This is a genomic window from Roseomonas sp. TF40 (genome assembly GCF_057219975.1).
The window spans coordinates 452,593-507,883 of sequence record NZ_JBXVVR010000001.1; the positions used below are offsets into that span (position 1 = coordinate 452,593).

Here is a 55,291-nt window from a genome sequence, read left to right on the forward strand (position 1 = left end):
TCCAGCGCGTGATCGAGAATGTGGTGGTCTATCGGGCGCGCGATCCCGCCACCACCAGCCTGCCGCACCCGCTCGCCCCGCTGCTGGAGGGGCGCCGGTGACCCGCTTCTTCTCGGCCCGCGACGGGCTGCGCCTCGCCGCGCGCGAATGGCCGGGCGATCCGCACCGCGTGCCGCTGCTCTGCCTGCCCGGCATCACCCGCAGCGGCGAGGATTTCGCCCCCCTCGCCGCCCGGCTGCGCGGGCAGCGGCGCGTAATCGCGCTCGACCATGCCGGGCATGGGGCGAGCGAGAAGGCGCCGAGCCTCACGCGCTACCGGATCGAGGAAAGCCTGCGCGACGTGCTCGATGCCATGGCGGCGCTGCATTGCGGGCGCGCGATCATCCTCGGCACCAGCTATGGCGGCATCCTCGCGATGGTGCTGGGCGTGCTGCGTCCCTCGGCCATTGCGGGGGTGGTGCTGAACGACATCGGCCCGGCGATCGAGCCGGTGGGGCTCGGCCATGTCGAGGATTTCGTCGGCCGCGACCCGGCGCTGCCAAGCCTCGGGGCCTGTGTCGCGCATCTCAAGGTCACCATGCCGCCGCTGACGCTGGATGAGGCCGGCTGGGCGCAATTCGCGGCCGGCACCTATGCGCCGGATGCGCAGGGCGTCTGGCGGCCGCGCTGGGATACGCGCATCGCCGAGGTGATGCGGGGCAGCCCGGCCATGCCCGACCTCTGGCCGGCCTTCGCGGCCCTCGGCCCTGCGCCGATGCTGCTGCTGCGCGGCGCGCTCTCCGAATTGCTGTCCGAGGCCACGGCCTTCCGCATGCGCCGGCTGCGGCCCGAGATGAGCTTCGTCAGCGTGGCCGAGACCGGGCATTGCCCAACGCTGGAGGAGCCGGAGGCGCGGGCCGCGCTGGAAGCCTTCCTCGCCACGCAACCATGACCATCGCGATGCTGGTCGCCACGCTGGGCGGGGCGGGACGGCTGCGCCCCGGGCCGGGCACCTTCGGCTCGGCGGTCGTGCTGCCGCTGGTGCTGCTCGGGCCGGTCGCGTGCCTGGTGCTGGCGGTGCTGCTCTGCGTCGCGGGCTATTGGGCGGCGATCCAGGTGGCGCGCGACCCGCAGGAGGACCCCTCCTGGTTCGTGGCGGATGAGGGCGTGGGCATGCTGCTGGCGCTGGCCGCCCTGCCCCAGCCCGGCTGGCTCGGCGTGGCGCTGGCCTTCGCTCTGTTCCGGGTCTTCGACATCACGAAGCCCTGGCCGGTCTCCTGGGCGGATCGACAGAAGGGCGCGCTTGGCATCATGCTCGACGACGTGATCGCGGGGGCGCTGGCGGCCGGGCTGTTGCTGCTGCTGGGTGGTCTCGCGCCGGAGGTGCTGCGCTGATGCTGCCCGAGACCATGCTGGATGACGCCGCCGCGCTGCTCGCCGAACTCCAGGCGCAGGGGCTGACGCTCGCCACGGCCGAGAGCTGCACGGGCGGGCTGATCGCCGCCGCGCTGACCGCCATCCCGGGCAGCTCCGCGACCGTGCTGGCGGGCTACGTCACCTACGCCAATGCGGCGAAGACGCGCATGGTCGGCGTGCCGACCACGATGCTGGCCGAACACGGCGCGGTCAGCGCGCCGGTGGCGCAGCAGATGGCCGAGGGGGCGCGGGCCGATGCGCGGGCGCATCTCGCCGTCTCCTGCACCGGCATCGCCGGGCCGGGCGGGGCCACGCCGGGCAAGCCGGTCGGCCTCGTCTTCCTCGGCTGCGCGCGGGAAGGACAAGCAACGCTGGTCGAGCGCCATGTCTTCCCGGGCGACCGGGCCGCGGTGCGCGCCGCCACGGTCGCGGCCGGCTTCGCGCTGATCCGCCGCGCGCTGGCGGGGTAGGCGCTACTCCGCCGCCTCGGCCGGGACCTTCGCAGCCTCAGCCTCGATCATCTTCAGCAGCATCCGGCGCATCAGCACGCCCGGCCGGTCGGAGGGCATGTTCATCTCGCGGCCCGTCTGGTCCAGCGGCACGTCGTAATCCGTGCTTTCCAGAATGTCGCGGTCCTCATTTGTCACGATGCGGTCGAAGGCGATCACGTCCTCGGCCCTCGACTGCTCCTCGGTGTCGTTGCGGAAGACGAATTGCACGGTCATGGAGCGCGCATCGTCGATCGGCGTGGCGCAGGTGACGATGGAGTGGCTCAGCCCGTTCGGATAGACGATGCGCAGCTTGCGCAGGAAGGGCGCGTACCAGCGGCCGCGCATGTGGCGCACCGTGGTGTCGGACTCCATGTTCAGCACCTTCTTCTGGATCTCCGGGTTCCGCACCGGCACCTCGGTGATCATCATGAAGCCGTCGGCATGTTCCTCGATCTCGAGCTTCGCGGGCTCGGGGTGGCCCTGGTCACCAAAGCTCGCGCGATGGACGAAGCTGAAATGCGCGTTGTCGAAGCTGTTCTCCATCAGCCGCAGCCCGGCGCAGTTCCAGACCTCGTAGAACTCGTCGATGCGGCGGAAGCCGAGCGCCTCCTCCTCGAAATCGGGAATGTCGAAGAGCGGATCTTCCAGCGCCACCCAGACATAGCCGTAGCGCGTGGCGGCGCGGTAGGCAGGCACGCGCATGTTGGTCGCCCCCTGCCGGTCCACCGGGCGCTGGGGCACGCGCATCACCCGCCCATCGGCCGAGAACTCCCAGCCGTGATAGCCGCAGGCCAGGCGCCCTTCCGTGTAGAAGCCCCTGGAAAGCTTGGCCGTGCGGTGGCAGCAGCGGTCATCCATCGCGGCGGGGTTGCCCTCCCCATCCAGCCAGATCACCAGATCCTGGCCGAGCAGGCGGAAGGGCTTGGGGCCCTCGGCCAGATGCGCGACCGGGATCACGGGGTACCAGAAGCGGCGCAGCAGCGGCGTGGCGGTGGCAAGCATGGCAGGGGCCCTCTTCGATGCTGGGCCGCGGAGCGTGCAAATCGCGGACCGCCGCAACAAGGGGAAAAGACGCCCCGCGCGGCGCGCGATTGCGCAGATGCGGCGCCGTCTGCCCAAATTTTCAGCAGAGACGACCGCCATCGCCCTGCTTCCGCGCGCCGGGCCGCCTGCCCTGCCCCGGCGCGCCTTGCTACATCCCGGCCGCCGCCACCGCCGTGCAACGACACGCAACCGGGAGACCCGCCATGCTTCGCCGCCACGCCCTTGCCCTGATGGGCGCGACCCTCGCCGCGCCCGCCGTCCATGCCCAGAGCCTGCTCGATGTGCGCTTCTCGCTGGACTGGGCCTTCCAGGGCCCGCAGGCCGCCTTCCTGCTGGCGCTGGACCGCGGCTATTTCCGCGAGGCCGGGCTGAACGTGACCATGGATCGCGGCTTCGGTTCGGGCGACGTGCCGGTGAAGATCGCCGCCGGCGCCTATGATGTGGGTGTCGCCGACCTCAACCCGACCATCCGCATGCGCCTGGAGCGGCCCGACAGCGATCTCTTCACGCCCTTCATCATCTATGATTCCACCGCGCTCGCCATCATGACGCTGCGGCGCGAGAACATCCGCACCCCGGCGGACCTGATGGACAAGGTGCTCGCCTCGCCCGAGAGCGATGCCGGCCGCCAGCTCTTCCCCGCCTATGCCCGCGCCGCCGGCATCGATGCCAACCGCGTGCGTTGGCTGACCGTGACGCCGCAGCTGCGCGAGCCGATGCTGGCCCAGGGCCGCGCCAATGCGGTCACGGGCTTCATCACCTCGGGCATCTTCTCGCTGCGCGGACTCGGGATCCCCGAGCAGGACATCGTCACGCTGCTGTTCAGCGATGTGGGGGCGGATTTCTTCTCCACCTCGCTGATCACGACGCGCCGCTGGGCCAATGCCAATCGCGCCGCCGTGACGGGGCTGATCCGCGGCCTGATCCGCGCGCAATATGACAGCCTGCGCGACCCCGCCGCCGCCATCGCCAATCTGCGGCGGCGCGAGGCGCTGACCGATGTGGCGCTGGAGACCGAGCGGCTGCGTATGTCGCTCGAGCGGCTGACCTTCACGCCGCATGTGCGCCAGAACGGCTTCGGCCAGGTCGACATGGTGCGCCTGCAGCGCAGCGTGGATGCGGTGCGCGACGCCTTCGGCATCTCGCGTCCCATGGCGGCCTCCGATATCTATGATGCCTCCTTCCTCCCCCCGGCGGCCGATCTGCGGCAGGCCTGACGAAAGCATCCGAACATGGCAGCCCTCCCCACGCGTTTCTGGCAGGAATTGCCCTGGCCCGCCTTCAAGACCCTGCCGGCCAACACGGTGGCGGTGCTGCCGGTGGCGAGCATCGAACAGCATGGGCCGCATCTGCCCGTCTCGGTGGACACCACGATCAACCAGGGCGTGGTCGCGCGCACGCTGAAGGTGATCGCCCCCGACCTGCCCGTGCTGGTGCTGCCGACGCAGAGCGTGGGCTGCTCGGTGGAGCATCTGCGCTTCCCGGGCACGGTGACGACCACGCCGGAGACGCTGCTCGCGCTCGTCACCGATATCGGTGCGAGCGTGGCGCGGGCGGGGGTGAAGCGCCTCGTGATCGTCAACAGCCATGGCGGCAACGTCTCGGTGCTAGACATCGCCTGCCGGCGCATCCGCATCCAGCACAACATCCTGGCTGTGAATGCGATGTGGGCGCGCATGGGAAAGCCCGAGGCGCTGCGCGACGTGGTCGAGGGCAAATACGGCATCCATGCCGGGCGCGACGAGACCTCGGTGATGCTCGCTCTCACGCCGAACCTCGTGAAGATGGAGAACGCGCGGAACTTTGTCAGTCGCTGGCAGGGCGTGGCCAATGCGGCGCCGGGCATGGCGCCCGATGCCGGCGCGCCGCTTGCCTGGCAGGCGCAGGACCTCAACCCGGCCGGCGCGGTGGGCGATGCCTCCCTCGCCACCGTCGAGATCGGGGAGCAGCTGCTCGACTACGCGGCGGAGAAGATGGCGGCCCTCTGGGCGCAGGTCGCGGCCTTCGATGCCGAGGGCTTCCTCGCGAACGAGCCCAGCGCGAATGGCTGACATCGCTGCCCTCGCCGCCTCGCTGGAGGGGATCGAACTCTCCACTGATCGCGCGCTGCTGCGCCAGAAGAGCCGTGACTTCTACTGGTACAGCCCGATCCTGAAGGCGCAGCTCGACGGCAAATCCGCCGAGCTCTACGCGCGCCCCAAGACCGAGGCCGAGGTGCTGCGCATCCTCACCGTCTGCCGTGCGGCGCGCGTGCCGGTGACGGTGCGTGGCGGTGGCACGGGGAATTACGGGCAATGCGTGCCGCTCGAGGGCGGCGTGGTGCTCGACATGACGGCGATGGCCGCGCCGATCGACATCGTCGATGGCGTCGTCGAGGTCGAGGCCGGGGCAAAGATGATCGACCTCGACCTCTGGGCGCGCGAACGCGGCTGGGAGCTGAAGCTCTGGCCTTCCACCAAGCGCACTGCGACCATCGGCGGCTTCGTCGCGGGCGGCGGTGCGGGCGTGGGCGGCATCAGCCACGGCACGCTGCGCGAACGCGGCAACCTGCTGGGAGCGCGCGTCGCCACCATGCAGGACCCGCCGGTGATCCTTGATGTCGAGGGCGATGACGCGGCGCCGGTGAACCGCACCTATGGCACCACCGGCGTGCTGACGCGCGTGCGCGTGCCGCTGACGCCCGCGCAGGATTGGCGCGACATCGCCATCACCTTCCCCGAATTCACCGCTGCGTCGCGCTTCGCCCTGGCGCTGTCTTACGCCGATGGCATCGCGAAGAAGATGTGCGGCGTCTTCGACAGCCAGCTCCCGCCCTTCTTCCGCGGCATCGCCGACCTCGTGCCGGCCGATCACGCGCTGGTGCTGGTGATGGTCGCCCCCGCGGCGCGCCGTGCGCTCACGGATCTCGCGCGCGAGCATGGCGGCACGCTGGTGGCCGAGCAATCGACCGTCGAGGCCGAGCGCGATCCGGAGAAAACGCCCTTCTACGAATATTGCTGGAACCACACGACGCTGCAGGTGCTCAAGCGCGATCGAGGGGTGAGCTACCTGCAATGCCGCTTCCCCTTCGACAACACGCTCGAGGCGCTGGAAGCCGTGCGCATCCCCTTCCGCGAGGAGGTGTGGATGCACACCGAATGCGTGCGCTTCGGCGGGCGCATCACCATGTCCGCCCTGCCCGTCATCCGCTGGAAGAGTGCCGAGCGCCTGGCCGAGATCATGGCCGCCTTCGAAGCGGCCGGCATCGGCATCGCCAACCCGCATGTGCTGACCATCGAGGAAGGCAGCGGCTATCGCCGCGTGCCGGGCGACCAGCTCGGCTTCAAGCGGCGCACCGATCCGCTCGGCCTGCTCAACCCGGGCAAGATGCGCGACTTCACGATGGAGGAAGCGGCGGCATGAGCGTGCAGGCCGTGATGGCGGACACCGCCGGCATCGACTGGATCACCGACCCCGCTTTGGTGCGCCAGAAGTCGCGCGACTTCTTCTGGTATTCGCCCGTGCTCAAGCGCCAGCTCAACGGCGTCAGCGCCGAGGCCATCGCCTGCCCGCGTGACGAGGCGGAGGTGATCGCGGTGATGCGCGCCTGCGTGAAGCACCGCGTGCCGCTCACCCCGCGCGGCGCGGGCACCGGCAATTACGGCCAGGCGATGCCGCTGAAGGGCGGCGTGGTGCTGGACCTCATGCGGCTCGACCGCGTGCTCTGGATGAAGCCGGGCATGGTGCGCGTCCAGGCCGGCAAGAAGCTGATCGAACTCGATGCCGAGACGCGCGCGGCGGTGGGGGGCGAGTTGCGCTTCCACCCTTCCACGCGCCGCACCGCGACCATCGGCGGCTTCATCGCGGGTGGCTCCGCCGGCATCGGCTCCTGCACCTATGGCAAGCTGCGCGAGTTCGGCAACATCCTTGGCCTGCGCGTCATCACCATGGAGGAGAACCCGCGCATCCTCGAATTGCGCGGCACCGACATCGACAAGGCGAACCACGCCTACGGCACGAATGGCATCATCACCGAGGTGGAAATGCCCCTCGCCCCCGCCTGGGAGTGGGTGGATGTGCTGGCCGGCTTCCCCGACACGCTCTCCGCCGCGCGCTTCTGCGAGGCGCTGGTCGCCTCCGACGGCATCGCGAAGAAGCTGGCGAGCGTCGTCGCCCCCGGCGTGGCGCAGGCCTATTTCAAGCCCTTCCAGCCGCTGCTCAAGCCCGGCCAAGCGACGGCGATGGTGATGGTCGCCGAGCCCTTCCTGAACCTCATCGCGCCGCTGCTCGCGAGCTTCGGCGGCACGGAGCTGTATCGCGTGCCGAGTGCCGAGGCCGAGACGCCGCTCTACGAATTCACCTGGAACCACACCACGCTGCAGGCGCTGAAGGTCGATCGGTCGCTGACCTATCTGCAGACCCTGCTGCCCTCGCCCCACCAGTTTGCCTTGATCGGCAGGATCGAGACGCTGTTCGGCGACGAGGTGCCGCTGCACCTGGAATTCGTGAAGCTCGGCGGCGTCGTGTCCTGCTTCGCGCTCTCCCTGGTGCGCTTCACCACCGAGGAACGGCTCGAGGAGATCATCCGCCTGCATGAGGCGAACGGCATCCCGGTCTTCAACCCGCATGCCTTCACGCTCGAGGAAGGCGGGATGAAGCGCATCGACAGCGTGCAACTCGATTTCAAGCGCGAGGCCGATCCGCACGGCCTGCTCAACCCCGGCAAGATGATCGCCTGGGACGACCCCGACTGGACGCCCGAGCGCAAGCAGAGCTTCTACCTCTATGGCCGCGCCGATGCGCCGGAGGTCGAGGAGATTCTGGAGTAGAGCACTACCCGTCCAATAGGACGGGTTTCGTGCTCTACAAAAAGCAGAGACTCAGCCCAGCCAGTCAGGCCGCGGCAGTGCCTGATAGGCTTCGCGCAGGCTCTCCGACCAACGCTGGCGCAGGAAGGCGAAATAGGGATCGCCCTCATCGATGCGCCGGCGCAAAGTCTGGTCCAGCGCATCGCGGCGCACCACGGTGAGGTCGATGGGCAGACCGACGGTGAGGTTGGAGCGCAGCGTGCTGTCCATGCTGATCAATGCGAGCGTCACGCCATCGGCGAGCGGCGTGGCCGGCGTCAGCACGCGGTCCAGGATCGGCTTGCCGTATTTGTGCTCGCCGATCTGCAGGAAGGGCGTCTCGGCCGTCGCCTCGATGAAATTGCCCGCGGCGTAGATCAGGAACAGGCGCGGCGGCTGGCCCGCGATCTGCCCGCCAAGCAGGATGGAGCAGTCGAAGGAGAGCCCCTGCGCGCGCAGCGTCGGCCCATCGGCCTCGAACACCGCGCGCACCGCCGCGCCGACCAGCTGCGCGGCACGGAAAAGGCTGGGCACCTCGAGCAGCGTCAGGCGCTGGCCTTCCAGCCACACGCCTTCCTGCAGCAGGTTCCACACCGCCTGCGTCACGGCGAGGTTGCCCGCGGTGTTGAGCACCAGCGTGCGCTCGCCGCCATTCTCGACCACGAAGGTCTTGTTGAAGGTGGAGATGTTGTCCACGCCCGCATTGGTGCGCGTGTCGGACAGCAGGATCACGCCCGCATCGAGCAGCAGGCCGACGCAATAGGTCATGCGCGCGTCACCACCATCCTCACGGATGCAGGTAGAATTCGCCGATGCGCTGGCCGAGTTCGGCGTTGCGCTCGATCTTGCGCGTGAGGAAGGCGTGCAGGCCGCTCTCCAGCGTCTCCTCGATGCGGCCGTAGCGCAGGCTCGCATGGATCTCGCCGGCGATGCGGTGGCACTCCCCGCGCCCGCCGCCATTGGCCTCCGCGATGCGATCGAGCGTCTGCTCCACGCGGCGATGGCAGGAGAGCAGCGAACGCGGCAACTCCTGGCGGTAGATCAGCAGATCCGCCACCAGCCTGGGCTGCATGCGCGTGTGATAGACCCATTGATAGGCGCGCAACGCCGAGACCGAGCGCAGAAGGGCCTGCCACTGCGCATAGGCCGAGGTGCCCTCGCTGCCCGGGCCCGACAGCGCGGTGTGCTTCGCATCCAACAGCCGCGCGGTGTTGTCGGCGCGCTCCAGCATCACGCCCAGATGCACGAAGCGCCAGCCATCATTGCGCAGCATGGTGTCGGCCGCGGCGCCGTTGAAAAGCAGCGTGCGGCTGCGCACCCAGTCAAGGAAGGCCGGCAGGCGGTCCGCATCGGTGGCTGTCGCGGCCTGGGCGCGCATCTCGCGCCAGGTGTCGTTCAGCGCCTCCCACATGTCGACGGTCAGCGCCGTGCGCACGGCGCGCCCATTGCGCCGCGCCTGCTCGATGCAGGAGGCGATGGATGAAGGGTTCTCGGTATCGAGTGCGAGCCAATGCACCACAGCCTCGGCCGTCGCCGCGCGGCCGGTGGCGCGGAAGCCCGGCTCGGCGCCGGCAGCGACGAGCAGGCTGTGCCACTCATCCACATCGCCGCGCAGCGAGTGGCCAAGCCCCGCCATGCGCAGCGCCACCTGCATCCCGCGCGCGAGGTTGCCCGCGCGCTCGGTGTAGCGGCCCATCCAGTAGAGGCTGTCGGCGGTACGAGAGAGCATGGTCTCAGCCCTCCCCTGCGCTGTCGTCGATCACCCAGGTATCCTTGGTGCCGCCACCCTGCGAGGAATTCACCACCAGCGAGCCCTCCCGCAGCGCCACGCGCGTCAGGCCGCCGGGCACGATCCGCACCTCCTTGCCCATCAGCACATAGGGGCGCAGATCGACATGGCGCGGGCCGATCGCCTCGCCCGCCAGCGTGGGCACGGTGGAGAGCGCGAGAGTGGGCTGCGCGATGTAGTGCTCCGGCTTGGCCAGGATGCGCGCGCGGAATTCCTCCTGCTGGGCCTTGGTGCTGTGCGGGCCCACCAGCATGCCGTAGCCGCCCGAGCCATGCGCGAGCTTCACCACCAGCTTGTCGATGTTCTCCAGCACATAGGCGCGCTCATTGGGGCGCTCGCACAGATAGGTCGGCACGTTGTTCAGCAGCGGTTCCTCGCCGAGGTAGAAGCGGATCATCTCCGGCACGAAGGGGTAGATCGCCTTGTCGTCGGCGATGCCCGCGCCGGGCGCGTTGGCGAGCGTAATGTTTCCGGCGCGATAGGCGCCGAAGATGCCGGGCACGCCAAGCATGGAATCGGGGCGGAACACCTTGGGGTCGAGGTAGTCGTCATCGACGCGGCGATAGAGCACGTCGACGCGCTTCGGCCCGGCCGTGGTGCGCATGTAGACCACGTCGTCCTGCACGATCAGGTCCGCCCCCTCCACCACCTCCACGCCCATCTCATCGGCCAGGAAGCAATGCTCGTAATAGGCGGAGTTGTAGTGGCCGGGCGTGAGGATCGCGACACAGGGTTCGCGCTTGCAGTTGGGCGGCGCGGCGTCCTTCAGCGTCTCGAGCAGTTCCTCGGGGTAATGCGCCACGGGCAGCAGGCGGTGGTCCGAGCACAGCGCGGGGAAGAGCCGCAGCATCGCCTCGCGGTTCTCAAGCATGTAGGACACACCGGAGGGGGTGCGGCAGTTGTCCTCCAGCACGTAGAATTCCTCGGCCCCGGTGCGCACCAGGTCGATGCCCGAGATGTGGGTATAGACCCCGCCGGGCGGCGTGAAGCCGGCCATCTCGGGCCGATAGGCCTCATTGGCCAGCACCAGGGCTTCCGGCACGCGCCCGGCGCGCAGGATCTCGCGCGCGCCATAGACATCGGCCATGAACATGTTGAGCGCGCGCACCCGCTGCGTCAGCCCGCGCGCGAGGCCGTCCCACTCGCGCTTGACCAGGATGCGCGGGATGACGTCGAAGGGGATCAGCCGCTCGGGGTCACCGCCCTCGCCATAGACGGCGAAGGTGATGCCGACGCGGCGGAACAGCGCCTCCGCCTCGGCGCGCTTGGCGGCCAGCGCGGCGAGGCCATGGGCCTCGATCCAGGCGGCGATGCCGGCATAGGCCGGGCGCACCTGCCCGTCGCTCATCATTTCGTCGAAGGCGCGACTCGTCTCGGTCACTTGTGAAGTCCGGTTTGCCCTGTTCTGGCTGAAATAGTCGCGGAATAACCGGGGGATGGGAAGAGCCTGCCGGCGCCGCCCGCGGCCCGCGCCGCGGCGTCCTGCCTGCCGCCTGGGCGCACTGCCCAGGCGCAGGGCATCAGCCGGTGGCAGGGGCGCCGGGGGAGGCCACCGGCAGCGCCGCGATCTCCCGCACCAGCTTGGCGCGCATGGCGCGGGCGAAATCGCGCCGGTCCTCGGCCCGCAGAACGAAGGCGCCCGGCCCGCCGATGACGTCGCGCGTGTAGAGTTCCGCCAGCCGCCCGCCGGACCAGCTGGACGACGCCTCGATCGCCAGACCGTTGACGATGATGCCCGCCGCCACGGCGGCGTCGCGGGCCTCGGGCGCGCGGACCAGGCTGCGCATGTCGGGGCCGTCGCCCGAGACGTCGATGGTGCGCTCCGCCGCCGCCCAGGGCGCGGCGGCGATCAGCGCCGTGCTGTGGGCGATGGCATCGCCGATGGCGTTGAAGGATTGGCGCGAGCGCGGCGCCGCGCGCATCGCCGCGGCGGCCTGCGCGGCGGAGGCCGCATCGGCGATGCGCTGCCAGCCCACCACCGTCGCCGCCCCGCCGGGCGAGCCCCATTCCACCATCGCCACGCCGATCGCCCCGCGCGGCCCCGAGGCGATGGCGGCGAGCACGGCGGGGAAGGTCAGCGCCTCCGCGATGCCCTCGCGCTGGAGGTCGAACTCATCCGCATCGATCGAACCCGAGGCATCGACGGCGAGCACCAGCAGCAGGTCCACCGCCCCCGCCTGCGCCGAGGCCGCGCCCGGCAGCAGGCTGAGGGCCGGCCCCGCAAGCAGGCCGCGCCGGCGGATCAAGCGGCACCGCGCCGCAGCGTGGCCAGCGCGCGCAGGCAGGCCTCGAAACCGGCGAGGTCGGACCAGCGCGCGGCGGGCGGCACGGCGTTGCGCACCAGAACCCCGCCGGCGGCACGGATCCCGCCATCGATCATCAGATTGTCGGTGAGGCCGAATTCCTCGAGCGCCAGCCCCTCCCCGTCCACCCAGCGGCCCGCCGCGTTGCGTCGCGCCTGGCCGCCCAGGGCGTGCAGGGTGCGCGCGGCGAAATCCGCGCCGTCATTGGTGTAGCCCAGCACCGGCCGGCCCAGCGCGCGCATGAAGCCGAGCTCATAGACCGTGCCTGCGTCGGCCGAAGGCCCGCGGAAGGGCGTGAGATTGGCGATCAGCGCGTCGCAGGCGCGGATATGCGCCTCGTTGCGCAGATAGATCGCGTACCAGAGGTCGGGTGCGGCATCGGCGGCGGCGTCCGGGCGCGGATCGGTGGGGAAGACGCCCTCGAAGCCATGCGCGGCGCAAAGGCGTTTCTTTGCCGCGGCCATCGCCTCGGCATCGGGGAAGAAGACGTCGGGGCCAGCCAGATAGACCTTCATCCTTCGAGTTTGCCAGAGAGGGCACCGGTTGCGGAACCCGCTTCCTGGTGCACGCAAGGCGGGTCATGCCGCCCCTTGCCGGCCACGCCGGGGCGTCGTGCAATAGGACGCATGGACCTCCAGGCCGAATACGACAACCGCGCCCGCGTGCCCGAGCACCCGGGCCTGATCCTCGGCTGGCAGGCCGATGCCGCCACCTGGCGCGCCGCCTGCCCGCTGGCGGAGCTCGACCTCGCCTATGGCCCTGGCGCGCGGGAGAAGCTCGATCTGTTCAGCCCCGGCCCCAACGCCGGCGCCACCGCGCTGTTCATCCATGGCGGCTACTGGCAGGCGCTGGACCGCAGCTTCGCGAGCCATTGCGCCCGCGGGCTGAACGCGCAGGGCGTGGCGGTGGCCGTGCCGTCCTATGATCTCTGCCCCGCCGTGCCGCTCGCCACCATCGTGGCGCAGATGCGCGCGGCGGCGGCCTTCCTGTGGCGACGGCGCGGCCAGCGCCTTCTCGCCATCGGCCATTCCGCGGGCGGGCATCTGGCGGCGATGCTGCTCGCCACGGACTGGCCGGCCGTGGCACCCGACCTGCCGCCAGGGCTGGTGCAGGCCGCGCTGCCGATCTCGGGCGTCTTCGAGCTGGAGCCCCTGCTGCCCACCACCATCGGCGCGGGGCTGGGGCTGGATGCGGCCGCCGCGCGCGCGCTTTCGCCGCGCTTCCTGCCCGCCCCGGGCCGGCCGATCCATTGCGTGGTGGGCGGCGCGGAGAGCGGCGAATTCCTGCGCCAGACCCGCGACATGGCCGCCGCCTGGGGCGGTACGGCGGAGGCCCTGCCGGGGCTGAACCATTTCACGGTGATCGCCCCCCTGGCCGATCCGGCGAGCGATCTGGTCGCGCGGGCGCGCGGGCTTTTGTAAAATCCTCACATCTTTACAGCCGGATCTGTCGAGAGCTTTACTCGTTTCGCCCGCGAGCAAGAATTCGTCAGTTCCTTTCAAGGGCGTGACACAGCACATGTCGCCTCACCCAGAGGAGGACACACATGTCGCTGATCTCTCGTCGTTCCGTGCTCGGCTCCCTGCTCGCCGCCCCGCTCGCGACCCCTGCCCTCGCGCAGGCCTGGCGCCCGGACCGGCCCGTCGAGCTCGTCGTCGGCTTCGCACCGGGCGGCGGGACCGACATCGTCGCACGGCTCTTCGCGCGGCATCTGGAGACACGGCTCGGCCAGCCGATCACCGTGGTGAACCGCCCTGGCGCCTCGAGCGAAGTGGCGCTGACCTATGTCTCGCGCGCGCGCCCGGACGGGCAGGTGCTAGGCCTGACCAACATGCCCTCTTTCGTCACCGTGCCGGTGGAGCGCCGCGCGCAGTACAACCTCGACAGCTTCGCCTTCATCGGCAACATCATGACCGACCCCACGGGCATCGTGGTGCGCGCCGACAGCCCGATCCGCGACATCCCGGACCTCATCGCCCGCGCCAAGGCGGACCCCGAGGGCATCGTGATCTCCACCAGCGGCATCGGCACCGATGACCACCTGATGATCGCGCAGATCTCGCGCCTGACCGGCGCGCGCTTCACGCTGGTGCACTACACCGGCGCGCCGCAGCAGCGCACCGCGCTGATGGCGGGCCAGGTGCAGGTCAACACCATGTCGATCGGCGAGATCATGCCCCAGCCGCAGGGCCTGCGCTTCCTCGCCCATGGCGGCACGGGCGAGAACCGCTTCGCGCCGGGCATCCCGACCTTCAAGAGCCTCGGCCTCGACTTCACCATGTTCTCCGAGCGCGGCATCGTCGTGCCGGTCGGCACGCCGGCGCACATCGTCGAGCGTCTGCGCGACGCGGTGCAGGAAGCGGCCGCCGACCCGGCGACGCGCCGCACCTTCGAGGCGCAGTTCATCGAGCCCACGCTCGAGCCCGGCGCGGTGTGGGAGGCGCGGATGCGCGCCACCCAGAACCAGTATGCGGCGCTGTGGCGCGCCGCGCCCTGGATCAATACGTAAGCGAGATCAGCCGGGGGCGTGGCTCTTGGGCCGCGCCTTCAGCTTGAGTTCGCGCAGATCCGCCTGCTCGCGCACCGCATTGCGCAGCAGCGCGTCCTTGCCCGGCCCGTAGGAGGGTGGGGCCGCGATGTCCCGCACGCCGTATTGCGCCGCGGCGTGCAGGGTGAAGGCGGGGTTGGCCAGGTGCGGCCGCCCCAGCGCCACCAGATCCGCCCGCCCCGCCGCGACGATGGTGTTCACCTGGTCGGCGGTGGTGATGTTGCCGACACACATCGTCGCCACGCCCAGCTCGTTGCGGATCATGTCCGACCAGGGCAGCTGGAACATGCGCCCATAGGTCGGCCGCGCCTCGGCCACCGTCTGGCCCGTCGAGACATCGATCAGGTCGGCGCCCGCCTGCGCGAAGGCGCGCGCGATGGCGAGGCAATCCGCGTCGCTGAGCCCGCCCTCCATCCAATCCGTAGCCGAGATTCGCACCGACATCGGCTTCTCGGCCGGCCAGGCGGCGCGCATCGCGGCGAAGACCTCCAGCGGAAAGCGCAGCCGGTTCGCGACCGAACCGCCATACTCATCCGTGCGGTGATTGGTCAGGGGCGAGAGGAAGCCCGCGAGCAGATAGCCGTGCGCGCAATGCAGTTCGAGCATGTCGAAGCCGCAGGCGATGGCGCGGCGCGTGGCGGCGACGAATTCCTCGCGCACCCATTCCATGTCGGCGCGATCCATCTCGCGCGGCACCTGGCTCTCCGGATAGTAGGGCAGCGGCGAGGCCGCGATGATCGGCCAGGCGCCCTCATCCAGCGGGCGGTCCATGCCCTCCCACATCAGCTTCGTCGCGCCCTTGCGCCCGGCATGGCCGAGCTGCAGCGCGATCTTCGCCCCCGAGGTCGCGTGCACCAGATCGACGATGCGGCTCCAGGCGGCCTGCTGGTCATCGTTCCACAGCCCCGTGCAGCCGGGGGTGATGCGTGCGCCCGCGCTCACGCAGGTCATCTCGGTGAAGACCAGCCCCGCCCCGCCCATGGCGCGCGCGCCGTAATGCGCGAGGTGGAAATCGCCCGGCACGCCCTCGGCGGCCGCATACATGCACATGGGCGAGACGACGACGCGGTTGGCGAGCATCATCCCGCGCAGCCGGAAGGGTTGGAACATCGGCGGATTCTTGGGCTTCGCCGGCAGGCCCGCGGCTGCCACCTCCGCGGCCACGGCTTCCTGCGTCTGCGCCACGAAATCCGGCGCGCGCAGGGCGAGGTTGTCCCAGGTGATGGCCTTGCTGCGCGTCATCACGCCGAAGGCGAAGCGCGTGGGCGAGAAATCCCAGAAGCGCTTCACATGCTCGAACCACACGAGCGAGACATTGGCCGCGTGCTGCGTCTTCTCCACATCCTCGCGCCGGTCGGTCTCATAGCGCGCGAGGCAGGTGGCGACATCGCCGCCGGCGCGGAAGGCGCGGTGCAGGCCGATCGCATCCTCCATGGCGAGCTTGGTGCCAGAGCCGATGGAGAAATGCGCCGTCGCCTTCGCATCGCCCAGCAGCACCACATTGCCGCGCACCCAGCGCTGGCAGGTGATGGTGGGGAATTGCCGCCACATGGAGCGATTGGTGATGAGCCGATGGCCCTGCAATTCCTCGGCGAAGACGCCCTCCAGATAGGCCGCGCTCTGCGCCTCATCCATCGCGCCGAGGCCGGCGCGGGTGAAGGTCTCGGGATCCGTCTCCAGCACCCAGGTGCTCGCCCCCGGCTCATACTGGTAGCAATGGGCGATGAAGATGCCCTCGGGCCGTTCCTTGAAGAAGAAGGTGAAGGCGTCGAAGGGCCGGGTGCTGCCCATCCAGGCGAAGCGGTTGGGGCGCAGATCGACCTCGGGCGCGAAATGGTCCCGATGCGCCTCGCGCACCGGTGAGTTGATGCCATCCGCGGCGACGATCAGGTCTGCGTCGGGAAAGTCGGCCGGCGCGGCCTCGCGGCGGAATTCGAGCTCGACGCCCAGCGCACGGGCGCGCTCGGCCAGCAGCATCAGCAGCGTGCGGCGCGAGCAGCCGCAGAAGCCATTGCCCCCGATGCGGTGCTCCACGCCCTTCGCGACGATGGCGATGTCGTCCCAATAGGCGAAGCTCTTCGTGATGGCGCGGTAGCTCGGCTCATCGGCCTCGGCGAAGGTGTCGAGCGTGGCGTCGGAGAACACCACGCCGAAGCCGAAGGTGTCGTCGGGCCGGTTGCGCTCCACCACCGTGATGCGCGCATCGGGATAATCCCGCTTCATCAGGATGGCGAAATAGAGGCCCGCCGGGCCGCCGCCGATCACCGCGATGCGCATCGTCACACCCCTTGCCCCGAGCCAGAACAGTTTAGGTTTCAAAGATTGGTCAGGCAACCGAAATTCAAGGTTGCGCGGCCCTCGGATAATTCTTTAAGATTGAAGCATTGAGAGGGTCCGGATGGTCCAGGTCAGGCGCGCCTTGGTGACGGGTGGTGGCAGCGGCATCGGCGCTGCCTGTGCCGACGCGCTCACCCGGGCGGGGCTGCATGTGACCATCCTCGGCCGGCGGGAAGCAAGGCTGCGCGCGGTCGTCGAGGCCGGCCATGCGGCGGGTTTCCTGGTGGCGGATGTCACCGCGCTGCCGCCCCTGCCCGCCTGCGACATCCTGGTGAACGCAGCCGGCATTGCGGAAAGCGCGCCCTTCCTGAAATCCGATGATGCGCTGTTCGAGCTGATGTGGCGCGTCAACGTCATGGGCGCGGTCGCCGCCACGCGCGCCGTGCTGCCGGGCATGATCGATTCGGGCTTCGGCCGCGTGGTGAACATCGCCTCCACCGCCGCGCTGAAGGGCTATGCCTATGTCACGGCCTACACCACGGCGAAGCACGGGCTGCTCGGCTTCACCCGCGCCCTGGCCCAGGAAGTGGCGACCAGGGGTGTCACGGTGAACGCCATCTGCCCCGGCTTCACCGATACCGACATCGTGGCCGAGAGCGTGGCGCTGATCGTCGCGCGCACCGGGCGCAGCCCCGAACAGGCGCGGCAGGAACTGGCGAAGCACAATCCGCAGCACCGCCTCGTGCAGCCGCAAGAGGTCGCCGCCGCCGTGCTCGCGCTCTGCCAGCCGGGCAGCGGCGCCCTCAACGGCCAGGCCATCGCGGTGGATGGAGGCGAGACATGACACCCGATGACCAGCACGCGGGCGCCATCGATGCCGAGACCGGCCTCTCCCACGCCCCCCCCGGCCACAAGGACGAGTTGCGGCTGTGGCTGCGGCTGCTGACCTGCACGACGCTGATCGAAAGCGAGATCCGCACCCGCCTGCGGCGCGACTTCGACACCACCCTGCCGCGCTTCGACCTGCTGGCGGCGCTGGATCGCGCGCCCGCCGGGCTGACGCTGGGCGAGGTCTCGCGCCGGATGATGGTGAGCAACGGCAACGTCACCGGCCTCGCCGCGCGGCTGGAGGCCGAGGGGCTGGTCGAGCGCCGCGCCGTGCCGGGCGACCGGCGCGCCCATCTGCTGCGCCTGACCGCCAAGGGCAGGCGCGACTTCGCCCGCCAATCGGCGGCGCATGAGGAATGGGTGGCGGAGCTTCTCGGCAGCATCCCGCCCGGCATGCGCATCAGCCTCTTCGCCCTGCTCGGCCGCACGAAGGCTTCGGTCCGTGCGGCGCTCACCGCCAAGGACAGCGCATGATCACCGCCATCCAGGGCCCGCTCGCGGCCTATCGCGCCCAGCATCTTCGCCTGACCGTCGAAGGCGCGGTGGCCACGCTCACGCTCGACCGGCCGGAGCGCAAGAACCCGCTGACCTTCGACAGCTATGCGGAGATGGCGGCCATCCTGCGCGCCGCGGCGCATGACGACGCGGTGCGCGCCTTCATCGTCACCGGCGCGGGCGGCAATTTCTGCTCGGGCGGCGACGTGCATGAGATCATCGGCCCGCTGCTCGATCGCGACACCAAGGGGCTGATGCAGTTCACGGCCATGACGGGCGAACTGGTGAAGGCGATGCGCGCCTGCCCGCAGCCGATCATCGCGGCGGTGGATGGCATCTGCGCCGGGGCGGGGGCGATCATCGCCATGGCCTCGGACCTGCGCCTGGGCACGCCGCGCGCCAAGGTGGCCTTCCTGTTCAACCGCGTGGGTCTCGCGGGCTGCGACATGGGCGCCTGCGCCATCCTGCCGCGGATCATCGGCCAGGGGCGGGCGAGCGAGCTGCTCTATCTCGGCCGCGCGCTCGGCGGGGAGGAAGGCCTGGCCTGGGGTTTCTTCAACGCGCTGCACGCACCCGAAGCACTCGCGGAGCAGGCGGCGACGCTGGCGCGCGGCATCGCCGAAGGGCCGAGCTTCGCCAATGCCATGACCAAGCGCATGTTGCAGATGGAATGGGCCATGTCGGTGGAACAGGCCATCGAGGCCGAGGCCGTGGCCCAGGCGCTGTGCATGACCACGCAGGATTTCCGGCGCGCCCATGACGCCTTCGTCGCGAAGCAGCGGCCGGTGTTCAAGGGCGACTGATGGCTGATTCTTCCTTCCTCGACTGGCCCTTCTTCGAACCGCGCCACCGTGACTGGGCGCGCGAGGTCGAGGCCTTCGCCACGCGGCACGCCGCCGCGCTGTCGGATGAGCACGACGCGGATGGCTCCGTCATCGCCCTCGCGCGGGCCATGGGCGCGGCGGGGTTGCTGCGCGTGCCCTGCCCCGCCGATGGCAGGCTCGATGTGCGGGCGCTGTGCATCGCGCGCGACATCCTCGCGCGGCACAGCGGACTCGCGGATTTCGCCTTCGCCATGCAGGGGCTCGGCACCGGGCCCGTCACGCTGTTCGGGACCGAGGCCCAGCGCGCGCGCATCCTGCCCGCCGCGCGGGCCGGCACCGCGCTGGCCGCCTTCGCGCTGAGCGAGCCCGAGGCCGGCAGCGATGTCGCCGCGCTCGCCACCACGGCGACGCCGGATGGCAATGCCTGGCGGCTGGATGGCGCCAAGACCTGGATCAGCAATGGCGGCATCGCCGGCCACTACATCGTCTTCGCCCGCACCGGCGAGGCGCCGGGCGCGCGCGGCCTCTCCGCCTTCATCGTCGATGCCGATTCCCCCGGCCTGATCATCGAGAACCGCATCGAGGTCACCGCGCCCCACCCCCTCGCCACGCTGCGCTTCGCGGGGCTGCGGGTGACGCGCGACGACCTGATCGGCGCGCCGGGCGAAGGGTTCAAGGTCGCGATGGCGACGCTCGACGTGTTCCGCGCGACCGTCGGCGCGGCGGCGCTCGGCTTCGCGCGGCGTGCCTTCGACATGACGGTGGCGCGCGCCACCACGCGCAACCTCTTCGGCGGTCCGCTCTTCGACCAGCAGATGACCCAGGCCGCCATCGCCGACAGCGCGGTGGATGTCGAGGCCTCGGCGCTGCTGGTCTATCGCGCCGCCTGGCTCAAGGACCAGGGCACGCCCCGCGTCTCGCGCGAGGCCAGCATGGCGAAGCTGCACGCCACCGAGGCCGCGCAGCGCTGCGCCGACCGCAACGTGCAGATCCATGGCGGGCTCGGCGTGACGCGCGGCCACAAGGCGGAGGAACTCTATCGCGAGGTCCGCGCGCTGCGGGTCTATGAGGGGGCCTCGGAGATCCAGCGCGTGGTCATCGCCCGCGCCGAACGCGATCGCGTGGAGTAGCGGCATGGAACCCAGCGCCCATCTCGACAGCTTCGCCCGCGACCACCTGCCGCCGCGCGCGCAATGGCCGGACCTGCTGCTGGACCGGCCGGAATTCCGCTACCCGCCGCGGCTCAACGCCGCCGTGGCGCTGCTCGACGCCAACCTCGCCGCGCGCGGCGATCACCCGGCCATCGTCACCCCAGCGGAGACCCTCACCTACCGCCAATTCGCCGAGCGCGTGGATCGCCTCGCCGATGTGCTGGTGCGGCGGCTCGGCCTCATCCCCGGCAATCGCGTGCTGCTGCGGGGGATGAACAATGCCTGGATGGCGGCCGCCTTCCTCGCCGTGTTCAAGGCGGGCGGCATCGCGGTGGGCACCATGCCGCTGCTGCGCGCGAAGGAACTCGGCCAAGTCTGCCGCAAGGCGCGCATCACCCATGCGCTGTGCGATGCGCGGCTGATCGAGGAACTCCGCAAGGCCGAGGCGCCGGACCTCGTGCAGATCGCGACCTGGGGCGATGGCATGCTCGAGGGGCTGATGGCCGAGGCCAGCCTGCCCTTCGCCGCCTGCGACACGGCGGCGGAGGATGTCTGCCTCATCGGCTTCACGAGCGGGTCCACCGGTGAGCCCAAGGGCACGCTGCATTTCCACCGCGACCTGCTGGCGGTCTGCGATTCCTATGGCGCGCAGGTGCTGCAGGCCACGCCCGCGGACATCTTCATCGGCTCGCCGCCGCTCGCCTTCACCTTCGGGCTCGGCGGGCTGGTGCTCTTCCCCTTCCACCTCGGCGCCACCACCGTGCTGCTGGAGCGCGCGCCGCCGGAGGATCTGCCCGCCGCCATCGCGCGCTACCGCGCGAGCGTGTGCTTCACCGCGCCCACCGCCTATCGCGTCATGGCCGGGCTGGCCGGGCAGCATGACCTCTCGAGCCTGCGCCGATGCGTCTCGGCCGGGGAGGCGCTGCCCAAGCCGATCTTCGAGGCCTGGCAGGCGGCGACGGGGCTCGAGCTGATGGATGGCATCGGCTCGACCGAGATGCTGCACATCTTCATCGCCGCCCCGCCCGGGCGCATCCGCGCGGGTTCCACGGGCATCGCCGTGCCGGGCTATGAGGCGCGGGTGCTCGACGCCGCCGGGGCGGAAGCCAAGCGCGGCACGCCCGGCCGGCTGGCGGTGCGGGGCCCGACGGGCTGCCGCTACCTCGATGACCCGCGCCAGGCGCAGTATGTCGAGGGCGGGTGGAACATCACCGGCGACACTTATGTGCAGGATGAGCACGGCTATTTCTGGTACCAGGCGCGCAACGACGACATGATCGTCTCGGCCGGCTACAACATCGCCGGGCCGGAGGTGGAATCCGCCCTGCTCACCCATCCCGCCGTCGCCGAATGTGGCGTGGTCGGCGCCCCGGATGCCGAGCGCGGGATGGTGGTGCGCGCCTATGTCGTGCTCAAGCCGGGCTTCACGGGCGACGCCACGCTGGTGCGCGCGCTGCAGGACCATGTGAAGGCCGAGATCGCGCCCTACAAATACCCGCGCAGCGTGGTCTTCGTGCCCGCCCTGCCGCGCACCGGCACGGGCAAGCTGCAACGCTTCACGCTGCGCCAGCTGGCAGCGCAGCAGGTGGCTTCGGGGCAGTGAGCCGCCCCAGCCCCTTGCCGTTCTCGGCGCTGCCGCTGGGGGCCTTCCGCACGCCCGCGCGCATCCGCTTCGGCGATTGCGATCCGGCGGGGATCGTCTTCTTCGCCGCCTGGTTCGCGCTCGCCAATGGCGCGATCGAGGATCTGTTCGTCGAGGAACTCGAGGTCGATTTCCACGACCTGCATGGCCGGCGGCGCCTGGGCACCGGCTTCGCCCATGCCGAGGCGGATTTCTTCTCCCCCGGGCTGATGGGCGACCGCGTGCTGATCACGCCGCTGGTGACGCGGATCGGCGGCGCTTCCTATGCGCTGACCGTGCATGTGCATCGCGGGCAGCAGGAGCTGGTGCGCCTGCACCTCGTCACCGCCACCACCGACCTCGACGCCCGCCGCGCCGTGCCGATCCCGGATGATCTGCGTGCCGCCCTGGCGGCCTATCAGGAGCGTTGCGCCACATGAGCGAATCCCCCCTCACCGCGCTCCAGCCGCCCGGCTGGCCCGCGCCGCGCGGCTATGCGAACGGCATGGTCGGGCGTGGGCGCACCGTGCTGGTCGGCGGGCAGGTCGGCTGGGATGCGCAGGGCCGCTTCCCCGAAGGCCTTGTCGCGCAGACGCGCCAGGCGCTCGCCAACATCCTCGCCGTGCTGGCCGAGGCCGGCGGCGGGCCGGAACATATCGGGCGCCTCACCTGGTATGTGGTGGACATGGCCGAATACCGGGCCAACCTGGCCGAACTCGGCCCCGCCTATCGCGCCGTCATGGGCCGGCACTTCCCGGCCATGGCGCTGGTGCAGGTGGTGGCGCTGGTCGAGCCCGAGGCGCGCGTCGAGATCGAGGCCACCGCCCTGATCCCGGACTGAACCGCGGACCCGACAGGCGTCTCAGGTCAGACGCGGCGATCTGACCGGCGCGTTCCGGGGGCGTCAGGCCGGGAGGATCAGGCCGCTCGTGATGTGGAACACGCCGTCGGAGGCCAGCACATCCGCGCGCGTGATCGTGACGGGCGCGGCCGCACCGGGGCGGGTGATGGTCGCGGTGCGCGGCCCGGTGGCCGCGATCGTCAGTCGTGCGCGGTCCCAGGTCACGACGCGGCCATTGCGCGGCTGGATGTCCTGCAGCCGCAGCAGCCCGAAGGCGGCGTTCGCCGAAACCAGCGCCGCAAGCTGTGCGCGCTGCGCCGCGTCCAGCGAGGCCGCCGGGCGATCGATCAGCGCCAGGGTCGCCGCCGGCAGGCGCGCCATGTTCTCGTTGGTCGGCACGAAGAGCGTCACGGGACCGTTGGCGCGGCCGATTCGCGAGGCAAGCCCGCTGCTCTCCAGCAGCGCCATGAAGCGGGCATGCTCGGGCTTGCTGCGCAGCAGGGTCAGCAGGTCGATGGTGCCATCCTCCGGCACCACGCGGGCGGGGTTGGCGCAAGCGCTCAGCAGCATCGTCAGGCCGGCGGCGGCGATCGCATGGCGTCGGGAGATCACGGGCAAGTCCTTCCTGTCGTCCACCGGCGGGCCAGGGCCCGGCGCGGCCTATCGCGTCGGTGGTAGCGCCCCGCGCCAGGGGCGTCCAGCGGGGCGTCCAGCGCCGCTCACCCGCCAGCGTGCGGCGCCATCCCGTCGGGTTCCAGCACCACCACCGGCTCGCCATTGCCCAGCACACCCACGCCGCCAATCGCGGCAAGCCCTGCAAGGGAAGGATGCAGCGGGCGCAGCAGCAGATCGGTGCGGCGCTGCACGCGCTCCACCACCAGGCCGAAGCTCCGCCCGCCCGATTTCAGCAGCACGATGCCCCCCGCCGCGGCCCCGCCCGGGACCGACTCGGCGCCGAGGATGTCCGCCAGGCGCAGCACCTCGCAGCCCGGCGCCGCATCGCCGGCCAGCACGGCCTCGACCCGCGCGGCGGGCAGCGCATAGGGGTGCCCCGCCACCTCCACCAGCAGCACCGGCTGCACCGCGGCGGTCAGCGGCAGGCGCAGCGTGAAGCTGGTGCCCTGGCCGAGGGCGGAGGCGATCTCCACCGTGCCCCCGGCCCGTCGCACCGCATCCTGCACCACATCCAGCCCCACGCCGCGGCCGGAGGTCTCGGTGATGGTCTCGGCGGTCGAGAAGCCGGGGCGGAAGAGCAGGCCATGCGCGGCTTCCTCATCCATACGGGCCGCCTGGGCCTCGCTCAGCAGCCCGCGATCGACGGCGCGCGCGAGCACCCGGACCGAATCGATGCCGCGCCCATCGTCGGAGACGCGCACCCGCACCTGGCCCATCCGCCGCGCCGCGGAGACGCGCAGCACGGCGCGCGCCGGCTTGCCGGCGGCCTGGCGCTGGGCCGGCGTCTCGATCCCGTGGTCCACGGCGTTGCGCGTGAGATGCAGCAGGGGGTCGGCCAACAGTTCGACCAGCGAGCGGTCGATGGTCACGTCCTCGCCCTCCAGCACCAGCTCGACCTCCTTGCCGGAGGCCTGGGCCACGGCGCGCACCACGCGCGGCAGCCGGGCGAAGAGCGTGCCGACGGGCACGACGCGCAGCTCCATCACCGCATCGTCCAGCCGCCGCATGCCCACGGCGAGCCGATTCTCGGCCCGGGCGAGGCCTTCCTGCACCGCGCGCAGCCGGTCGAGTGCTGCGCCCAATTCGCGCGCGGGTCCGCCGGGCAGGCGCCGGGCGAGCGCGCCGAGGGCGGCCAGCGCCTCGCTCGCCCCGCCCTCTTCCAGCGTCTCGGCCACGGCGAGGGCGGCGGCGCGCACCTCGGCCTCCAGGCCGATGATCTGGTCCACGGTTTCCTGCCGCACGCGCAGCGTCACCGGCGCGCTGCGGCCGGGCCCCGTGGCCTCCTGCGGCGTGGCGGCGACGGGGGCGAGTTCCAGCACCAGCCGGCGCGCCGGATCGGCGGCGGTCAAAGCGCGGGAGAGCGCCTCGATCTCCGGCGGGCCGGCCACCAGCATGTCGAGCTGCGGCGGCGTGGCGTCGAGCACGGTGCGGCTGGTCAGCACCTCGGCCTCGGCGGTCAGCGCGGCGGTCAGCGCGGCCTCGGCCTCCGCCCCCGCATCGGTGGCGAGGCGCAGGCGGTAGAGCGTCCGCCCGGCATCGAGCGCGGCGAGCACGCGCCGCCGTCCCTCGGGGCCGAGCAGCGGCAGGTAGGCCGGCGGCAGGCGCGGATCGGCGGCATCCGCCGCGGAGACATGGTCGGGCGCGGCGCGCAGCGCGGGCAGGCCGCCCTCAGCCAAGGCGCGCAGCCGATCGGCGAGCAGCGGGCCTTGCGTGGCCAGCGCCTCCGCGCCATCGGCCTCGCCGGCGCGATCGGCCAGGTCGCCCAGCAGCAGCAGCAGCTTCTCAAGCGGGTCGAGCCCGAAGCCCGCGGCGATGGCGGCGGCCTCCAGCGCGGCCTCGCTGGCGGGCGCGGCTTCCTCGCCCTGCATCGCGGCCTCGGTCAGCAGGGCGAGTGCGGCGAGGCGCGGGCCGAGCGCGGCGGCGGCGAGGCTTTCGGGCGGGGCGAGTGCGGCGGCGCCGGCCGGCTCGCCCGCGCGTTCGGCCAGCAGCCCCAAAGCGCGGCGCAGCGCGCCCAGCACCGGCAGCGCGGCGGGCGTGCCGGCGCGGGCGGCGAGGTCGCGCAGATGCTGGGCGAGGCGATGCAGCGCCAGCAGATCGGCCGCCTCGGCCAGTTCCGCCGCCTCGCGCAGCGCCGCCGCGTCCCGCCCGGCGGCGAGGCCCGCGAGCAGCGGCGCGGCCGATTCGGCGCGCGAGGCCAGCACGCCGAGCAGCATGTCCTGCGCCGGGCTGGCCGGCGCGGCGGGGGTGACGGGGCGCGGCGCGGCCGCCGGCGCATCGGCCAGGGCGCCGAGCCGCGCCAGCAAGGCCGGCGGCGCGGGTGCATCCTGGTGCGTCGCCAGCACCGCGCCACGCTGGCGGCGCAGCGCATCGACGGCGGCGAGCAGCGCATCGGCCACCATGCCCTCGACCACGACCTTGCCGTTGCGGGCGAGGCCCAGGATGTCCTCCGCGCGATGCGCGATGTCCTTCATCCCCGGCGCGCCGAGCGCATCCGACATGCCCTTGAGCGAGTGGAAGGCACGGAACAGCCGGTCCACCGCCGGCCGGTCTGCCGTGCCGCCGGCGGCGAGCAGGCGCTCGATCGCGTCGAGATGTTCCTCGGATTCGGCGGCGAATTCCTGCCAGAGGGCCTCGTCGTCGATCATGGCGGCAGCCCCGCGGCGCGCCGCGCCGTGCGCAGCATCGCCGCCCCCTGGCGTTCGCGCAGATCGGGCGAGAGCGCGCCGGAGGGCTTGGCCACGATCCCCGCCACGCCCAGCCGCCGTGCCGCCAGCGCCACGGCCGAGCCGGGCCGGGCGGCGGAACTCACCACCACCACCGGCCCGCCGCCGGCCAGCGCCATCTCCCGCAGCACGCCCAGCCCATCCAGCTCGGGCATCTCGATATCGAGCATGGTGAGGTCGGGGGTCAGCTCCCGCATCAGCGTGAGGGCGACGCGGCCATCCGGCGCCTCCCCCACCACGGTGAAATCGGGGTCCAGCGCCAGGGTCTCACGCACCAGGCGGCGCATCATGGCGCTGTCATCCACCACCAGCACCCGGCAGCGCGCCGTGGGCGGCGGGGCTTCCGCCACGGGTTCCGGCAGCGCGACCTCGGCCCCGGCGGCGCCGATCCGCGCCGCCTGCTCGGCCAGCGCCGTGGCGGCGGCGGCAAGCACGGCGGGGTCGAAGGGGTCGACCACCACCTGCTCGGCGAGCCGCGCGAGAGAGGCCGAGCCGAGCGCCCCGGCCATCGCCCGGAGCTGATCCAGCGCGCGGGTCGCGGCGGCGGCATCGGGCGCCGCGCCCAGCCGTGCGGCCTCGGCCGCGAATTCGGGCAGGAAGGCGTCGAGAAGGTCGCGATCGAGCGTCATGAGGATGGTCTTTCGCCCAATCCTGCGGCCGCCACAGGCGGGCGAGGCGCCGAATGGCGCCCGCCGCGCGTGCGGCGAGCCAAGCGCGCGGAGCGCGCGCCCGGCGCTTGAGGGCGCCAGCAACAAGCCGGCGAGTCACCGCAGGTGACCGGCGGCCTCATGCGACGGGCTCCGTCGCCAGCCCCGCCACGCGCCGGCCGAGCGCGGCCGGGTCGGCATTCTCCACGGCAAGGCCGGCGCCGATCACGGCGCCGGGCATGCCCGCCACCACGCAGCTCGCCAGGCTCTGTGCCAGGACCGGCATGCCCCGCTCCCGCATCGCACGCGCGCCCTCCGCCCCGTCCCGCCCCATGCCGGTGAGCACCACGCCCAGCGCGCGGCGCGCCACCAGGGCGGCCGAGTGGAACAGCAGATCGACCGAAGGATGCACCGCGCCGGGCCCGGTGGCGAGGCGCAAGGCGAAGCCCGACTCCCCCGCCCCCTGGCCCGCGGTGCGCCGCGCCACATGCCCATCCGTGCCGCCGGGGATGACGATGACCTCGCCCGGATGCAGCCGCTGCCCGGCCAGCCCCACCCCCACCGGCATGCCCGACAGCCGGGCGAGATGCTGCGCCAGGTCCGGGGCCAGTTCGCTCGGCATGTGCTGCGCCACCACGCAGGGCACGGGCAGCCGCCCGGCCGCGGCCAGGAAGGCCGCCAGCGCATCCGGCCCGCCGGTGGAGGCGCCCACCACCACCAGATCGCACCCCCCGCCCGCGCGCACCTCCCGCACCGGGGCGGCGCCGCGCGCGGCGGGGCGCACCACGATGCGCTGCGCCGCCCAATGGCGCAGGCGCGGGCGCAACTCGCGGTCCAGCATGCCGAGATCGACGCCGCCGAGATCGCCATCCTTGCACAGGAAATCCACCGCCCCGCGATCGAGGGCGGCCAGCGTGGTGGCCGAGCCCTCCCGCGTGTGGTGGCTCACCATCAACACCGCCGGCGGGTCGGGCAGCGCCATGACGCGGCGCGTCGCCTCCAGCCCATCCAGGCGCGGCATCTCGACATCCATGGCGATGACATCGGGGCGCAGCCGCGCCGCCTGCTCCACCGCGGCCTCGCCATCCGCGGCCTCGCCCACCACGCGCAGATCGCCCTCGGCCTCGATGATCCGCCGCAGCGCGAGGCGCATGAAGCCGCTGTCGTCGGCCACCAGCACGCGGATCATGGCGCACCCGCCAGCAGGCCGGCGCGCAGTACCGGGAGCGGCCCTTCCGGCAGGCCCGCGATGGCGGCAACCAGCGCGCCCTCCCCGCCCGTGGCGGAGAGCAGGCGCGCGGGCACCTGCCGCAACCCGGTCACGGCGGAGACGGCGAGCGCCACCGGGAAGGGCAGGTTCAGCCGCAGCAGGGGCAAGGCGCGGCCCGGCGCCAGCACCGCCGCCTGGCCCAGGGCAAGGCCGCCATCGCGCACCGGCAGCACATCGCCGCGATGCGCGACGATGCCGGCCGCGTGCCCCGGCACGGGCGTCGGGGCGAGCGGCGGGATGGCGGCCAGCGCCTCCTCCACCGGCAGGGCGAAGGCGAGGTCGCCGACGCGGGCCAGCAGCAGGCCACGCATCGGCTCGGGCGCGGGGGCGAGGCGCGGCTGCGCCAGCGGGGCCTCCGGCAATTGCGCCAGCAGCGCATCGAGCCGCGCGGCCAGCGTGGCCTCGCCGGGTTCGGCCGGGCCGATGCGTGCGCAGGGCAGGCCGAAGCGCCGCCCGGCATGGCGGAACAACGCGAGCAGGCTGGGCGCAGCACGCTCGGCCTGGCCCGCAAGGCTCCCGGGGTCGAGCACCAGCACCGCCTCCCCCCCCGCCACGGCAAAGCCCTGGGCGAGGGGCGCGGCCCCCGGGGCGGGGCGCAGCGCGGGCAGGTCGATCACGCGCTCCATCGCCGCGAAGGGCAGCACGAGCCGTAGCGCGCCAAGCTCCGCCGCCAGCCCGGCGATGCGCGCCCGGCCCCCCCGGGCCGGCACCACCCAGCCCTCGCCATCCGCGGGCGGCGTGGCGGGCGGCACGGGGCGCGCAGCGGGCAGCGCGGGCGCGAGCAGCGCCGCCTCGGCGGGAACGCTCTCGGCCAGGGCCTCGCCGGCGACCAGCACGCCCTCCGCGAGGCGCACCCAGGCAGAGCCCCCCGGCAGGCCCGGCGCGGCGGCGAGCACCGGCACGCCCAACTCGCCCAGCATGGTGATGCCGAGCAGCCCGGGCCGGGCGAGCGGCGCGGGGCGGAGCATCTGCGCCGGCACCACCTGCGCGCCCGGCGGCAGGCGCCAGCAGCGGCCACCCGCGATCAGCCCCAGCGCCTCAGTCATCGCCCCGGGTCCAGAGCCCCAGCCCCTCTCGCCCCAGCGGGCGCAGGCCGAGCGCGGGGGCGGGGCGGTCGGTCGCGCCCAGCAGCAGCACGCCACCGGGGCGGAGCGCGGCCACCAGCCGGGCCAGCACCTGCGCGCGGGCCGCCTCGGTCAGGTAGATCAGCACATTGCGACAGAGGATCGCCTCGGCGGGGGGGATCTCGGCCTCCAGCAGATTGGCATGGGTGAAGCGCACATGCTCGCGCAGCGCCGGGGCGGGTTCAAAGCTGTCATCGCGCAGATGCAGCGCCGCGCGATCGCCCACCGGCACCTCGCGCAGCGCGTCGGGCGGGCCGCGATGGTAGCGGGCCCGCTCGGCCGCCTCCAGCGCCGGGCGGGAGAGGTCGAGGCCCTGCACCTGCCAGCGCGGCGCCGCGCCGGCGGCCAGCATCGCCAGGGTCCAGGCCTCCTCGCCCGTGGCGCAGCCGGCGGAGACGAGGCGCAGCGGGCCCGGCCCGGCGCGGGCGACGAGGCCCGGCAGGACCTGGCTGCGGAAGGCGGCGAGTTGCGGGGCGGCGCGGAACATCCGCGTCTCGGGCACCGTCACGGCATCGAGCAGCGCCGCCCAGTCCGGATCATCGAGGCGCGGCGCGCGCGCGCCGACGCGCGTGGCCAGCGGGGCGGCGCGGTGCAGCCGGTTGACCAGCACGGGGCTCGGGGCGAGGCCGGCGAAGTCGCGCAGCGCGGCCAGCACCGGGGCGAAGGGCGCGGGCATGGCGGCGTGGCCCGCCGCCGGGCTCATGCGGCGTCGAACAGGGCGGTGACGCGGTTGCGCCCGCCCCGGCGCTGATAGGCGATCTCGCGCGCCATGGTGCGGGCGAAATGCACGCCGAGGCCGCCGATGTCGCGGTCCTCCAGCGCGGCGCCGGTATCCACCGCCTCGCGCGCCAGGGGGTCGAAGGGCCGGCCGTCATCCTCGACGGTCGCGGTCAGCGTGTCGCCCTCGCGCGTGATGGTGACGGCGACGAAGCTGGCCGCCCCCTCCCCGGTCGCGCCATGCATGGCGACATTGGCGGCGAGTTCCTCCACCACCACGGCCAGGCGGTGCGCGGTGACGGGGGAGAGGTCCTCGCGCTCGCAATAGGCCTCGATGGCGTCGAGCAGCACCGGCACCTCCTCGGTGGCGGGCGCGATCGAGAGGGCGAGCGATTCGGACGTCACGGCGGCTCCGCCTGGTTGGTTGCCGCGAGGGTAGTGCAGGAAGGGGCCGGAATGAAACTCCCTGGCCCCCTGCCCTGCCTCAGCGGATCGGGGGCGCGTACATCAGCCCACCACGGGTCCACAGGTCATTCACGCCGCGCGGCAGGCCGATGGGGGTGTTGCGGCCGAGATGGCGTTCGAAGATCTCGCCGTAATTGCCCACCGCCTTGATCGCGTTGTAGGCCCAGCGCCGATCCAGCCCCATGAAGGGCCCATGGTCGCCCGACACACCGAGCAGGCGGCGGATCTCGGGCCGCTCGGAGCGCAGCATCTCATCCACATTGGCCTGGGTGACGCCGAGTTCCTCGGCCTCGATCAGCGCGAAGATGGTCCAGCGCACGATGTCGAACCACTGGTCGTCGCCATGCCGCACCGCGACGGCAAGCGGTTCCTTCGAGATGATGTCGGGCAGCACCACATGGTCGGCCGGGTTGGGCAGGGCGGAGCGGATGCCGGCGAGCTGGCTCGCGTCGGTGGTGAAGACATCGCAGCGGCCGGACTGGTAGGCGATGCGCGTCTCGTCATTCTGCTCGAACACCACGGGGCGGATGGTGAGGCGGTTGCTGCGCGCCCAATCCGCAAGGTTCAGCTCGTTCGTGGTGCCGGAGGTGACGCAGAAGGTCGCGCCATCGAGTTGCGCGGCGCGCGTGACGCCGGAGGACCGGCGCACCAGGAAGCCCTGGCCGTCGTAGAAATTCACCGCCGTGAAGTTCAGCCCGTTCGCCGTGTCGCGCGACTGCGTCCAGGTGGTGGTGCGCGGCAGCACGTCGATCTGGCCCGATTGCAGCGCGGGCAGGCGCGCGGCGGAGGTCACGACCACCCAACGCACCTTCGACGCATCGCCGAAGACCGCGGCCGCGAGGGCCCGGCAGGTATCGGCCTCGAGCCCGGTGTAGATGCCGCGGCTGTCCATGACGCCGAAGCCCGGCGCGCCGGGATGCGCGCCGCAATCGATGGCGCCCTTGGCGCGCACGGCGGTCAGCGTCGGGCCGGGTGCTGCGGTGCTCTGGGCGAAGGCGGGCAAGGCCAGGGCCATGCCGGCCAGGGCGAGGATGGTGCTGCGGATGGTCACGGCGTTGCTCCCTGTTTGTTGCGTGAAGTCACGAATTGCGCGGCCGCGATGCCGCCCAGCACCGCCGCGCCGAGCAGCAGGCGGGTGGTGTCGTCCAGCATATGCGCGAAGGCGGCCGCGAGTCCCGCCACCCCCATCATCAGGCGCAGCAGCTTCGGCAGCGGCGCGAGCAGGTAGCCGGCATAGCTCGATGTGATCAGCGTCAGCGCGATGACCTGGATCGAGGTCGCCGTCAGGATGTCGAGGATCGAGCCGCGCAGCATGATCCCCGGGTCGTAGATGAAGGCGAAGCCAACGGTGAAGCCGGCGATGCCGAAGCGCGTGGCGTGGATGGAGGTGATGGTCGGGCTCGCCTTGGCGATGGCCGCCGCCGCGAAGGCCGCCGCCGCGACCGGAGGCGTCGCATCCGCGATCACCGCGAAGTAGAAGGTGAAGAGATGTGCGGCCAGCGGATCCACGCCGATGCTCCGCCCGAGTTCGAGCACCTGCGGCACGCCGATGGCGGCGGCGATGATGTAGGCGGGTGTGGTCGGGATCCCGAGGCCGAGGATCAGCACAGTGGCCGCCAGCAGCACCAGCAGCAGGCCGAGATTGCCATCCGCGAGGCCCTTGATGATGCCCCCGAAGGCCACGACCATCCCCGTCGCGGTCAGCGCCGAGACCACGATGCCCGCGCCGGCGATGGAGACCGCGAGCGGCGCCATGGTGAGCCCCGCGCTGGCCAGGCTGTCGAGGATGTCGCGCAGCGACATGCGCGAGCGCCGGCGCAGCATCGCCACCAGCACCATCGCGATGGTGGCGCAGAAGGCGGCGTAGTTGCCCGACCAGCGCTCGGTCAGCAGCCAGACCAGCACGGCGATGGGCAGCACCAGATGCGCATCCGCCAGCACCTCCCGCCAGGCGGGGATGTCCTCGAAGGCCATGGGCGAGAGGCCGAGCTTCTTCGCCTCGAAATGCACGGCGCAGAGGATGGCGAAGTAGTAGAGCACCGCGCCGATGGCGGCGGCGACCAGGATCTGGCCGTAGGGGATGTTGGTGATCTCGGCCATGACGAAGGCGGCCGCGCCCATCACCGGGGGCATCAGCGCCCCACCCACGCTGGCCGCGCTCTCGATGCCGCCCGCCACTGCCGGGCGGTAGCCCACGCGCACCATCAGCGGGATGGTCATCGCGCCCGTGGTGATGACGTTGGAGACGGAAGACCCGCTCATCGTGCCGAACAGGCCCGAGGTGATCACCGAGACCTTCGCCGGCCCGCCGGAATAGCGCCCCGCCACCGCCGCCCCGAGGTTCGAGAACAGCCGCCCCGTGCCGCTGCCCTGCATGAAGGCGCCGAACAGGATGAAGACCGCGATGGTGGTGGCGACGATGCCCGTCAGCGGGCCATAGATGCCCCCGGCCGTGGGCACGAGCCAGGAGGCCTCGACGATCTCCGCCGGGGTGAAGGGCCGCGCATTGAAGATGCCCGGCACCAGGTAGCCCCATTGCATGTAGGCCAGCGAGCCCGCGACCATCCAGGCAAGGCCCGGCTCCACGGCGCGGCGGATCGCCTCCAGCAGCGTGACGATGGCGGTGATGCCAAGCACCATCATCATCGGCGTGAAGGGATCGACGTATTCCATGCGGTCGGCGACCGCCATCCAGTTCCACATCACCCAGGCATGCGGCAGGCCCGAGGCCACGGCCCAGACCCAGTCGAGCGCCGAGGGCCGATGCTTCGGCGAGGATTTCAACGCCGGATAGAGAAGAAACAGCAGCGGCGTGAAGATCAGCAGGTGGAAGCCGCGCATCTGGATCGGCTCGGGGAAGCCCGTGCCGCCGAAATAGAGATGCACCGCCGCAGCCGCGGCGGCCCAGCCCCAGCAGATCCAGCGCAGCGCGCCCGTCAGTTCGCGCATGCGCGAAGCCCGGTCAGGCCGCCGGCATCGCCCCCGCCTCGCGGAAGGCCCGCGCCGCACCCGGATGCAGCGGCACGCCCGGATAGCGCCAGGAGGTCGCGGGATCGAAGGCGCCCATCGAGGCATGGATCGCGACCAGCCGCGGCCCGCGGTTGCGGATCAGCGTGCGGGTGACGCGATAGGCGACCTCCTCGGGCAGCGTGTCATGCACCAGGATGACGCTGTCCATCGTCGTGACCTTGAGGTCGGCGCTCTGCAACGCCGGATAGGTCGCGGCGGGCAGGATGCCCTCGGCATAGGCGAAGGTGTCGATCAGGTGCTTGCGGACATCGTCGGGGAAGCCCACCAGCCGCGCCGCGCGCCGGCCGGTGCCGAGTTCGGTCAGGATCGCCGCCGGCTTGGCGAGTGCGGCGTAGAGATAGTCCACCTGCCCATCGGCGAAGGCGGCCGAGATGTCGGCATAGGAGCCGTTGAGGTAGCGCCCGCCCTCGGCGCGGATCCGGTCGGGGCTGGTGCCGAGGAAGCGCAGGATGCGCTGCATCGTCATCTCGTCGGTGCTGCTGCGCTGCGGCGTGGCGATCCTGAGGCCACGCTGCGTCAGGATCTCGCGCATGTCGGCGGGGCCGTCCGCCTTGCGGAGCAGGTTGTGCTCGGTCGGGCTGTAGCCGGTGCCGAGGCTGCGCAGGCGCTCATGCCTGGCGTTGTAGGGGTCCTCGCCCCGCGCGGCGGCGGCGGTGAAGGTATCGATGCCCCAGCCCATCGCCGACTGGTTGTTGTTGACGCGCGTGGAATTGGCGAGCCCGCCGCCGGGCACCACGCGGATGCGGATCTCGGGGTTCTCCTCGGCGATCAGCGAGGAAAGCCCCGCCGCCATGGTGTACCAGCCCCCGCCGACGGAACCCGCGACCCATTCGAAGGTCTGCTGCGCCTGCGCGGTGCGCACGAAAGGCGCGGCCAGCGCCGCACCGGTGCCCAGCAGCAGCGCGCGGCGCGGAATCACGAATGCCATGTCACTCATCCTTCCCCATTCCTCAATGGCGGGATGATGACCAGCAGCGCGGTGCTCGGCAACCGCGCTTTCCTGAACGCGATGCAATGCGGCGCGGATCAGCCCTGGGTCAGGTAGGGCCGCGCGGCGGTCAGCGCCGGGGCGCAGCCGGGCACATGCTCGGCCAGCACCGCCTCGGGCCGCAGATGGCCGAGCCAGGCGCTGACCCCGGTGCGGATCGCCCACCACGGGTCCTCGCTGGCGCGCGTGATGAGCGCCGGCGTGGCCTCGACCGCGCAGGCGGCAAGCTGGCCCATGACGGCGGCGGGCGCGCGCGCCTCCTGCAACCGCGAGGTCAGGTCCGCCTGCATCGGGCCGAGCAGGAAGGTAGCGACGAGGAAGGCGATCAGGTCCTGCAGCATCACGCCGCCGCCCGCTTCGCGCCGAACCAGGCGCGCGCGAGGCCGAGCAGCGCGCCGATCGCGACCAGCGCCGTCGCGGCGCGGGAGGTGGTGGCGGCACTGGCCTCGCCACCCAGCACGCCGGGCAGTTGCGGCAGGGCGGAGCCGCCGCCCATCAGCGCCACGCCGCAGAGCAGCACGCCGCCGATCAGGGCGACCATCGGCCAGACCGCGGCGCGCGAGAGGATGAGCGCGAGCACGCCCAGGATCGCGGGGATCAGCGCGGTCCAGTGGACCCGCCCCTCAGGCAGCAGGTAGCCGGCCGCGCCGATCGCGATGAGCAGCGCGCCCATCAGCAGCAGCACGCGGGCCAGGCCGCGCGCGGGGGTGGTTGCCTCGGTTTGCATCGTCGTCGCCCATCGCCTCCGAATCGCGGCCAAGCCGCAAGGGAGGTCCGACATCGCGCCGCACATCCCGCGTGCAGCGCCAGAGGGGCCCGGACCACTCTCCGTGCAGATGGCCGTGCGCCAGCCGGGCTTCAAGATGCTTTCGCAACAGCGGTTGCGGAGCATGGCGGCCGCGCGCCACTGTGGCGCGATTCATGCTCCAGGAGGTCCCCGATGCGCCGTCGCACCCTGCTCTCCGGCCTCGCCGCCGCGCCCCTGCTGCCCGCTGCCCCGGCGCTGGCCCAGGGTGATGCAGCCCACACCCTGCGTTACGCCGCGCAGGCGGATGTGACCTCGCTCGATCCCATGTCCACCACCAGCTATGGCGTGCGCAACCACGGCCATATGTGCTGGGACACGCTCTACGGCCCGGGCCAGGACTTCACCATGCATCCGCAACTCGCCGCGGGGCATGTGGTGGAGGATGACGGGCTGCGCTGGGTCTTCACGCTGCGCGAGGGCATCCGCTTCCATGATGGCGAACCCATCCGTGCGGCCGATGCCGTGGCCTCGATCAATCGCTGGTCGGCGCGCGACACGCTCGGCCAGACGCTGCGCGCGCGCACGGCGGGGATGCGGGCCCTGGACGACCGGCGCTTCGAGATCCGCCTGAACCAGCGCTTCGGCCCGATGCTGGAAGCGCTCGGCAAGCCGAGCTCCTACCCCTGCTTCATCTTCCCCGAGCGCTTCGCGAATGTGGACCCTGCGCGCCCCTTCACCGAGGTGGTGGGCTCGGGCCCCTATCGCTTCGTCGCCGCCGAGCGGCTTTCGGGCGCGCGCAGCGTCTATCAGCGCTTCGCCGAGTATGTGCCCAACCCCAACGCGCCGAACCTGCTGGGGGGCGCCAAGCTCGCGCATTTCGAGCGCGTCGAGTTCCGCTGGATGCCCGATGTCGGCACCGTCGCCGCCGCACTCCAGGCGGGCGAGATCGATTGGTGGGAGCAGGTGGCCCCCGACCTGCGCCCGATCCTGGCCCGGCACCGCGAGATCGTGATGCAGCGCGTCGACGCCTTCGGCCTGATGGCGCATCTGCGCTTCAACCACCTCCATCCGCCCTTCGACAATCCGGCCGTGCGCCGCGCGCTGCTGCACTCGATCCGGCAGGCGGATTTCATGACCTCGATCATGGGCACGGACCGCGCGCTGTGGACCGATGGCGTGGGCGCCTTCCCCACTTCCTCCCCGCTCGCCTCGGATGAGGGCAATGCGGCGATGGCCGGGCCCGGCAATCCGGCGCGCGCCCAGGCCGCGCTGCGCGAGGCCGGCTATGCGAACCAGCCCGTCACCGTGCTGCACCCGACCGATGTGGTGAACAACAACGCGCTGACCACGGTGCTGACCGATGCGCTGAAGCGCAGCGGCCTGAATGCGGAGAGTGCGACCAGCGACTGGGGCACGGTGCTGCAGCGCCGCGCGCGGCAGGAGCCGCCCGGCCAAGGCGGCTGGAACGCGCTGATCGTGCTGTTCGGCGGCGTCGATCTGGCGAATCCCGGCGTGCATCCGCTGCTGCGCGGCAATGGCCGCCAGGCCTGGTTCGGCTGGCCCACCAGCCCGGCGCTGGAGGCGCTGCGCGACGAATGGCTCGATACCCCGGCGCTGGAAGGGCAGAAGGCCATCGCGCGGCGGCTGCAGGCGCAGTTCTGGCAGGACCTGCCCTGGATCCCGCTCGGCCAGTACTTCATCGACAGCGCCTGGCGGCGCAACATCACCGGCGTGCAGCGCGGCATGACGTTGCCGATCAATGTCCGGCGGGCCTGAGATGCACCGCCGCACCCTGATCGCCGCCGCCGCCCTCGCGCCCCTGGCGGTGCAGGCGCAGCCCGCCGATGCCGCGACGCGCGCCGAGTTGCTGCCCAGCGGCACGCTGCGGGTGGGCATCGGCGTGGGGCCCGTGGCCTCCGCCTTCTGGGCGCTGCGCCAGCCCGATGGCAGCGCGCGGGGCGTGAGCGTCTCCCTCGCCGAGGAAGCCGCCAGGCGGCTTGGCGTGCCGCTGACCCTCCTGCCCTATGCCTCCTCCGGCGCGGTGGTGGAGGCGGGCGCGGTGGCCGAGCCCGCCTGGGACCTCTCCTCCATGCCGGTGGATGCCGAGCGCGTCGCGCGGCTTTCCTTCGGGCCGGACTACTACCTCTCGGTCAGCACCTATCTGGTGCCGGCGGGCAGCACGCTGCGCCATGTCGATGACGCGAACCGCGAGGGCGTGCGCGTCTTCGGCGTGGCCAACACCACCACCATCCGCGCCGCCGCCCGCGCCCATCCGCGCGCCACGGTCACGGGGCTGTCCAGCGTGGACGAGGTGCTGGCCCGCATGGCGCGCGGCGAGGTGGATGCCGTCGCCCTGGGTCGCGAATCGCTGGACAGCCTGCTGCCGCGCCTGCCCGGCGCGCGCATCCTGGAGGGGCATTTCCACGCCCTGGGCACGGCGGTGGTGGTGCCGCGCGGGCGCGCCCTCTCCCTCGCCTGGGCCAGCGCCTTCATCGAGGCCGCGAAGCAGGACGGCACGGTGCGCCGCGCGCTGGACGCGATGAACATCTCGGGCCCCGTCGCCCCTGCCGGCAGCCGCACCGCCGGCGGTTGAGTGGACGGAGTTTCATCTTTCGCGGATGACAAATCGATTGCAGGAAGCCCCGGCGCCGGGATAAGCGGCGCCGGCAAGGAGGAAGGCGAGAGCATCGTTCGCAGGGAGAAGCCGAACATGTCCATCGCCGCCGTATTGCGCCAGAAAGGCGCGGAAATCATCTCGGTCACACCCGAAACCCCGCTCGCCGAGGCCGTGCGCCTCATCGCCTCGCGCCGCATCGGTGCGGTGGTGGTGGTCGACCGGTCCGGCCATGTCGTCGGCATCCTCAGCGAGCGCGACGTGGTGCGCGTGGTGGCCGAGCGGGCGGCGGGCATCCGCGGCCTCGCGGTCGAGGACCTGATGACGCGCGAAGTCGTGATGGTCGGGCCCGAGACCCCCGTCGAGGCCGCCATGGAGATCATGGACGAGGGCTATTTCCGCCACCTGCCGGTCTGCACGCCGGAGGGCCGGCTGCTTGGAATCGTGAGCATCCGCGATCTGGTTAAGCATCGCTTCAGCCAGCAGCAGCAGGATGTGGAGAGCCTGCAGGCCTACGTCACGCGGACCTACATGCACTGAACTGACCAGGAGCGGCCAAGGGGGCCGACTTTCGGGAATGGCGGCCACGGTGCATAATGCGGTCGCATCCCAAGGAGGTCCCTTTTGCGCATCGCGGTCATCGGTGCCGGCTATGTCGGTTTGGTTTCTGCCGCCTGCTTCGCCGAGTTCGGCACCGAGGTGGTGGCCGTCGATACCGACGCCGCCAAGGTGGCCGCGCTCAAGGCAGGCCAGATCCCGATCTATGAGCCCGGCCTCGACAAGCTGGTGCAGGACAATGCCAAGGAAGGCCGCCTGTCCTTCACCTCCGACATCACCGAGGGCGTGCGCGATGCCGAGGCCGTTTTCCTCGCCGTGGGCACGCCTTCACGCCGTGGGGACGGCCATGCGGACCTCACCTACGTCTTCGCCGCCGCCGAGCAGGTGGCGCGCGCGGCCACCAAACCCTTCGTGCTGGTCACGAAATCCACCGTGCCGGTCGGCACCGCGGGCAAGCTGAAGGCGCTGATGAAGCAGGTCCGCCCGGACCTTGAGATCTACCTCGCCTCCAACCCGGAATTCCTGCGCGAAGGCAATGCCATCGGCGACTTCATGCGGCCCGACCGCGTGGTGATCGGCGCCGATTCCGACCATGCCTTCGCGGTGCTGCGCCGGCTCTACCGCCCGCTCTACCTGATCGAGACGCCGATCGTGGCGACCTCGCTGGAGACGGCGGAACTGACCAAATACGCCGCCAACGCCTTCCTCGCCGCCAAGGTCACTTTCATCAACGAGATCGCCGATCTGTGCGAGCGCGTCGGCGCCGATGTGCATGACGTGGCGCGCGGCATCGGCCTCGATGGCCGGATCGGGCGCAAATTCCTCCATCCCGGCCCGGGCTATGGTGGCTCCTGCTTCCCCAAGGACACGCTCGCCCTGGCGCGCACGGCGCGCGAGGCGAATGCGCCCATGTCCCTGGTCGAGGCCACCATCGCCGCCAATGACGCCCGCAAGATCGCCATGGCCGAGCGCGTGCTGAACGCGTTCGGCGGCGATGCCAAGGGCAAGAAGGTCGCCGTGCTCGGCCTCGCCTTCAAGCCCGAGACGGATGACATGCGCGACGCGCCCTCGCTCACCATCCTGCCCCGGCTCGTCGAGGCCGGCGTCACCATCAGCGCCTTCGATCCCGCGGCCGCGGAGAATGCCGCGCCCATGCTCCCGCCAGGGATCCACTACGCCGCCAATGCCTTCGAGGCGATGGCGGGCGCCGATCTCGTGCTGCTGCTGACCGAGTGGAACGAGTTCCGCGCCCTCTCCCCGGCCAAGATGCGCGATGCGATGCGCGGGGCGATCGCGGTGGACCTGCGCAATGCCTGGGACCCCGTGGCGATGCGTGAGGCCGGGTTCCGCTACGTCGGCGTCGGCCGAAGCTAAGCCGCACGCGCGATGCCGCTCTCGCTCGGCGTGGTGGTGCCGAATTTCAACTACGCCCACTACCTCGCCGAGCGCCTGGGCAGCATTGCGGCCCAGAGCCGCCGTCCCGATCGCCTCATCTTCCTTGATGACGCATCTGACGACGACAGCTGTGCGGTGGCGGCGCCGCTCCTCGCGGGGCTGCCCTTTCCGAGCCGCGTCATCCGCAACGCCGCCCGTGTGGGGCGCGTGCTGCGACAGTGGCAGGCTGGCGTCGCCGCGCTCGACACCGACCTTGTCTGGATCGCCGAGGCCGATGACCGCGCCCTGCCCGGCTTCCTCTCCACCCTCGCCGCACGGCTGGACGCAGCGCCGGATGCGCGCTTCGCCTTCTGCGACAGCGCGCCCATCGACGCCGCCGGGGCGCGCACCGCGGCGGACAGCAAGGCCTATTACGCGGTCCTCGGGGACACCATCCTGGGTGCCGATGCGCTGCTCGATACGGGCGAGTTCGCCGCCCGCTGCCTCTGCCCGCGCAACCTGATGCTGAATGTCTCGGCCGTGCTGTGGCGGCGCGGGGCGCTGGCGGCGGCACTGGAACGGCTCGGCAACGAAGTCCTGACATGGCATAATGCGGCCGATTGGCGCGTCTATGCCGAGGCCTGCGCCGAGCCCGGCCTCGTGGCCTATGTGGCGGCGCCGCTGAACGAACACCGCCGCCACGCCGGCAGCGTCACCGGGGCGACGCCGGCGATGCACCACTATGGAGAGGTCGTGAGGATGCTCACCCTGTTGCGCCAAAGGCTCGGGCCGGACCCGGCGCGCGATGCGGCCATGCGCACGCATCTGGCGGAGCTGCGCCGGCTGTGGGGCCTCGCCCTTCCGGAGGCCAGCGCCCCATGAGCTCCGCCACGGCCCGGATCGAACGCCTTGAGGCCGGAGGCGGACTCGCGCTGGTCACCGGCTGGCTACGCCTGCCCCCGGCGGCAGCCGAAGCGAGTCTGCGCCTGGAGGTGCCCGGCGAGGTGCCACGCGACCTGCCGCTCACGCGGCTCGATCCGCGCCCTGAGTTGGGGGGGGAGAGCACCGCTCTGGGCTTCCAGCTGCTGCTGCCAGCGCCGCCGGTCGGCTCGCGGATCGGCTTGCGGGCCGGGCCCATCGAATTGCTGGCCCCGGCGGTGCACGCGCGCGAGCCCTTCGCGCCGCGCGGCGCGCTGGGTGCCTCGGGGCCGCAGGGCATCCAGGGCTGGGTGCTCGACCCTGGCGGGTCAGCGCAGGAATTGCTGGTGGAAGGCCGGCTGCGCCTACCGCTTGCGCTGACCGAGCCGCGCCCGGACCTGCCTTTCGATCTGGGCAATCTCGGCGAGGCCGCCCCCCTGCCCGGCTTCCGCCTGACGTCCCTGGCGCTTGGCGAGGCGCTGCGCGGTCTCGACCCCGGTCTCGCGCTGCTGGATGGCCGGCCACGCAGCCTTGTGCTGCTGGCCAGCGGGCAGGAGTTGGGGCGGGCCAGCCTGGCCTTCGAAAGGCGGCTCAAGGGCAAGCTCGAACGTGCGGCCCCCGGTGAACTGCGCGGCTGGGCCGCCGAGATCGAGGGCGAGACCATCGCCGATCCGCCCAGCGTGGAGGTGACGCTGGAGGGCACGCGCTGGCTCACCCTGCCGGCCGTGACCTCCCGCAGCGACCTGCTGGCGGCGGGCATCGGCAACCGCGTGCGCGGCGGCGGGCTGCGGGGCGAATTGCCCTGGCGCAACCCCAGCGATGTGCCCAGCCCCCTGCTCGCGCTGCGCCCTGCCCAGGGGCGCACCCCCTTGCCCGAGCCGCAGCCGCTGGAGGGCCTCGCCCCCTTCGTGCCGGCGCGCGACTCGCTGGCCGACCTGCCGGCGCAGGCGGACTGGCCGCGCATCGCGATCATCATCCCCATCTACAATGCGGCCGAGGACCTCGCGCGCTGCCTCGAGTCCGTGCTGCGCCACACCAGCGGCCCGGCGCGGCTGATCCTGGTGGATGATGCCAGCCCCGACCCTGCCATCGCGGAATTGCTCACGCCCCTCGCCGGCCGGGCGGGGGTGGAGGTGCACCGCAACGCGACCAATCTCGGCTTCTCCGCCACGGTCAATCGCGGCGTCGCGCTCGCCGCGCCGGATGACGTGGTGCTGCTCAATTCCGATACCGTTGTGGGCCCCGGCTGGCTCGAGGGGCTGCGCCTCGCGAGCCTGTCCTCGCGCCGGATCGGCACCGTCACCGCCGTGTCGAACAATGCCGGCGCCTTCTCGGTGCCCGAGTTCAACATCGAGAACACGCCCCCCGCCTGGTTCGCCCCCGGCGACCTCGCGCGGCTGGCGCGGCAGGCGGCACTCGGCCTCTGGCCGCGCGTGCCCACGGGCAACGGCTTCTGCCTGCTGATCCGCCGCGCCTGCCTCGACGCGGTGGGCGAGTTCGACGCCGCCGCCTTCCCGCGCGGCTATGGCGAGGAGAATGATTTCTGCCTGCGCGCCAGCCGCGCCGGCTTCACCCATGTGGTCGATGACCGCACCCTGGTCTGGCACAAGCGCGGCGCCTCCTTCCTCGATGAGCGGCTGCCGCAGATGCGCGCGGGGGCCGAGGTGCTGGCGCAGCGCTACCCGGAATACCGGACGTTGGTGGGGGCCTTCCGCGACGATGCCGATCTGCTGGCGATGCGCTGGCGCATGCGCCGCGCGCTGGAGGCCGCGCAGGAAAGCCGCGCCACGCCGCGCCCGCGCGTGCTCTTCGTGCTGTCCTCGCGCTCGGGCGGCACGCCGCAGACCAATCGCGACCTGATGGAGGCGCTGGCCGATCGCTACGAGGCCTGGACGCTGCACAGCGACGGCCAGACCATCGAACTGGCCCGCCATGGCGATGCCGCCGCCCCGCAGCGCCATCGCCTCGCGCGGCCGATCCTGCCCGGCGACCACCGATCGGAAGAGTATGACCGCACGCTGCGGGAGATGCTGCTGCGTCACGGCTTCGAGCTTGTGCATGTGCGCCACATCGCCTGGCACGGGCTGGGGCTGGTCGAGGTCTGCCGCAGCCTCGGCATTCCGGTCGTCTTCTCCTTCCATGATTTCTACGCCGCCTGCCCGACCATCAAGCTGATCGACGCGGAGGGCCGCTTCTGCGCCGGGCGCTGCACCCAGCCCGAGGCAGGCAGCGAGGCCGAGTGCGCGCCCGAGCTGTGGTCGCCCCATTCCATGCCCGCGCTGCGGCACCGCTTCGTGCATCGCTGGCGCGCCATGCTGGCCGAGGCGCTGGAAGGGTGCGACGCCTTCGTCACCACATCGCCTTTCGCGGCCGATCTGCTGCGCAGCCACTTCCCCTTCCTCGCCGGGCGCGACCTGCGGCTGATCCCGCATGGGCGCGACTTCCCCGGCCTTGGCCAGCTGGCGGCCGAGCCGCTGCTGGGTGAGCGCCTGCGCGTGCTGGTGCCGGGCAATGTCTCAGCGGTGAAGGGTGGCAATCTGATCGCGCGCCTCGCGGCACTCGATACCGAGCGCGACATCGAGTTCCACGTGCTGGGCGCGGTGGATGGCACGCTGCGCGAGCCGATGCCGGGCGTCGTGCTGCATGGCCGCTACGACCGCGACAGCTTCGCCGAGCATGTGGCGCGCATCCGCCCGCATCTGGGCGCGATCCTGTCGATCTGGCCGGAGACCTACTGCCACACCCTGACCGAGTGCTGGTCCACCGGCCTGCCCGTTCTGGGCACCGCCCTTGGCGCCGTGGCGGAACGTATCACCGCCACCGGCGCGGGCTGGCTGATCGAGCGCGACCTGCCGGCGGAGGAGATCCTGGCGCTGCTTCAGGGCCTCAAGCGCGATGGTGCTGCGATGCGCGCGCGGCGCGATCGCGTGGCGGAGTGGCAGCGCCAGGAAGGGCGGCACTACCAGACGGCGGCGATGGCCGCGCGCTATGACGCGCTTTACCGGGACATCGCCGCGCGGCGGCGCAGCCTCGCCCCGGCCGCGGGGCCGACGCCCGTGGTGATGGTGCTGCAGGGCGCGGAGGCGCCGGGCGGCTTCCGCCTCGCCTTGCCGTTGCGCAACGACACGGACCGTGTGCCCGTCTATCGCAGCGCCTCCCCCGCCACCCCGATCGGTGAGGGCGAGGCCGGGCAGGCTGCGCTGGTGCTGATTCCTGCGGGCATGCTGCCGCCGCGCGACATCGCCGCCGTGCTCGCGCGCTGCGAGGCCGCGGGCATCCCGGCGCTGGTGGAGATCGAGTCTGCGCTTGCGCGTCGTCTCGGCGCGGGGGGGGATGCCGCGCAGTTCGCGGCACGCTTCGCCGGCTCCGCTGTGACAGCGCTGGCCACCAGCACCGAGGCCGCGGCATTGCTGGCCGAAGCCGGGATCAAGGCAGCGACGCTGCCCGCCGCCCTCGACCCCCAGGCCTGGACCGCGCCGCCACCCGAGGCGCCGTCGCCACAGCCGCCGGAGGGCACACTGCGCGTCCTCGGCTTCGATGACACGCCAGCCTGGGCGGCGCTGCACACGGCCCTGGAGAGTCTGAGCGTGCTCGGCGTGGCGGAGATCCTGCCGCTTGGCGCCGCGCCGCGCGCCGGGGCGGAGGCACATCTGCGGGCCCGTGCGACTGGTTGCGGCGTGGCCGTCTTGCCGGTGCTCGAGGGGCTGGCGGAACGCCGCCTGGCGCTGTCCGCCGCCGGCCTGCCGCTGTTGCGCCCCGTCGGGCCGGGCGAGCAGCCGGGCGATACCCCGCTGGGCGAGGTGCTTGTCGAGGACACGCCCGATGCCTGGGTGCAGGCGATCGGTGCGCTCTCGGTCGATCCCGCGCGGCGTGCGGCCCTCGCGCAGCGCAGCGCGGCGGGCGCGCCCACCGGCTTTTCGCGCCGGCGCGAAGCCGCTCTCGATGCGCTGGTCCTGCGGCTGATCGGCGGTGGATGAGCCGGGCGTCGAGAGCACATGAAACTCTTGCGAGTCGGGTGATGCCGCATTGCAGCGAAAACCGCCCCATGCGACGGTCAGCCGCGCTTTCGTTTCGGTGATCTGACTTCCGAGGTGCCCATGACCGATGTGCCGCCGCCCGCCACCACGCAGGACCCCGCCCCCCGCCAGCCCTTCGCCACGGATCGGCCGCTCTTCGTGGATTTCGGCTGCGGGCGCGGGGATTCGATGCGGGTCGCGGAGAAGATCATGCGCGGCCCCGGGGCGGGCGTGGACATCTCGGCCGAGCGCGTGGCCGCCGCGCGCGAGCAGGGTCTCGATGTCGTGCAGGGCGACGTGCTGTCCTTCGAGGAGCGCAACATCACCACCGCCGCCTTCGCGCTGGACCTGATGCCCGAACTCGAGGGCAGGCGCGCGCTGGAGACGGCCTGCGCCAACATGCTGCGCGCGGCAACGGATTTCGTGATCCTGCAACACCTGTGCTTCGACAGCGTGGAGGCCCTGCTGGCACGCGGCGCCGTGGCGCCCGACCACCTCGCCCGGGGCGTGCGCTATCGCCCGCGTATCTCGGACTATGTGCATTTCGTGCAGCAGTTCGGCGCGCGGCACGAGATCGTGGGGCTCGCCGCCTTCGGCCTGGGTGAGGCGAAGGTGGAGCCCTGTGCGCTGGCTGGTCTCGGCGGCGCGATGTTCGCGCAGCTCGAGAACCGTCCGGTCTATCGCTCCGTGCGGATCATCATGGCGCGCAAGGCCTCGGCCCGTTTCCAGACGGCGCTGCGCCGTGCCGGCACAGGCGACGCGCTGCTGATCTGGGAAGCGCCTGGCAGCTGAAGCGGCGCACGCGCGGCACCTGCTGATGCGGCAGCACCATCAGCCGGCGCTGCCCCGGTGTCCGCCGATGGTGCCGTAGCGCGATCCGGATCGCGAATCTCGGATACGGAGGTCGCAGGCATCGGGCTCGCGCAGCGTCCGTCCCGCGGGGCGGGGCAGCCGCCTTATCCTGGAAGGCTGGCGAAACGCGAAGCGTCGAGCGCCGGATCCTCGAAGCCGCGGCTGGAGGGCGGCTCCGGCGGCAGCATGGCCCGAAGGCGCGGCGCACGCAGCGTCACCTCGCCCGCGCCCGTCAGCCGCAACACGACTTCCAGCCCCGACACGGCCAGCACCGTCGCCTCCGTGGCGTCAAGCCGCAGCAGGAAGGGGCGCAGGCGCGGACGGGCGCCGAACTCGAACGAGGCAAGCCGCCGCTCCACACCGGCCCCGGCCAGCAGGATCTCCACGGGCTGGGACGTGCCGGCCTCGGCCCGGCCCTCCTGCCCCATCGTGAGGCCGCGCAGCAGCAATGCCGCGGCCTCCGGCTCCAGGGCGAAGCGCGCCTCCGCACCGCCGGCAGGGGCGCGGAGGCGCAGCGCATAGCTCGGCAACTCGCCGGGCCGCTCTTCCTGCGGCGCGACCACGGCGTAGCGCAGCATGCCGCCTGCGGGGTCGGTGCTCCGCAGGCGCAACGCCGGCGTCGGCATCAGCCACTGAAGGCCGACCTCACCCGCCAGCGGGCCCTGCCAGTCGCGCAGCGAGGCGTCGCGCAGCGGGCCGGCAGCACGCCGGATGGGCCGGGCACGGGCGTGGATCTGCGCCACGCGCTCGCTCGCCATCGGATCCTCCGGCGCCACCTCCAGCAGGCGGCGCCAATGCCCCAGCGCCGAATCCACGCCGCCCGATGCCTCACAGGCCTCGGCCAGGCCACGCAGCGCGTCGCGGTCGGAGCCTGCGAGAGCGACGGCGGCACCGAATTCCACCAGCGCCTCAAGCGGCCGGCCCAGCGACATCAGGCTGCGACCGCGCTTGACCAGGCGTTCGCGATAGTTCTCGTCACCCGGCCCGATGCCGGCCCACAGCGCCACGGCCTCGGCATGGCGGCCGGACTGGCTGGCGATACGGGCGAGGATGCGCGTCGGGTTCGCATGGCCCGGCCGCAACTCAAGAGCGCGCCTCGCCATACGCTGCGCCGTTTCCAGATCGCCCATCGCATGGGCGGTGCGGGCGCGCAGGAAGACGGCCTCGAAATCCGCGGGCACGATCAACAGGGCGGCATCGAGTTGCCGGGCCGCGGCCACGAAGTCCCGCCGACGCTCCGCGCCGCGCGCCTCCTCGATCAGGGTCGCCGCCTGCCGCGGCCGATCACGCGCGGTCAGGGCCCGCGGCGTGGCAGGGCGCGGCGGCGGGGCCGTGCGGGCAGCGGGGCGATCGGACGCCGAGGTATCGGGCGGCGTCTCCACGAAAGGCAGGCCGCCCAGTTCCCAGAAGGCCATCGCGGCGCCGGCCCGCACCAGCAGCTTCGCCCCCGGGTTGGGCGGCGCCGGCAGGGCGGCGAGGTCGAACACGAAGCCGTAGCTGCCATGGCCGATGCCGGCCGCCAGCAGGTCGCGCCGGAAGCGGTTGGCCTGGGTGGTCTGCACGGGCGTGCCATCGACCAGCAGTTCCAGCGCCACCGCCTCGCCCGGCCGGGCGCGGTCGCGCACCCAGCCGATGAGTTGCGTGCCCGCCAGACGCTCGAGCTTGCCATGCAGCATGTGGAGTTGCTTCGGCACGGCCAGACTTGCACGCGCGAGGGGTTCGCCGGCGGGGTCGGACGTCTCCGCCAGGCGAAGCTCGAAAAGATGCGTCTCGCCATCCTGGCGCTCGATCGGGATGGGGCAGTCCAGCCCATGCGCGCCGTCACCGACCTTGGCGCGCAACAGGTCTCCGCGCGGGCGGTCGGCAAGGTAGGTGCCCGCGAGTTCACCGTCGATGGAAACGGCAAGGACCAGCCGCCGGTCGGGCTGTGCCGGATCCCAGGCCCAGCCGCGCAGGGCGCCCTGGATGATGCCGTCGATGCGGGCCTTCACGGTCACGACCTGGCTGGTGCTCCAGCGTTCGGGGGCGGAATACAGCCGGGCATATCGGTGCAATCGCGCCATGGCGTCAAGCCGCAGCAGCACTTATCTGTATGATTTCGAAACAAAAACCCGCCCGCGCCGCCGCCATCGCTGCCGCTTTCGTCCCGCGCGCGCCGATGCTAGGACCGCAGCCCGTGCGGGCGGCGGGGCCGATCCGCGCGAAGGCTGGAGATTGGTCCGGAATGCAGGGCGCCCTTGGCGGCTTCGCGCAGGTGAATGGGGCGGCAAGGGGTGCCCTTCTGCCGCTCGGACAATCGGCTCCGCCGGTCGTGCAGGGCTGGGTGCTGCCGCAGTCGGACGCGCCGGCCGGCATTCCCGAGATCGCGATCGAGATCGACGACGGCGGCATCGCGATGGTGCGCGCCAACCTCACCGCGCCGCCAGAGGCCCCCCCGGGAGCGCGAGGCTTCGCCTGGCCGGTGCCCGCGGCCCTCGCCGATGGCCTGGCGCATCGCCTGCGTGCCTATGATCTGCAGGCGGCGCAGGAACTGGCCGGCTCGCCGCTCGAGATCCGGCTCGACGCCCCGGACGAGGCCCGCTTGCCCGCGCCGGTTCAGGCGCAAGCCCTGCCTGTCGGCGTGCTTGGGGAATGGGTGCTGCCGCTGGCCGGCGAGACCACCGCCGCGCAGCCGGTGCAACTCGCTGAAGGCTTGTGGCTGAGCGCGCGCCAGCCGGCGCTGCACCTGCGCTACGAACTCGCGCTGGAAGGCGGGCGGCGCGGCGTGCGGGTGGTGGCGGATGCAGCCTCTGGCCGGCTCAGCCTGCACATGCGGCCGGATGGCGCGATGCCGCAGCCCGGCGTGATCACGCCGATCCGCGTCCTCGCCTGGCTGCCCCAGGCCAGCGAGAACATCGCCCAGCTGCATGGCGAGATCTGGCTGACCCAGCGGGAGGGCGCGCAGTTCACGCCGCTGCGCCGGCTGCGCCGCGGGCGCATCTTCCGCCGCCCGAGCTGGCTCACCGCCGAGGTGACCCTGACCGAGGAGGAGGCCGCGCTCGGTGCCGATCTGTGGCTCACCGTCGCCGCCCTCGATGCGCGCGGGCTCTGCGCGCTGCCACCGGAATTCGCCGAGCCCCCGGCCCCGCCCGAGGCGCGGATGGAGGATGCACGGCTGGAGGGCAGCTTCGCGGCCCTGGCCACCATGGTGCTGGCGCATCGGGGCGCGGCAGCGGCCGCGCCGGCCCTGCCGCCCGCCCCTGCCCTGCCCGCCGTGCCCGCCACCCCGCTTGGCGCCCAGCACCCGCCCACGCAGGTGATCCTGCCGGTCTATAATGGCGACCTCGTCGTGCGCGATTGCCTGCGCGCGCTGCGCGACTCCATGACCGGCCCGGCCGAGATCGTGATCCTCGACGATGGCAGCCGCGCCCATACCGCCGAGCTGCTGCGCGCCGAGGCAGCGGTCGATCCGCGCTTCGTGCTGCACCGGCGCGATGTGAACCGCGGCTACACCAAGACTATCAACGAAGGCATCATGCTCACCGAGGCGCCCTTCGTGGTGATCCTCAACTCGGACACGCTGGTCTGCCCGGGCTGGCTGGACCGGCTGCACGCCGCCTTCCGCGCGCGCCCGCATACCGGCATGTCGGGCCCGCTCTCCAACGCCGCCTCCTGGCAATCCATCCCCGAGACGGTGCGCCACGACGCCACCTGGTCCACCAACGACATGATCGCGCCGGAGGATCGCTTCCGCGTGCAGGCGCTGCTGGATCGGGTGTCGGAGCGCGCCTACCCGGATTTCCCCATCCTGAACGGCTTCTGCACGCTGATCGCGCGCGAGGTCTTCGACGTGATCGGCCTGTTCGACGAGGACGCCTTCCCGATGGGCTACGGGGAGGAGACGGATCTGTGCCTGCGCGCGCGCCGCGCCGGCTTCGGCCTGACGGTCGCGGATGACTGCTTCGTCTATCATCACAAGAGCGTCACCTTCGGCTCGGCCAACCGGCTGAAGCTGACCCGCGCGGGCGGGTTCGAGATGCGCAACAAGCATATCGGCGTCAGCGTCCCGGCGCTGGAACAGGCCATGCAGGCCTGCCCGCCGATGCAGCGCCTGCGCCTTCGCATGACCGAATTGCTGTCGGAGTCCCCCTGAGAATGGCCAGGATCCTGTTCGTGCTGCCGGTGCGCGGCGGCAGCGGCGGCGCGCATTCGGTGGTGCAGGAAGTGACCGCGCTGCGCGATCTCGGCATGGAGGCCTCGGTGGCCGTCAACGGCGCGAATGCCGAGAGCTTCCGCCAGGCCTATGACCGCTTCGCCTGGGTCGAGGAGGGTGGGCTCAAGGTGTTCGAGGACAGCGGCGCCCTGGCCCGCCACGCCCAGGCGGCGGACATCGTCATCGGCACGACGAATACCTCGATCCACTCGATCGCCGAGGCGATGAAATTCGCCCGCGGCGCCAGCTTCCGCACCGGCTACTATGTGCAGGACTACGAGCCGCTGTTCTACGCCGCCGAGAGCGCGGAGCACGCGCTGGCGGTGGCGAGCTTCGCGGCGCTGCGCGGCTGCACGTATTTCGCCAAGACCAATTGGCTCACCGGCGTGGTGCGCGCCGCACATGGCCATGAGGCGAAGCTGGTGGTGCCCAGCATCGACCATGGCATCTATCGCCCCGCGCGCCGGCCCGGCGGGGGCGGGCGGCGGCTGGTCACGGCGATGGTACGCCCCTCCACCCCGCGGCGCGCGCCGGCGCGCACGCTGCGCGTGCTGCAGCGCCTGGCGTCAGGCGAATTCGGTGAGGCAGAGGTCGTGGCCTTCGGCACGGATGCCGAGGAACTCGCCAGCTTCGGCATGACCCTGCCCGAGGGCGTGCGCCTGGCCGGGCAGCTCAAGCAGGTGGAGGTGGCCGAATTGCTGCGCGCCGCGGATGCCTTCCTCGACCTGTCCGACTACCAGGCCTTCGGTCGCACGGCCGCGGAGGCGATGGCGTGCGGCTGCGTCGCGCTGGCGCCCGCGCTTGGCGGGGCGGTGGATTTCATGCAGGACGGCGTTAACGGCTTTCTTGCCGATACCTGCGACGATGCGGCAGTGACCACCGCGATCCGCCGCATCCTGTCGCTCTCGGAGGCCGAACTGACTACGGTGCGCCTCGCGGGGCTCGAGGCCGTCGCCGGCTACACGCCGGTGCGTGCCGCGATCTCCGAGTTGCGCGCCTTCGGTCTGGCCTGAACGCGCCCCGCCTCGGCCAGGCTGTCGCCGTGCTGGCGCCGATGCAGGTGCGGGAATATACCCCGGCGGGGGGCGTTGGTTGGCGGGGCAGCGCGCCTTGCGCGGGTTGACCCCGGCCTGGATGGAGATGATGCGGCTCATGGCGGACTACGATTTCATCGATATCGGCTGCTCCTCCGGCGGTTCCCTCGCCTGGGGCGCGCGCTTCCTGGGCGGGCGGGGCATCGGTGTCGACATCGATCCGGCCAAGGTCGCCAAGGCACGCGCAGCGGGGCAGGAGGCCGTGCAGGCCGATGCGACCCAGCTCGACTATCCCGACGGCGCCTTCCGCTTCGCGCTGTTCTTCGACATGCTCGAGCACCTGCCCGGGCCGGACCTGGCGCTGCGCTGCGTGAAGGAAGCCTATCGCGTCTCGCGGGATTTCGTGCTGATCCGCGGCCCCAACTTCGATGGTGAGGCGCAACTGCGCAGTATCGGGCTCAAGCGCTACTACACGGATTGGACCGGCCACACCTGGCACCACCGTGCCAGCGAGTTCCAGGCCATCATCCGCAGGGTCGAGCCGGTGCGCTCGCTGATCATGGCGCATCACCAGATCACGGAGAGCCAGGATCCGGACCTGCTGCCGATCGATGCGCCACCGAATCAGGCTCGCTACAACCAGGAACTGCACGGCGACAAGCCGGAGGTGGCGCTGCCCGGTCGCATCTTCACGCGCCTCGTCGTGGTGCTGGCGAAGAACCCGGCGGTCAACGTGCATGAGCTGGCGCTGCAGGCCACCGGCAGCCTGCTCTATGATGTGGGGGCCGAGCCCACCACGCGCAGCCCGCAGCCCAGCACCGTCGGTTGATTCGGCCGCGGCCTTGCGAACGCGCCACGCCCTGCGGGCAGATTGCCGCACCGGGCGTGGCGCGCTAAGCCGGGCGAAGGCGCGACGGCGGCGAGCTGGCCCGCCGCATCGGCGATGTGCCTGCCGGAGATCCGCATGAAGTACCTCTTCGCCTTCGGCTGCCCGCGGTCGGGCACGACGGCCCTGGGCCAGATCCTGAACCGCCATCCCTCCATCGCCCTGGGCATCGAGCGCTTCAAGCACATCGCCATGGGCCGGCGGAGTGCCGAATTCCTGCCTGAACTCTTCGAACCGGCGCGTTTCCTCGATATCCGGCCCGATGACACGAATACGGTGCGGCAGAACGATCATCTCGCGCAGAAATTCGCCTCCGGCCGGCCGATCCGCATGATCGGCGACAAGATCCCCCGCCTCTACCATCGCATCGCCCAGCTGCGCGCGGGCTTTGCCGAGGCGCAGTTCGTCGTGATCTTCCGCGACCCGCTGGATGTGGCCCTGTCCTGGCAGGCGCGCGCCGATTCGCCGCGCGATTCCTGGCCCGCCGAGAATGATGCCGCGAAGGCGCTGGACGAGTGGATGGCCTGCGTGGACATCATCGCCGAGGCGCTGCCCGCCTGCGGCACGACCCTGAAGATCGTGGACTACGACCGCTTTTTCCGTGTCGCCAGCGCCGAGGAACTGGCCGGCAACATTCGGCGCCTCTACCGCGCGATCGGGCTCGACATGCAGCCGGTCAACCTGCTGCGCACGGCCGAGGCCATGCGTCGGCCACGCGCGCGCAAGTCGGATACCAAGCCGGTCCTGCCCGACGCGGTCGCCGCCAGGGCTGCCGCGCTGCGCGAGCATGCGCGCTATCGCGCCCTGCTCTCCCAGGCGATCTAGGGTCCAAACCCGATCAGGGGCGTGGTGGATCGCCGAGGGCTGGTCGTTGCCGGGCAGGAAGCGACCGACGCCGATGCTGGCTGCATCGGCGAGCGTCGCTGACGCCCCCGGCGGCGGCCAGAACCGGCCAGCCGCCCGTCTTCTGATTGGGTTTGGACCCTAGGGCCTGTGGACACTTGGGCTGCGGGCGCATCCGCCGGTGCTTTTCCGTGCTGGGTGCGTTGGCCATGCTCGCCGATGGATAGCCATCGGCTCCGCTGTCCGCCTTCCCAGCGCAAAAAATCCCTCGCCGGCCGCATCCCGGCCCCAACTGTCCACAGGCCCTAGCAAATGGTGCATAAGCGGGATGGCTCGGCTGCTCGGCGCCTTGCCCGGATGAACCATGTCGCGACGCTGCCCGGAAGCCACGGCCTCACGCCTCATGGCGGCGCGAGCCGCTCGGCCTCCGCCAGGGCGGGAGCAATGGCGAGGATGAAGACCTCCCGCCCCGTCTCCGTGTGCGCCAGACCGTGCAGATCCACACCCGTGAGCGCGGCCAGGATCGGCGCGGCATCGGCACGCGGCAGCGCGGTGACGAGCCCGCGCAACCGGCCCGCCTGATCCAGCACCGGCCCGCCCGAATAGCCCATCAGCGCGCCGAGACGGGCCGTGAAGCCGGGACCATGGCCGGCAAGCTCGGCCCCTGGGCGCTCGACCAGGCCGGCGGCGACGCTCGGCCCGGCCGAGGGCGCACCCAGGGCCCAGAGCCGTTCGCCAGGCGCCGGCGCCGCGCGGGCGACCGGCACGGGCACCATCACCCCGGGCGCGATGCCGAGCACGGCCAGATCCATCGCCGGGCTGCGCGCCAGCACCACCGCCTCCCCGCCCGCCGCGCCATCGCCGCGAGTGAAACGCAGCCGCTCCACGCCCTCGGGCAGCACATGGGCATTTGTCAGCAGGCGGTCGGGCGCCACCGCGACGGCGGAGCCCAGCGGCAGGCCATGGGCGGAAAGCAGCGCGAAGCCGGTCCGCGCCGCCTCGGCCGCCGGGGTCGCGCGGGCCGCCTCGCCCGGCAGGCGGGCACAGCCAGCCAACAGCAGGAGCAGGAACAGGAACAGGAACAGGCCAGTCCTGGTACGCATGGGCGATCCTCCGCCGCGGATCCGCTAAGCTTGCGGCGAAGATGGTGGAGCAAAGCTGAATTCAAGGGCCGTCGCCGCCTGCGCCGCCGGACTTGACCGGGCTGGGCGGAGAAGAGAACATAACAAGAACGAAGATGGATGACCCCAAGGACCCCTACCCGCTGCCACCAGGCCCCCTGCCGATGTCCCGGCAGGCTGCTCGCGCACTCTATTTGCGAACGCTTCGCATTTGCAGTATCAGGGAAGGACACCACCCGGAGCGAGTCCCGTATGGCCACCACCGGTCTTCCCAATTGGCCCTGGCAGCAGGCCGAGGCCGATGCTCTCCCCGCCCCCGAGCGGTTGATCGTCGATGCCGCGCGTGCCTGGGCGGCCGCCGCCCATCAGGGTCGCCCTCGCCGTGCCGTGCTGCGCCAGATCCTCGCCACCGAGAATGCGGAAGCCGCGACCGAGGCGCTGGACGGGGTGCTCACCCCCCTCGCCCAGAGGCCACTGACCCTGGGCTGCCTGCTCTGCCCGCGCCTGATCGGTACCGAGCCTGACCTGCTGCTGGCCCTGGCCTGCGCCCAGCGGCATCGCCGGCGTGAGGCCCTGGCCCTGCTGCTGCGTCAGGCGGCGCCGCGGGATGCCTATGCAGCCATGGCCGCGGCGGTGGCGCTGGGGGCGCATCTGCGCGCGGCGGGGCTGCTTTTCCAGCAACCCTGGTCCCGGGCGCCGGCGGCGGGATGACCGCCCCTTACCAGCGGCGAACGGGGCCGCAATCCAGGTGCACGAAGCCGTCGCGCCGATAGAGGCCGACGCCGCCAAGTTGCAGGTCGGCGGCCGTGCGCGCCAGCCCCATGCCGAGCCGCCCCGGCAGCCGGCAATCCGCCGCCATGCCGGACATGTGCAGCGACACGCGCGAAACGCGCCGGCTCTGCGAGGCCCGCGCGGCGTTGGTCTCGGGCGAGCGATAGCCGCTGATCACCTGGAAGGGCTCATCGGCGTCGAGCTGGCGCGCCACCTCGGCCATCACGTCGAACAGCCGCGGGTCCATCGGCGTGGTCTCGGCCGCGGAGAGGTCGCGGAAGACGAAGTCGAGCCGGCGCAGCGCCTCGCGGTCGTAGCGGCCGTCGCGGAAATAGACGCCGGAGAAGCTGTCCTCCGTCACCTGGCGGCGCACGGAGAGCCGCCGTACGCCCGATTGCGCCAGCGCCGGCGGGGCAACGAAGAGACCCACCGCGGCGGCGATCAGCCCGCGCCGGGGCAGCACCGCCTCGCCCCCCGGGGGGCAGCAGGGGCAGGCCGCATCATGGCCGACCTTCGGCCCGAAGACGCGGGGCATCAGCGCGCGGCCCCTAATGACGCCATCTGCTGGCGGGCGGGCGTGGCCATGGCGCGGGCATAGGCGGCGTCGAGGTTGTAGATGTCGGGGCGGATTCGCACGCGCCCGCCCTCGATCATCACGGTGTTGTAGTGCAGCAGCACCGGCAGCACGCGGCGCAGACCCACGGCGGAGGTGACGCGGCTGTCGATCGCGCGTTGGGCGCGCGGCAGGTCCCAGCCGGGCGTGCCCTCCAGCAGCAGGGCCATCAGGTCGTTCGGCCGCTCCAGCCGGATGCAGCCCGAGGAGAAGGCGCGGTCCGGCCGGCGGAAGAGATGCCGGTCGGGCGTGTCATGCATGAAGATGTCGTCATTGTTGGGCATGACGAACTTGATCCGGCCCAGCGCGTTCGAATCGCCCGCATCCTGGCGGATGAAATAGGGGAAGCGGTCGCGGTTCAGGCTCGACCAGTCGATGGTGCGCGGGTCGATCTCCGTGCGCTGGCCATCCACCACGCCAAACACCCGGAAGCCCCGCGCGGCCATGCCTTCCGGATCGCGACGGAAGCGCGGCAGCAGGTCCTCCCGCGCGTTGCGGTCCGGCACGCCCCAGGGCGGGTTGAACTGGATGGTGGTCATCCGCACCGCCAGCATCGGCGTCGCGCGGTCCGGCCGGCCGACGATCACGGCCATGCCAAGCAGTTCGCGCCCACCTTCCG

General features: G+C 71.9%; 52 protein-coding genes (2 of these 52 running past the window's edge). 29 read left to right on the forward strand and 23 right to left on the reverse strand.

Annotated features, from left to right (window positions below; translation table 11 throughout):
• The 4 genes in view from AC2D9U_RS01955 to AC2D9U_RS01970 are tightly spaced (each overlapping or abutting the next) and all read left to right on the forward strand, a layout consistent with a single transcriptional unit that may run on beyond the window.
• Positions 1-101, forward strand: the end of a protein-coding gene (locus AC2D9U_RS01955; RefSeq protein WP_484745879.1) for a lytic transglycosylase domain-containing protein. 1,873 nt of this gene lie to the left of the window's left edge; only the last 101 of its 1,974 coding nucleotides appear in the window; the start codon falls outside the window, past its left edge; it ends in the stop codon at positions 99-101.
• Positions 98-931, forward strand: coding sequence for an alpha/beta fold hydrolase (locus AC2D9U_RS01960; protein ID WP_484745883.1), 834 nt, complete (start codon positions 98-100; stop codon positions 929-931). Before AC2D9U_RS01955 ends, AC2D9U_RS01960 begins: the two co-directional genes overlap by 4 nt.
• The gene (locus AC2D9U_RS01965) at positions 928-1,374 is read left to right on the forward strand and encodes a phosphatidylglycerophosphatase A family protein (protein ID WP_484745885.1); all 447 of its coding nucleotides are present in this window, start codon (positions 928-930) and stop codon (positions 1,372-1,374) included. Before AC2D9U_RS01960 ends, AC2D9U_RS01965 begins: the two co-directional genes overlap by 4 nt.
• Positions 1,374-1,865, forward strand: coding sequence for a CinA family protein (locus tag AC2D9U_RS01970; RefSeq protein ID WP_484745887.1), 492 nt, complete (start codon positions 1,374-1,376; stop codon positions 1,863-1,865). The genes AC2D9U_RS01965 and AC2D9U_RS01970 overlap by 1 nt, the downstream gene beginning before the upstream one ends.
• 3 nt (positions 1,866-1,868) lie before the next feature.
• Here AC2D9U_RS01970 and AC2D9U_RS01975 read toward each other — a convergent pair whose 3' ends face one another.
• On the reverse strand, positions 1,869-2,888 hold the full coding sequence (locus AC2D9U_RS01975) for an aromatic ring-hydroxylating dioxygenase subunit alpha (protein WP_484745889.1): 1,020 nt from the start codon (positions 2,886-2,888) through the stop codon (positions 1,869-1,871).
• 245 nt (positions 2,889-3,133) lie between these two features.
• Here AC2D9U_RS01975 and AC2D9U_RS01980 point away from each other — a divergent pair, with 245 nt between their 5' ends.
• Genes AC2D9U_RS01980 through AC2D9U_RS01995 form a run of 4 tightly spaced genes read left to right on the forward strand, consistent with a single transcriptional unit; the run spans position 3,134 to position 7,738 of the window.
• Positions 3,134-4,147 (forward strand): ABC transporter substrate-binding protein, encoded by a 1,014-nt coding sequence (locus AC2D9U_RS01980; RefSeq protein WP_484745891.1) that lies wholly within the window; start codon positions 3,134-3,136, stop codon positions 4,145-4,147.
• A gap of 15 nt (positions 4,148-4,162) precedes the next feature.
• A complete protein-coding gene (locus AC2D9U_RS01985; protein WP_484745894.1) occupies positions 4,163-4,981 on the forward strand; it encodes a creatininase family protein in 819 nt (272 codons plus the stop codon).
• On the forward strand, positions 4,974-6,332 hold the full coding sequence (locus AC2D9U_RS01990; RefSeq protein WP_484745896.1) for an FAD-binding oxidoreductase: 1,359 nt from the start codon (positions 4,974-4,976) through the stop codon (positions 6,330-6,332). Before AC2D9U_RS01985 ends, AC2D9U_RS01990 begins: the two co-directional genes overlap by 8 nt.
• On the forward strand, positions 6,329-7,738 hold the full coding sequence (locus AC2D9U_RS01995; protein ID WP_484745897.1) for an FAD-binding oxidoreductase: 1,410 nt from the start codon (positions 6,329-6,331) through the stop codon (positions 7,736-7,738). The genes AC2D9U_RS01990 and AC2D9U_RS01995 overlap by 4 nt, the downstream gene beginning before the upstream one ends.
• Positions 7,739-7,789: 51 nt before the next feature.
• On the opposite strand, the gene AC2D9U_RS02000 is transcribed toward AC2D9U_RS01995, so the two are convergent.
• The 5 genes from AC2D9U_RS02000 to AC2D9U_RS02020 all read right to left on the reverse strand — a co-directional run bounded on the left by AC2D9U_RS02000 (position 7,790) and on the right by AC2D9U_RS02020 (position 12,363).
• The gene (locus AC2D9U_RS02000) at positions 7,790-8,524 is read right to left on the reverse strand and encodes a proteasome-type protease (protein ID WP_484745899.1); all 735 of its coding nucleotides are present in this window, start codon (positions 8,522-8,524) and stop codon (positions 7,790-7,792) included.
• Positions 8,525-8,543: 19 nt separating this feature from the next.
• A complete protein-coding gene (locus AC2D9U_RS02005; RefSeq protein WP_484745901.1) occupies positions 8,544-9,485 on the reverse strand; it encodes an alpha-E domain-containing protein in 942 nt (313 codons plus the stop codon).
• A gap of 4 nt (positions 9,486-9,489) precedes the next feature.
• Positions 9,490-10,926 (reverse strand): circularly permuted type 2 ATP-grasp protein, encoded by a 1,437-nt coding sequence (locus AC2D9U_RS02010; protein WP_484745902.1) that lies wholly within the window; start codon positions 10,924-10,926, stop codon positions 9,490-9,492.
• 139 nt (positions 10,927-11,065) lie between these two features.
• Positions 11,066-11,791 (reverse strand): DUF1194 domain-containing protein, encoded by a 726-nt coding sequence (locus AC2D9U_RS02015; protein ID WP_484745904.1) that lies wholly within the window; start codon positions 11,789-11,791, stop codon positions 11,066-11,068.
• On the reverse strand, positions 11,788-12,363 hold the full coding sequence (locus AC2D9U_RS02020) for a nucleoside 2-deoxyribosyltransferase (protein WP_484745906.1): 576 nt from the start codon (positions 12,361-12,363) through the stop codon (positions 11,788-11,790). The genes AC2D9U_RS02015 and AC2D9U_RS02020 overlap by 4 nt, the downstream gene beginning before the upstream one ends.
• A gap of 111 nt (positions 12,364-12,474) precedes the next feature.
• Here AC2D9U_RS02020 and AC2D9U_RS02025 point away from each other — a divergent pair, with 111 nt between their 5' ends.
• The gene (locus tag AC2D9U_RS02025; protein ID WP_484745907.1) at positions 12,475-13,269 is read left to right on the forward strand and encodes an alpha/beta hydrolase; all 795 of its coding nucleotides are present in this window, start codon (positions 12,475-12,477) and stop codon (positions 13,267-13,269) included.
• Positions 13,270-13,394: 125 nt separating this feature from the next.
• Positions 13,395-14,357, forward strand: coding sequence for a tripartite tricarboxylate transporter substrate binding protein (locus AC2D9U_RS02030; protein WP_484745909.1), 963 nt, complete (start codon positions 13,395-13,397; stop codon positions 14,355-14,357).
• A 6-nt stretch (positions 14,358-14,363) separates the two neighbouring features.
• Here the strand turns inward: AC2D9U_RS02030 and AC2D9U_RS02035 are convergent, their stop codons facing one another.
• On the reverse strand, positions 14,364-16,673 hold the full coding sequence (locus tag AC2D9U_RS02035) for a bifunctional salicylyl-CoA 5-hydroxylase/oxidoreductase (RefSeq protein WP_484747320.1): 2,310 nt from the start codon (positions 16,671-16,673) through the stop codon (positions 14,364-14,366).
• A 121-nt stretch (positions 16,674-16,794) separates the two neighbouring features.
• Between AC2D9U_RS02035 and AC2D9U_RS02040 the strand changes: the two genes are divergently transcribed.
• Genes AC2D9U_RS02040 through AC2D9U_RS02070 form a run of 7 tightly spaced genes read left to right on the forward strand, consistent with a single transcriptional unit; the run spans position 16,795 to position 22,493 of the window.
• Positions 16,795-17,517 carry an SDR family NAD(P)-dependent oxidoreductase gene (locus AC2D9U_RS02040; protein ID WP_484745911.1) on the forward strand — a complete coding sequence of 241 codons (723 nt, stop codon included), beginning with the start codon at positions 16,795-16,797 and terminating at the stop codon, positions 17,515-17,517.
• A complete protein-coding gene (locus tag AC2D9U_RS02045) occupies positions 17,514-18,035 on the forward strand; it encodes a MarR family winged helix-turn-helix transcriptional regulator (protein ID WP_484745913.1) in 522 nt (173 codons plus the stop codon). Before AC2D9U_RS02040 ends, AC2D9U_RS02045 begins: the two co-directional genes overlap by 4 nt.
• Positions 18,032-18,859, forward strand: coding sequence for an enoyl-CoA hydratase family protein (locus AC2D9U_RS02050; protein ID WP_484745914.1), 828 nt, complete (start codon positions 18,032-18,034; stop codon positions 18,857-18,859). The genes AC2D9U_RS02045 and AC2D9U_RS02050 overlap by 4 nt, the downstream gene beginning before the upstream one ends.
• Entirely contained in the window at positions 18,859-20,010 is a 1,152-nt protein-coding gene (locus AC2D9U_RS02055) for an acyl-CoA dehydrogenase family protein (protein ID WP_484745916.1), read from the forward strand. The genes AC2D9U_RS02050 and AC2D9U_RS02055 overlap by 1 nt, the downstream gene beginning before the upstream one ends.
• A 4-nt stretch (positions 20,011-20,014) precedes the next feature.
• A complete protein-coding gene (locus AC2D9U_RS02060; RefSeq protein WP_484745918.1) occupies positions 20,015-21,634 on the forward strand; it encodes an AMP-binding protein in 1,620 nt (539 codons plus the stop codon).
• A complete protein-coding gene (locus tag AC2D9U_RS02065; protein WP_484745920.1) occupies positions 21,631-22,092 on the forward strand; it encodes an acyl-CoA thioesterase in 462 nt (153 codons plus the stop codon). The genes AC2D9U_RS02060 and AC2D9U_RS02065 overlap by 4 nt, the downstream gene beginning before the upstream one ends.
• Positions 22,089-22,493, forward strand: a complete 405-nt coding sequence (locus AC2D9U_RS02070) for a RidA family protein (protein WP_484745922.1) — start codon at positions 22,089-22,091, stop codon at positions 22,491-22,493. The genes AC2D9U_RS02065 and AC2D9U_RS02070 overlap by 4 nt, the downstream gene beginning before the upstream one ends.
• A 63-nt stretch (positions 22,494-22,556) precedes the next feature.
• Here AC2D9U_RS02070 and AC2D9U_RS02075 read toward each other — a convergent pair whose 3' ends face one another.
• The 12 genes from AC2D9U_RS02075 to AC2D9U_RS02130 form a co-directional block, all read right to left on the reverse strand.
• Positions 22,557-23,105 carry a fasciclin domain-containing protein gene (locus AC2D9U_RS02075; RefSeq protein ID WP_484745924.1) on the reverse strand — a complete coding sequence of 183 codons (549 nt, stop codon included), beginning with the start codon at positions 23,103-23,105 and terminating at the stop codon, positions 22,557-22,559.
• Positions 23,106-23,212: 107 nt separating this feature from the next.
• The gene (locus AC2D9U_RS02080; protein ID WP_484745926.1) at positions 23,213-25,813 is read right to left on the reverse strand and encodes a chemotaxis protein CheA; all 2,601 of its coding nucleotides are present in this window, start codon (positions 25,811-25,813) and stop codon (positions 23,213-23,215) included.
• Complete coding sequence (locus AC2D9U_RS02085) at positions 25,810-26,520, reverse strand: response regulator (protein WP_484745929.1); 711 nt, start codon at positions 26,518-26,520, stop codon at positions 25,810-25,812. The genes AC2D9U_RS02080 and AC2D9U_RS02085 overlap by 4 nt, the downstream gene beginning before the upstream one ends.
• A 157-nt stretch (positions 26,521-26,677) precedes the next feature.
• On the reverse strand, positions 26,678-27,727 hold the full coding sequence (locus AC2D9U_RS02090) for a chemotaxis protein CheB (protein WP_484745932.1): 1,050 nt from the start codon (positions 27,725-27,727) through the stop codon (positions 26,678-26,680).
• On the reverse strand, positions 27,724-28,854 hold the full coding sequence (locus AC2D9U_RS02095) for a chemotaxis protein CheW (protein ID WP_484745934.1): 1,131 nt from the start codon (positions 28,852-28,854) through the stop codon (positions 27,724-27,726). Before AC2D9U_RS02095 ends, AC2D9U_RS02090 begins: the two co-directional genes overlap by 4 nt.
• Positions 28,847-29,635 carry a CheR family methyltransferase gene (locus tag AC2D9U_RS02100; RefSeq protein ID WP_484745937.1) on the reverse strand — a complete coding sequence of 263 codons (789 nt, stop codon included), beginning with the start codon at positions 29,633-29,635 and terminating at the stop codon, positions 28,847-28,849. The genes AC2D9U_RS02095 and AC2D9U_RS02100 overlap by 8 nt, the downstream gene beginning before the upstream one ends.
• Positions 29,632-30,054 (reverse strand): ATP-binding protein, encoded by a 423-nt coding sequence (locus tag AC2D9U_RS02105; RefSeq protein ID WP_484745940.1) that lies wholly within the window; start codon positions 30,052-30,054, stop codon positions 29,632-29,634. Before AC2D9U_RS02105 ends, AC2D9U_RS02100 begins: the two co-directional genes overlap by 4 nt.
• A 79-nt stretch (positions 30,055-30,133) precedes the next feature.
• Entirely contained in the window at positions 30,134-31,165 is a 1,032-nt protein-coding gene (locus tag AC2D9U_RS02110; protein WP_484745942.1) for an amino acid ABC transporter substrate-binding protein, read from the reverse strand.
• Complete coding sequence (locus AC2D9U_RS02115) at positions 31,162-33,063, reverse strand: TRAP transporter permease (RefSeq protein ID WP_484745945.1); 1,902 nt, start codon at positions 33,061-33,063, stop codon at positions 31,162-31,164. The genes AC2D9U_RS02110 and AC2D9U_RS02115 overlap by 4 nt, the downstream gene beginning before the upstream one ends.
• A gap of 13 nt (positions 33,064-33,076) precedes the next feature.
• On the reverse strand, positions 33,077-34,072 hold the full coding sequence (locus AC2D9U_RS02120) for a TAXI family TRAP transporter solute-binding subunit (RefSeq protein ID WP_484745948.1): 996 nt from the start codon (positions 34,070-34,072) through the stop codon (positions 33,077-33,079).
• Between the two features lie 98 nt (positions 34,073-34,170).
• A complete protein-coding gene (locus AC2D9U_RS02125; RefSeq protein WP_484745949.1) occupies positions 34,171-34,473 on the reverse strand; it encodes a hypothetical protein in 303 nt (100 codons plus the stop codon).
• A complete protein-coding gene (locus tag AC2D9U_RS02130) occupies positions 34,473-34,859 on the reverse strand; it encodes a hypothetical protein (RefSeq protein ID WP_484745952.1) in 387 nt (128 codons plus the stop codon). The genes AC2D9U_RS02125 and AC2D9U_RS02130 overlap by 1 nt, the downstream gene beginning before the upstream one ends.
• A gap of 213 nt (positions 34,860-35,072) precedes the next feature.
• Here AC2D9U_RS02130 and AC2D9U_RS02135 point away from each other — a divergent pair, with 213 nt between their 5' ends.
• The 7 genes from AC2D9U_RS02135 to AC2D9U_RS02165 all read left to right on the forward strand — a co-directional run bounded on the left by AC2D9U_RS02135 (position 35,073) and on the right by AC2D9U_RS02165 (position 45,152).
• Positions 35,073-36,656, forward strand: coding sequence for an ABC transporter substrate-binding protein (locus AC2D9U_RS02135; protein ID WP_484745954.1), 1,584 nt, complete (start codon positions 35,073-35,075; stop codon positions 36,654-36,656).
• 1 nt (position 36,657) lies between these two features.
• Complete coding sequence (locus AC2D9U_RS02140) at positions 36,658-37,473, forward strand: transporter substrate-binding domain-containing protein (protein WP_484745956.1); 816 nt, start codon at positions 36,658-36,660, stop codon at positions 37,471-37,473.
• A 117-nt stretch (positions 37,474-37,590) separates the two neighbouring features.
• Positions 37,591-38,034, forward strand: coding sequence for a CBS domain-containing protein (locus tag AC2D9U_RS02145; RefSeq protein ID WP_484745959.1), 444 nt, complete (start codon positions 37,591-37,593; stop codon positions 38,032-38,034).
• Between the two features lie 84 nt (positions 38,035-38,118).
• Complete coding sequence (locus AC2D9U_RS02150; protein ID WP_484745960.1) at positions 38,119-39,426, forward strand: UDP-glucose dehydrogenase family protein; 1,308 nt, start codon at positions 38,119-38,121, stop codon at positions 39,424-39,426.
• A 12-nt stretch (positions 39,427-39,438) separates the two neighbouring features.
• Positions 39,439-40,308, forward strand: a complete 870-nt coding sequence (locus tag AC2D9U_RS02155) for a glycosyltransferase (protein ID WP_484745962.1) — start codon at positions 39,439-39,441, stop codon at positions 40,306-40,308.
• Positions 40,305-44,321, forward strand: a complete 4,017-nt coding sequence (locus AC2D9U_RS02160; protein WP_484745965.1) for a glycosyltransferase — start codon at positions 40,305-40,307, stop codon at positions 44,319-44,321. Before AC2D9U_RS02155 ends, AC2D9U_RS02160 begins: the two co-directional genes overlap by 4 nt.
• A 120-nt stretch (positions 44,322-44,441) precedes the next feature.
• Positions 44,442-45,152 carry a class I SAM-dependent methyltransferase gene (locus AC2D9U_RS02165; RefSeq protein ID WP_484745966.1) on the forward strand — a complete coding sequence of 237 codons (711 nt, stop codon included), beginning with the start codon at positions 44,442-44,444 and terminating at the stop codon, positions 45,150-45,152.
• A 164-nt stretch (positions 45,153-45,316) separates the two neighbouring features.
• Here the strand turns inward: AC2D9U_RS02165 and AC2D9U_RS02170 are convergent, their stop codons facing one another.
• Positions 45,317-47,296: a tetratricopeptide repeat protein gene (locus AC2D9U_RS02170; protein WP_484745967.1), complete on the reverse strand. Its 1,980-nt coding sequence runs from the start codon at positions 47,294-47,296 to the stop codon at positions 45,317-45,319.
• 140 nt (positions 47,297-47,436) lie between these two features.
• Here AC2D9U_RS02170 and AC2D9U_RS02175 point away from each other — a divergent pair, with 140 nt between their 5' ends.
• The 4 genes from AC2D9U_RS02175 to AC2D9U_RS02190 all read left to right on the forward strand — a co-directional run bounded on the left by AC2D9U_RS02175 (position 47,437) and on the right by AC2D9U_RS02190 (position 52,149).
• On the forward strand, positions 47,437-49,344 hold the full coding sequence (locus AC2D9U_RS02175; protein WP_484745968.1) for a glycosyltransferase family 2 protein: 1,908 nt from the start codon (positions 47,437-47,439) through the stop codon (positions 49,342-49,344).
• Positions 49,345-49,346: 2 nt separating this feature from the next.
• Positions 49,347-50,417 (forward strand): glycosyltransferase family 4 protein, encoded by a 1,071-nt coding sequence (locus AC2D9U_RS02180; RefSeq protein ID WP_484745970.1) that lies wholly within the window; start codon positions 49,347-49,349, stop codon positions 50,415-50,417.
• Positions 50,418-50,556: 139 nt separating this feature from the next.
• The gene (locus AC2D9U_RS02185) at positions 50,557-51,267 is read left to right on the forward strand and encodes a class I SAM-dependent methyltransferase (RefSeq protein ID WP_484745971.1); all 711 of its coding nucleotides are present in this window, start codon (positions 50,557-50,559) and stop codon (positions 51,265-51,267) included.
• 135 nt (positions 51,268-51,402) lie between these two features.
• Positions 51,403-52,149, forward strand: coding sequence for a sulfotransferase family protein (locus tag AC2D9U_RS02190; RefSeq protein WP_484745973.1), 747 nt, complete (start codon positions 51,403-51,405; stop codon positions 52,147-52,149).
• Between the two features lie 419 nt (positions 52,150-52,568).
• On the opposite strand, the gene AC2D9U_RS02195 is transcribed toward AC2D9U_RS02190, so the two are convergent.
• Complete coding sequence (locus AC2D9U_RS02195) at positions 52,569-53,270, reverse strand: S1 family peptidase (protein ID WP_484745974.1); 702 nt, start codon at positions 53,268-53,270, stop codon at positions 52,569-52,571.
• 270 nt (positions 53,271-53,540) lie between these two features.
• On the opposite strand from AC2D9U_RS02195, the gene AC2D9U_RS02200 reads away from it, so the two are divergent.
• Positions 53,541-53,999: a hypothetical protein gene (locus tag AC2D9U_RS02200; RefSeq protein WP_484745976.1), complete on the forward strand. Its 459-nt coding sequence runs from the start codon at positions 53,541-53,543 to the stop codon at positions 53,997-53,999.
• 7 nt (positions 54,000-54,006) lie between these two features.
• Here AC2D9U_RS02200 and AC2D9U_RS02205 read toward each other — a convergent pair whose 3' ends face one another.
• Together AC2D9U_RS02205 and AC2D9U_RS02210 are read right to left on the reverse strand one after the other, a co-directional pair.
• Positions 54,007-54,594 carry a peptidoglycan L,D-endopeptidase MepK gene (locus tag AC2D9U_RS02205; protein WP_484745978.1) on the reverse strand — a complete coding sequence of 196 codons (588 nt, stop codon included), beginning with the start codon at positions 54,592-54,594 and terminating at the stop codon, positions 54,007-54,009.
• A protein-coding gene (locus AC2D9U_RS02210) for a L,D-transpeptidase family protein (RefSeq protein WP_484745979.1) crosses the window boundary here: on the reverse strand, positions 54,594-55,291 show its 3' portion. 814 nt of this gene lie beyond the right edge of the window; the window shows 698 of its 1,512 coding nt (coding positions 815-1,512); its start codon lies off the right edge, out of view; it ends in the stop codon at positions 54,594-54,596. The genes AC2D9U_RS02205 and AC2D9U_RS02210 overlap by 1 nt, the downstream gene beginning before the upstream one ends.

What these genes read in the sequence shown, in the direction of transcription:
- AC2D9U_RS01965 (WP_484745885.1), top strand. Translation starts at nt 928, where the DNA reads ATGACCATCGCGATGCTGGTCGCCACGCTGGGCGGGGCGGGACGGCTG.
- AC2D9U_RS01970 (WP_484745887.1), top strand. Translation starts at nt 1,374, where the DNA reads ATGCTGCCCGAGACCATGCTGGATGACGCCGCCGCGCTGCTCGCCGAA.
- AC2D9U_RS01975 (WP_484745889.1), bottom strand. Translation starts at nt 2,888, where the DNA reads ATGCTTGCCACCGCCACGCCGCTGCTGCGCCGCTTCTGGTACCCCGTG.
- AC2D9U_RS01980 (WP_484745891.1), top strand. Translation starts at nt 3,134, where the DNA reads ATGCTTCGCCGCCACGCCCTTGCCCTGATGGGCGCGACCCTCGCCGCG.
- AC2D9U_RS01985 (WP_484745894.1), top strand. Translation starts at nt 4,163, where the DNA reads ATGGCAGCCCTCCCCACGCGTTTCTGGCAGGAATTGCCCTGGCCCGCC.
- AC2D9U_RS01990 (WP_484745896.1), top strand. Translation starts at nt 4,974, where the DNA reads ATGGCTGACATCGCTGCCCTCGCCGCCTCGCTGGAGGGGATCGAACTC.
- AC2D9U_RS01995 (WP_484745897.1), top strand. Translation starts at nt 6,329, where the DNA reads ATGAGCGTGCAGGCCGTGATGGCGGACACCGCCGGCATCGACTGGATC.
- AC2D9U_RS02000 (WP_484745899.1), bottom strand. Translation starts at nt 8,524, where the DNA reads ATGACCTATTGCGTCGGCCTGCTGCTCGATGCGGGCGTGATCCTGCTG.
- AC2D9U_RS02005 (WP_484745901.1), bottom strand. Translation starts at nt 9,485, where the DNA reads ATGCTCTCTCGTACCGCCGACAGCCTCTACTGGATGGGCCGCTACACC.
- AC2D9U_RS02020 (WP_484745906.1), bottom strand. Translation starts at nt 12,363, where the DNA reads ATGAAGGTCTATCTGGCTGGCCCCGACGTCTTCTTCCCCGATGCCGAG.
- AC2D9U_RS02025 (WP_484745907.1), top strand. Translation starts at nt 12,475, where the DNA reads ATGGACCTCCAGGCCGAATACGACAACCGCGCCCGCGTGCCCGAGCAC.
- AC2D9U_RS02030 (WP_484745909.1), top strand. Translation starts at nt 13,395, where the DNA reads ATGTCGCTGATCTCTCGTCGTTCCGTGCTCGGCTCCCTGCTCGCCGCC.
- AC2D9U_RS02035 (WP_484747320.1), bottom strand. Translation starts at nt 16,673, where the DNA reads ATGCGCATCGCGGTGATCGGCGGCGGCCCGGCGGGCCTCTATTTCGCC.
- AC2D9U_RS02040 (WP_484745911.1), top strand. Translation starts at nt 16,795, where the DNA reads ATGGTCCAGGTCAGGCGCGCCTTGGTGACGGGTGGTGGCAGCGGCATC.
- AC2D9U_RS02045 (WP_484745913.1), top strand. Translation starts at nt 17,514, where the DNA reads ATGACACCCGATGACCAGCACGCGGGCGCCATCGATGCCGAGACCGGC.
- AC2D9U_RS02050 (WP_484745914.1), top strand. Translation starts at nt 18,032, where the DNA reads ATGATCACCGCCATCCAGGGCCCGCTCGCGGCCTATCGCGCCCAGCAT.
- AC2D9U_RS02055 (WP_484745916.1), top strand. Translation starts at nt 18,859, where the DNA reads ATGGCTGATTCTTCCTTCCTCGACTGGCCCTTCTTCGAACCGCGCCAC.
- AC2D9U_RS02060 (WP_484745918.1), top strand. Translation starts at nt 20,015, where the DNA reads ATGGAACCCAGCGCCCATCTCGACAGCTTCGCCCGCGACCACCTGCCG.
- AC2D9U_RS02070 (WP_484745922.1), top strand. Translation starts at nt 22,089, where the DNA reads ATGAGCGAATCCCCCCTCACCGCGCTCCAGCCGCCCGGCTGGCCCGCG.
- AC2D9U_RS02080 (WP_484745926.1), bottom strand. Translation starts at nt 25,813, where the DNA reads ATGATCGACGACGAGGCCCTCTGGCAGGAATTCGCCGCCGAATCCGAG.
- AC2D9U_RS02085 (WP_484745929.1), bottom strand. Translation starts at nt 26,520, where the DNA reads ATGACGCTCGATCGCGACCTTCTCGACGCCTTCCTGCCCGAATTCGCG.
- AC2D9U_RS02090 (WP_484745932.1), bottom strand. Translation starts at nt 27,727, where the DNA reads ATGATCCGCGTGCTGGTGGCCGACGACAGCGGCTTCATGCGCCTCGCG.
- AC2D9U_RS02095 (WP_484745934.1), bottom strand. Translation starts at nt 28,854, where the DNA reads ATGACTGAGGCGCTGGGGCTGATCGCGGGTGGCCGCTGCTGGCGCCTG.
- AC2D9U_RS02100 (WP_484745937.1), bottom strand. Translation starts at nt 29,635, where the DNA reads ATGAGCCCGGCGGCGGGCCACGCCGCCATGCCCGCGCCCTTCGCCCCG.
- AC2D9U_RS02115 (WP_484745945.1), bottom strand. Translation starts at nt 33,063, where the DNA reads ATGCGCGAACTGACGGGCGCGCTGCGCTGGATCTGCTGGGGCTGGGCC.
- AC2D9U_RS02120 (WP_484745948.1), bottom strand. Translation starts at nt 34,072, where the DNA reads ATGGCATTCGTGATTCCGCGCCGCGCGCTGCTGCTGGGCACCGGTGCG.
- AC2D9U_RS02125 (WP_484745949.1), bottom strand. Translation starts at nt 34,473, where the DNA reads ATGCTGCAGGACCTGATCGCCTTCCTCGTCGCTACCTTCCTGCTCGGC.
- AC2D9U_RS02130 (WP_484745952.1), bottom strand. Translation starts at nt 34,859, where the DNA reads ATGCAAACCGAGGCAACCACCCCCGCGCGCGGCCTGGCCCGCGTGCTG.
- AC2D9U_RS02135 (WP_484745954.1), top strand. Translation starts at nt 35,073, where the DNA reads ATGCGCCGTCGCACCCTGCTCTCCGGCCTCGCCGCCGCGCCCCTGCTG.
- AC2D9U_RS02140 (WP_484745956.1), top strand. Translation starts at nt 36,658, where the DNA reads ATGCACCGCCGCACCCTGATCGCCGCCGCCGCCCTCGCGCCCCTGGCG.
- AC2D9U_RS02145 (WP_484745959.1), top strand. Translation starts at nt 37,591, where the DNA reads ATGTCCATCGCCGCCGTATTGCGCCAGAAAGGCGCGGAAATCATCTCG.
- AC2D9U_RS02155 (WP_484745962.1), top strand. Translation starts at nt 39,439, where the DNA reads ATGCCGCTCTCGCTCGGCGTGGTGGTGCCGAATTTCAACTACGCCCAC.
- AC2D9U_RS02160 (WP_484745965.1), top strand. Translation starts at nt 40,305, where the DNA reads ATGAGCTCCGCCACGGCCCGGATCGAACGCCTTGAGGCCGGAGGCGGA.
- AC2D9U_RS02165 (WP_484745966.1), top strand. Translation starts at nt 44,442, where the DNA reads ATGACCGATGTGCCGCCGCCCGCCACCACGCAGGACCCCGCCCCCCGC.
- AC2D9U_RS02175 (WP_484745968.1), top strand. Translation starts at nt 47,437, where the DNA reads ATGCAGGGCGCCCTTGGCGGCTTCGCGCAGGTGAATGGGGCGGCAAGG.
- AC2D9U_RS02180 (WP_484745970.1), top strand. Translation starts at nt 49,347, where the DNA reads ATGGCCAGGATCCTGTTCGTGCTGCCGGTGCGCGGCGGCAGCGGCGGC.
- AC2D9U_RS02185 (WP_484745971.1), top strand. Translation starts at nt 50,557, where the DNA reads ATGGCGGACTACGATTTCATCGATATCGGCTGCTCCTCCGGCGGTTCC.
- AC2D9U_RS02190 (WP_484745973.1), top strand. Translation starts at nt 51,403, where the DNA reads ATGAAGTACCTCTTCGCCTTCGGCTGCCCGCGGTCGGGCACGACGGCC.
- AC2D9U_RS02195 (WP_484745974.1), bottom strand. Translation starts at nt 53,270, where the DNA reads ATGCGTACCAGGACTGGCCTGTTCCTGTTCCTGTTCCTGCTCCTGCTG.
- AC2D9U_RS02200 (WP_484745976.1), top strand. Translation starts at nt 53,541, where the DNA reads ATGGCCACCACCGGTCTTCCCAATTGGCCCTGGCAGCAGGCCGAGGCC.
- AC2D9U_RS02205 (WP_484745978.1), bottom strand. Translation starts at nt 54,594, where the DNA reads ATGCCCCGCGTCTTCGGGCCGAAGGTCGGCCATGATGCGGCCTGCCCC.